47 protein-coding genes and 1 riboswitch are annotated in these 56,900 nt (G+C 74.1%); of the genes, 23 read left to right on the top strand and 24 right to left on the bottom strand.

The features are described from left to right. Positions 1-249: 249 nt before the first annotated feature. Together ACFWP2_RS09000 and ACFWP2_RS08995 are read left to right on the top strand one after the other, a co-directional pair. The gene (locus ACFWP2_RS09000) at positions 250-1,752 is read left to right on the top strand and encodes a glutamate--cysteine ligase (RefSeq protein ID WP_380449608.1); all 1,503 of its coding nucleotides are present in this window, start codon (positions 250-252) and stop codon (positions 1,750-1,752) included. Between the two features lie 138 nt (positions 1,753-1,890). Continuing rightward, positions 1,891-2,679, top strand: a complete 789-nt coding sequence (locus ACFWP2_RS08995; RefSeq protein ID WP_380449585.1) for a CPBP family intramembrane glutamic endopeptidase — start codon at positions 1,891-1,893, stop codon at positions 2,677-2,679. Here the strand turns inward: ACFWP2_RS08995 and ACFWP2_RS08990 are convergent. The 6 genes from ACFWP2_RS08990 to ACFWP2_RS08965 all read right to left on the bottom strand — a co-directional run bounded on the left by ACFWP2_RS08990 (position 2,657) and on the right by ACFWP2_RS08965 (position 8,302). Continuing rightward, positions 2,657-3,184, bottom strand: coding sequence for an HAD domain-containing protein (locus tag ACFWP2_RS08990; protein ID WP_380449584.1), 528 nt, complete (start codon positions 3,182-3,184; stop codon positions 2,657-2,659). The two genes, ACFWP2_RS08995 and ACFWP2_RS08990, sit on opposite strands and share 23 nt — an antisense overlap. 100 nt (positions 3,185-3,284) lie before the next feature. Beyond that, positions 3,285-4,565 (bottom strand): MFS transporter, encoded by a 1,281-nt coding sequence (locus ACFWP2_RS08985; RefSeq protein ID WP_380449583.1) that lies wholly within the window; start codon positions 4,563-4,565, stop codon positions 3,285-3,287. Between the two features lie 72 nt (positions 4,566-4,637). After that, a complete protein-coding gene (locus ACFWP2_RS08980) occupies positions 4,638-5,339 on the bottom strand; it encodes a dienelactone hydrolase family protein (protein ID WP_380449582.1) in 702 nt (233 codons plus the stop codon). A gap of 57 nt (positions 5,340-5,396) precedes the next feature. Further along, positions 5,397-6,809 (bottom strand): sugar porter family MFS transporter, encoded by a 1,413-nt coding sequence (locus tag ACFWP2_RS08975; protein WP_380449581.1) that lies wholly within the window; start codon positions 6,807-6,809, stop codon positions 5,397-5,399. 166 nt (positions 6,810-6,975) lie between these two features. Beyond that, on the bottom strand, positions 6,976-7,617 hold the full coding sequence (locus ACFWP2_RS08970) for an FMN-binding negative transcriptional regulator (protein ID WP_380449580.1): 642 nt from the start codon (positions 7,615-7,617) through the stop codon (positions 6,976-6,978). Between the two features lie 13 nt (positions 7,618-7,630). Then, a complete protein-coding gene (locus ACFWP2_RS08965; protein WP_380449579.1) occupies positions 7,631-8,302 on the bottom strand; it encodes a pyridoxamine 5'-phosphate oxidase family protein in 672 nt (223 codons plus the stop codon). 34 nt (positions 8,303-8,336) lie between these two features. Between ACFWP2_RS08965 and ACFWP2_RS08960 the strand changes: the two genes are divergently transcribed. Then, positions 8,337-9,674 carry an aminotransferase class I/II-fold pyridoxal phosphate-dependent enzyme gene (locus ACFWP2_RS08960; protein WP_380449578.1) on the top strand — a complete coding sequence of 446 codons (1,338 nt, stop codon included), beginning with the start codon at positions 8,337-8,339 and terminating at the stop codon, positions 9,672-9,674. A 334-nt stretch (positions 9,675-10,008) separates the two neighbouring features. Then, complete coding sequence (locus ACFWP2_RS08955) at positions 10,009-11,211, top strand: GDSL-type esterase/lipase family protein (RefSeq protein ID WP_380449577.1); 1,203 nt, start codon at positions 10,009-10,011, stop codon at positions 11,209-11,211. A 99-nt stretch (positions 11,212-11,310) separates the two neighbouring features. On the opposite strand, the gene ACFWP2_RS08950 is transcribed toward ACFWP2_RS08955, so the two are convergent. After that, the gene (locus tag ACFWP2_RS08950) at positions 11,311-12,669 is read right to left on the bottom strand and encodes an NAD(P)/FAD-dependent oxidoreductase (protein WP_380449576.1); all 1,359 of its coding nucleotides are present in this window, start codon (positions 12,667-12,669) and stop codon (positions 11,311-11,313) included. Between the two features lie 304 nt (positions 12,670-12,973). On the opposite strand from ACFWP2_RS08950, the gene ACFWP2_RS08945 reads away from it, so the two are divergent. The 3 genes from ACFWP2_RS08945 (at position 12,974) to ACFWP2_RS08935 (ending at position 14,747) form a co-directional block, all read left to right on the top strand. Continuing rightward, positions 12,974-13,729 (top strand): HipA family kinase, encoded by a 756-nt coding sequence (locus ACFWP2_RS08945; RefSeq protein WP_380449575.1) that lies wholly within the window; start codon positions 12,974-12,976, stop codon positions 13,727-13,729. After that, positions 13,726-14,196 (top strand): DUF3037 domain-containing protein, encoded by a 471-nt coding sequence (locus tag ACFWP2_RS08940; RefSeq protein WP_380449574.1) that lies wholly within the window; start codon positions 13,726-13,728, stop codon positions 14,194-14,196. The genes ACFWP2_RS08945 and ACFWP2_RS08940 overlap by 4 nt, the downstream gene beginning before the upstream one ends. Before the next feature lie 95 nt (positions 14,197-14,291). After that, the gene (locus ACFWP2_RS08935; RefSeq protein WP_360353628.1) at positions 14,292-14,747 is read left to right on the top strand and encodes a MarR family transcriptional regulator; all 456 of its coding nucleotides are present in this window, start codon (positions 14,292-14,294) and stop codon (positions 14,745-14,747) included. A 41-nt stretch (positions 14,748-14,788) separates the two neighbouring features. On the opposite strand, the gene ACFWP2_RS08930 is transcribed toward ACFWP2_RS08935, so the two are convergent. Beyond that, complete coding sequence (locus tag ACFWP2_RS08930) at positions 14,789-16,978, bottom strand: HelD family protein (protein ID WP_380449573.1); 2,190 nt, start codon at positions 16,976-16,978, stop codon at positions 14,789-14,791. Between the two features lie 118 nt (positions 16,979-17,096). Here ACFWP2_RS08930 and purB point away from each other — a divergent pair, with 118 nt between their 5' ends. Then, positions 17,097-18,527, top strand: coding sequence for an adenylosuccinate lyase (gene purB / locus ACFWP2_RS08925; protein WP_380449572.1), 1,431 nt, complete (start codon positions 17,097-17,099; stop codon positions 18,525-18,527). Between the two features lie 24 nt (positions 18,528-18,551). Here the strand turns inward: purB and ACFWP2_RS08920 are convergent, their stop codons facing one another. Next, entirely contained in the window at positions 18,552-20,093 is a 1,542-nt protein-coding gene (locus ACFWP2_RS08920; RefSeq protein ID WP_380449571.1) for an MFS transporter, read from the bottom strand. A gap of 354 nt (positions 20,094-20,447) precedes the next feature. Continuing rightward, a riboswitch (cyclic di-AMP (ydaO/yuaA leader) is annotated at positions 20,448-20,585 on the top strand. Between the two features lie 2 nt (positions 20,586-20,587). On the opposite strand from ACFWP2_RS08920, the gene ACFWP2_RS08915 reads away from it, so the two are divergent. Together ACFWP2_RS08915 and ACFWP2_RS08910 are read left to right on the top strand one after the other, a co-directional pair. After that, a complete protein-coding gene (locus ACFWP2_RS08915) occupies positions 20,588-21,553 on the top strand; it encodes a peptidoglycan DD-metalloendopeptidase family protein (RefSeq protein WP_380449570.1) in 966 nt (321 codons plus the stop codon). Positions 21,554-22,002: 449 nt separating this feature from the next. Continuing rightward, positions 22,003-23,553, top strand: a complete 1,551-nt coding sequence (locus ACFWP2_RS08910) for an APC family permease (protein ID WP_380449569.1) — start codon at positions 22,003-22,005, stop codon at positions 23,551-23,553. Positions 23,554-23,621: 68 nt separating this feature from the next. Here ACFWP2_RS08910 and ACFWP2_RS08905 read toward each other — a convergent pair whose 3' ends face one another. The 4 genes from ACFWP2_RS08905 to ACFWP2_RS08890 form a co-directional block, all read right to left on the bottom strand. Then, positions 23,622-24,341 (bottom strand): DUF2470 domain-containing protein, encoded by a 720-nt coding sequence (locus tag ACFWP2_RS08905; RefSeq protein ID WP_380449568.1) that lies wholly within the window; start codon positions 24,339-24,341, stop codon positions 23,622-23,624. A 128-nt stretch (positions 24,342-24,469) separates the two neighbouring features. Next, on the bottom strand, positions 24,470-24,934 hold the full coding sequence (locus ACFWP2_RS08900) for a RidA family protein (protein ID WP_380449567.1): 465 nt from the start codon (positions 24,932-24,934) through the stop codon (positions 24,470-24,472). A gap of 27 nt (positions 24,935-24,961) precedes the next feature. Further along, on the bottom strand, positions 24,962-25,711 hold the full coding sequence (locus ACFWP2_RS08895; RefSeq protein ID WP_380449566.1) for an IclR family transcriptional regulator: 750 nt from the start codon (positions 25,709-25,711) through the stop codon (positions 24,962-24,964). A 31-nt stretch (positions 25,712-25,742) separates the two neighbouring features. Further along, the gene (locus ACFWP2_RS08890; RefSeq protein WP_380449565.1) at positions 25,743-26,972 is read right to left on the bottom strand and encodes a sugar kinase; all 1,230 of its coding nucleotides are present in this window, start codon (positions 26,970-26,972) and stop codon (positions 25,743-25,745) included. 231 nt (positions 26,973-27,203) lie between these two features. On the opposite strand from ACFWP2_RS08890, the gene ACFWP2_RS08885 reads away from it, so the two are divergent. The 5 genes from ACFWP2_RS08885 to ACFWP2_RS08865 all read left to right on the top strand — a co-directional run bounded on the left by ACFWP2_RS08885 (position 27,204) and on the right by ACFWP2_RS08865 (position 33,923). After that, entirely contained in the window at positions 27,204-28,505 is a 1,302-nt protein-coding gene (locus tag ACFWP2_RS08885; RefSeq protein WP_380449564.1) for an amino acid deaminase, read from the top strand. Further along, the gene (locus ACFWP2_RS08880) at positions 28,505-30,151 is read left to right on the top strand and encodes an amidohydrolase family protein (RefSeq protein ID WP_380449563.1); all 1,647 of its coding nucleotides are present in this window, start codon (positions 28,505-28,507) and stop codon (positions 30,149-30,151) included. The genes ACFWP2_RS08885 and ACFWP2_RS08880 overlap by 1 nt, the downstream gene beginning before the upstream one ends. Then, complete coding sequence (locus ACFWP2_RS08875) at positions 30,148-30,855, top strand: bifunctional 4-hydroxy-2-oxoglutarate aldolase/2-dehydro-3-deoxy-phosphogluconate aldolase (protein ID WP_380449562.1); 708 nt, start codon at positions 30,148-30,150, stop codon at positions 30,853-30,855. The genes ACFWP2_RS08880 and ACFWP2_RS08875 overlap by 4 nt, the downstream gene beginning before the upstream one ends. Before the next feature lie 226 nt (positions 30,856-31,081). Then, positions 31,082-32,689 carry an alpha-amylase family glycosyl hydrolase gene (locus tag ACFWP2_RS08870; RefSeq protein WP_380449561.1) on the top strand — a complete coding sequence of 536 codons (1,608 nt, stop codon included), beginning with the start codon at positions 31,082-31,084 and terminating at the stop codon, positions 32,687-32,689. Positions 32,690-32,870: 181 nt separating this feature from the next. Further along, positions 32,871-33,923: a hypothetical protein gene (locus tag ACFWP2_RS08865; protein WP_380449560.1), complete on the top strand. Its 1,053-nt coding sequence runs from the start codon at positions 32,871-32,873 to the stop codon at positions 33,921-33,923. Positions 33,924-34,179: 256 nt separating this feature from the next. Here the strand turns inward: ACFWP2_RS08865 and ACFWP2_RS08860 are convergent, their stop codons facing one another. Continuing rightward, complete coding sequence (locus ACFWP2_RS08860; protein WP_380449559.1) at positions 34,180-35,385, bottom strand: CaiB/BaiF CoA transferase family protein; 1,206 nt, start codon at positions 35,383-35,385, stop codon at positions 34,180-34,182. Beyond that, entirely contained in the window at positions 35,382-36,890 is a 1,509-nt protein-coding gene (locus ACFWP2_RS08855; RefSeq protein WP_380449558.1) for an APC family permease, read from the bottom strand. The genes ACFWP2_RS08860 and ACFWP2_RS08855 overlap by 4 nt, the downstream gene beginning before the upstream one ends. Positions 36,891-37,184: 294 nt before the next feature. Here ACFWP2_RS08855 and ACFWP2_RS08850 point away from each other — a divergent pair, with 294 nt between their 5' ends. Then, positions 37,185-37,937 carry a FadR/GntR family transcriptional regulator gene (locus ACFWP2_RS08850; protein WP_380449557.1) on the top strand — a complete coding sequence of 251 codons (753 nt, stop codon included), beginning with the start codon at positions 37,185-37,187 and terminating at the stop codon, positions 37,935-37,937. A 144-nt stretch (positions 37,938-38,081) separates the two neighbouring features. Here ACFWP2_RS08850 and ACFWP2_RS08845 read toward each other — a convergent pair whose 3' ends face one another. Both ACFWP2_RS08845 and ACFWP2_RS08840 read right to left on the bottom strand, forming a co-directional pair. After that, a complete protein-coding gene (locus ACFWP2_RS08845; protein ID WP_380449556.1) occupies positions 38,082-38,816 on the bottom strand; it encodes a (2Fe-2S)-binding protein in 735 nt (244 codons plus the stop codon). A 159-nt stretch (positions 38,817-38,975) separates the two neighbouring features. Further along, positions 38,976-39,599: a hypothetical protein gene (locus ACFWP2_RS08840; protein ID WP_380449555.1), complete on the bottom strand. Its 624-nt coding sequence runs from the start codon at positions 39,597-39,599 to the stop codon at positions 38,976-38,978. A gap of 161 nt (positions 39,600-39,760) precedes the next feature. Between ACFWP2_RS08840 and ACFWP2_RS08835 the strand changes: the two genes are divergently transcribed. Beyond that, complete coding sequence (locus ACFWP2_RS08835) at positions 39,761-41,071, top strand: sensor histidine kinase (RefSeq protein WP_380449554.1); 1,311 nt, start codon at positions 39,761-39,763, stop codon at positions 41,069-41,071. 55 nt (positions 41,072-41,126) lie between these two features. Here ACFWP2_RS08835 and ACFWP2_RS08830 read toward each other — a convergent pair whose 3' ends face one another. Continuing rightward, complete coding sequence (locus ACFWP2_RS08830; protein WP_380449553.1) at positions 41,127-42,710, bottom strand: purple acid phosphatase family protein; 1,584 nt, start codon at positions 42,708-42,710, stop codon at positions 41,127-41,129. Between the two features lie 88 nt (positions 42,711-42,798). Here ACFWP2_RS08830 and ACFWP2_RS08825 point away from each other — a divergent pair, with 88 nt between their 5' ends. Next, entirely contained in the window at positions 42,799-43,536 is a 738-nt protein-coding gene (locus tag ACFWP2_RS08825) for a response regulator (protein ID WP_380449552.1), read from the top strand. A gap of 421 nt (positions 43,537-43,957) precedes the next feature. Here the strand turns inward: ACFWP2_RS08825 and ACFWP2_RS08820 are convergent, their stop codons facing one another. Further along, complete coding sequence (locus ACFWP2_RS08820) at positions 43,958-45,622, bottom strand: peptide-N4-asparagine amidase (RefSeq protein ID WP_380449551.1); 1,665 nt, start codon at positions 45,620-45,622, stop codon at positions 43,958-43,960. 263 nt (positions 45,623-45,885) lie between these two features. On the opposite strand from ACFWP2_RS08820, the gene ACFWP2_RS08815 reads away from it, so the two are divergent. Both ACFWP2_RS08815 and ACFWP2_RS08810 read left to right on the top strand, forming a co-directional pair. Then, on the top strand, positions 45,886-46,908 hold the full coding sequence (locus ACFWP2_RS08815) for a pseudouridine-5'-phosphate glycosidase (protein ID WP_380449550.1): 1,023 nt from the start codon (positions 45,886-45,888) through the stop codon (positions 46,906-46,908). Positions 46,909-46,920: 12 nt separating this feature from the next. After that, positions 46,921-47,790, top strand: a complete 870-nt coding sequence (locus ACFWP2_RS08810) for a carbohydrate kinase family protein (protein WP_380449549.1) — start codon at positions 46,921-46,923, stop codon at positions 47,788-47,790. Between the two features lie 86 nt (positions 47,791-47,876). Here the strand turns inward: ACFWP2_RS08810 and polX are convergent, their stop codons facing one another. Beyond that, positions 47,877-49,607, bottom strand: a complete 1,731-nt coding sequence (gene polX, locus ACFWP2_RS08805) for a DNA polymerase/3'-5' exonuclease PolX (protein WP_380449548.1) — start codon at positions 49,605-49,607, stop codon at positions 47,877-47,879. A 137-nt stretch (positions 49,608-49,744) separates the two neighbouring features. After that, positions 49,745-50,488 carry a sensor histidine kinase gene (locus ACFWP2_RS08800; RefSeq protein ID WP_380449547.1) on the bottom strand — a complete coding sequence of 248 codons (744 nt, stop codon included), beginning with the start codon at positions 50,486-50,488 and terminating at the stop codon, positions 49,745-49,747. Positions 50,489-50,824: 336 nt separating this feature from the next. Here ACFWP2_RS08800 and ACFWP2_RS08795 point away from each other — a divergent pair, with 336 nt between their 5' ends. Continuing rightward, complete coding sequence (locus tag ACFWP2_RS08795; protein ID WP_380449546.1) at positions 50,825-51,442, top strand: helix-turn-helix domain-containing protein; 618 nt, start codon at positions 50,825-50,827, stop codon at positions 51,440-51,442. After that, entirely contained in the window at positions 51,439-52,860 is a 1,422-nt protein-coding gene (locus ACFWP2_RS08790) for an MFS transporter (protein ID WP_380449545.1), read from the top strand. The genes ACFWP2_RS08795 and ACFWP2_RS08790 overlap by 4 nt, the downstream gene beginning before the upstream one ends. Positions 52,861-52,878: 18 nt before the next feature. On the opposite strand, the gene ACFWP2_RS08785 is transcribed toward ACFWP2_RS08790, so the two are convergent. Then, on the bottom strand, positions 52,879-53,550 hold the full coding sequence (locus ACFWP2_RS08785) for a DUF6629 family protein (protein ID WP_380449544.1): 672 nt from the start codon (positions 53,548-53,550) through the stop codon (positions 52,879-52,881). 10 nt (positions 53,551-53,560) lie between these two features. After that, entirely contained in the window at positions 53,561-54,580 is a 1,020-nt protein-coding gene (locus ACFWP2_RS08780; RefSeq protein WP_380449543.1) for a DMT family transporter, read from the bottom strand. A 264-nt stretch (positions 54,581-54,844) separates the two neighbouring features. Between ACFWP2_RS08780 and ACFWP2_RS08775 the strand changes: the two genes are divergently transcribed. Next, complete coding sequence (locus tag ACFWP2_RS08775; RefSeq protein ID WP_360353097.1) at positions 54,845-55,108, top strand: dsRBD fold-containing protein; 264 nt, start codon at positions 54,845-54,847, stop codon at positions 55,106-55,108. Positions 55,109-55,560: 452 nt separating this feature from the next. On the opposite strand, the gene ACFWP2_RS08770 is transcribed toward ACFWP2_RS08775, so the two are convergent. Further along, on the bottom strand, positions 55,561-56,334 hold the full coding sequence (locus ACFWP2_RS08770; RefSeq protein WP_380449542.1) for a hypothetical protein: 774 nt from the start codon (positions 56,332-56,334) through the stop codon (positions 55,561-55,563). Positions 56,335-56,900: the final 566 nt, after the last annotated feature.

Genomic DNA, 56,900 nt, shown 5'->3' with positions numbered 1-56,900 from the left:
CGCCGTCGACGAGGGCTTCGGGGCGAGGCCGACCGGCCGGAGCGCTGTATCAATTCGAACAGACGCGCAGGGTGATCTGTTTATCACAGGCTGTGGTGCCGGGCAAGTCTACAGTTCCTCTGATTTTCCGTCAGATGCCTTGCAATGCAAGCCAGTCTGCGCGTTCGGGTATCGATCTTCCCGGTGGGCATGATGCTTGCACGGTCGGTCGACCGGGTGCTCGACGGGGTGGCTCTGGAGGAGGGGACCGTGGGCGAGAAGGTCGTGGCGACTCGGGCGGAACTGGCGGACCGGCAGCTGTACCGGCGCAAGCTCCACGCGTGTCTCGAAACGCTCGGACGGATGCTCCGGGAGGACCGCTTCGACCGGCCGCGGGCGGTGATGGGCCTGGAGATCGAGCTCAACCTGGCCGACGAGCAGGGCCTGCCGGCCATGAACAACGCGCAGGTGCTGAGCGCGATCGGCTCCAGCGACTTCCAGACCGAACTGGGCCGCTTCAACATCGAGGTCAACATCACGCCGCACCGGCTCTGCGGCCACGTGTTCGAGGAACTGCGCGAGGAGATCGACACCGGCCTGCGCTACGCCGACCGGCGGGCGGCCGAGGCGGGCGCCCGGATCGTCATGGTGGGCATCCTGCCGACCCTGGAGCACGCCCACACCGGGCTGGACGCGATGAGCCACAACCAGCGGTACAGCCTGCTCAGCGACCAGATCCTGGCCGCCCGCGGGGAGGACATCGCCCTGGACATCGAGGGGGTCGAGCACCTCCAGCTGGAGTCCATCACCATGGTGGCCGAGGCCGCCGCCACCTCGCTCCAGCTGCACCTCCAGGTGACCCCGGAGCGGTTCTCCTCGGTGTGGAACGCGGCCCAGGCGATCTGCGGGCCGCAGCTCGCGCTCGGCGCCAACTCGCCGTTCCTGTTCGGGCGGGAGCTGTGGCAGGAGACCCGTCCGGTGCTCTTCCAGCAGGCCTGCGACACCCGTACGGCGGAGCTCAAGGCGCAGGGCGTGCGCCCGATCACCTGGTTCGGCGAGCGCTGGGTGGACTCGGCGTACGACCTGTTCGAGGAGAACCTGCGGTACTTCCCCGCGCTGCTGCCGATCTGCGACGACGAGGACCCGCTGAAGGTGCTGGCCTCCGGTGGCGCGCCCAGGCTCGCCGAGATGCGGCTGCACAACGGGACCATCTACCGCTGGAACCGCCCGGTGTACGACATCGCGGGCGGGGTGGCGCACCTGCGGGTGGAGAACCGGGCCCTGCCGGCCGGGCCGACGGTGGCCGACACGCTGGCCAACGCCGCCTTCTACTACGGGCTGGTGCGGGTGCTCGCCGAACAGCCCCGGCCGATCTGGACCAGGCTGCCGTTCGAGCGGGCGGACGGGAACTTCCAGCAGGGCGCCCGGTACGGCATCGACGCGGTGTTCCAGTGGCCGCGCTCCTCGCGGGCCGGGCGCGGCGGGCTGCAGACCGTGTCCGCCACCGACCTGGTGCTGAACGAGCTGCTCCCGATGGCCTACCAGGGCCTCGACGAGTGGGGCGTGGAGCCCGCCGACCGGGACCGCTACCTGGGCATCATCGAGCAGCGCTGCCTGCGCCGCACCAACGGCGCGTCCTGGCAGGTCGCGACCTTCCACCGGCTGCGCGAGCAGTACGGGATGGACCGGCCGGCCGCGCTCGCGGCGATGACCAGGCGCTACGCCGAACACATGCGCGGCGGCGAGCCGGTGCACACCTGGCCGGTGGGCTGACCTCAGGGACTCCGCCTCCCCGCGGGGCTGAACCGCCGGAACCCGCCTCCCCGCCGGGGCGGTCCGGCGCCTGTGTCAGGATGATCGCTCCGGCGGTCGGCCGACGGCCGGAGCGACCGCCCGTCCGCTGGAGCCCCCGTGTCCACCGTCCCGACCGCGCCGGAGACCGCGAAGCCCACCCGTCGGCTGTTCGGCGCGGAGCTGCTGATCGTCCTCGGCCTCTCCCTCGGCGCCAGCGGGATCAGCGCGCTGATCAGCTTCGCCGGCTCGCTCACCGAACCCCTCAAGCTCGGCCAGCAGGTCGCCACGCTGAACGGCTCGCGGGCGCCCGGGCGGCCCTGGCTGGACCTCACCTGGCAGCTGTACTACATCGGGCGCGGGCTGATGCCGGTGGTGCTGGTCGGCTACCTGCTGGTGCGCGAGGGGGTCGCGCTGCGGGTGCTCGGCTTCGACCTCGGGCAGAAGCTGCGCGACCTGGGGCGGGGCGCCGCCGTCGCGGCCGCGATCGGCGGGTCGGGGCTGGCGCTCTACCTGGCTTCGCAGGCGGCCGGGTACAACCTGACGGTGGCGCCGTCCGGACTGCCGGACGTGTGGTGGCGGGTACCGGTGCTGGTGCTGTCGGCCTGGCAGAACGCCATCCTGGAGGAGGTCGTCGTCCTCGGCTACCTGCTGCGCCGGCTGGGGCAGCTGGGGTGGTCGTGGCCCGCGGCGGTGGCGGCGAGTTCGGTGCTGCGCGGCTCGTACCACCTGTACCAGGGGGTCGGCGGGCTGGTCGGCAACATGGTGATGGGCGTGGTGTTCTGCCTGCTGTACCGGCGCTGGGGGCGGGTGATGCCGCTGGTGGTGGCGCACGCGCTGATCGACACCGCGGCCTTCGTCGGGTACGCGCTGCTGGCCGGGCACGTCAGCTGGCTGCCGACCCCTTGAGCGGGAGCGCCTGGGCGCGCGGTGGACGGGCGAGCAGCCGGTCGACGTGCCGGCGTTCCAGGCCCTGGCCGGGGTCGACCGGCAGCAGCAGGCGGTCCCGGCGCCACAGGGAGCGGCGGACCAGCCGCGGCGGGATGACGTCGTCCACCCAGGCGAACGGCCGGCCGTCGGCGTAGCGCAGCAGCGGGGCCCACTTGGCGGCGGAGAACAGCTCCATCAGCGGGACGCGCGGGTCGCCGGGCTGGGGGACGTAGCCGGTGAAGGTGACCACGGGGAGCGGGTCCAGCCCGATCGCCGGGGCGATGTGGGTGTTGGCGTGCGCCTCCCACGTGGTCGCCCACACGAGGTCGTACGTTCCGGCGAGCTCGCGCAGCCAGACGCCGTGCCGGGCGGACAGCAGGACGGTGTAGCCGAACAGGGCGTGGGCGTCGAACCCGGCGTCCGGGTGCGGGCGGACCGGGTTCAGGACGCCGTCGACGTCCAGGAACAGCAATGGCTTCGGCACCGGTGGCCTCTCGGATGCGGTGGTGTTTCCCGACTGTCCGGACGACCCTCGCACACCACCGGTTGCGCACGGGCGGGCGCACGCGGGGCGCACGGGGCGCTCACGGGGTGGGCGCGGGCGCGCTGACGGGCACCGGTGCGTCCGTCGTGCTCCGACGGCTCAGCCGGCGTACCTGCGGCTCCAGCAGGACGACCGCGCTGAGCACCAGACAGGCGACGGCGCACGCCCAGAGCGCGCCGGACAGGCCGAGCGCCACGGCTGCGGGGCCGGCCAGCGCGGTGCCGACCGGGGCCAGGGAGTAGGAGCCGAGTTCGTCGTACGCGGCGACCCGGGAGAACATCTCCTCGGGTATCTCCTGCCGGAGCGCGACCATCCAGTTGACGCCGAAGACGGTGACGCCGGCGCCGGACAGGAACATCGCGACGACCAGCAGCGGCAGCGGCACCTCGGCGGCGAGGGCCACGGCGGGCAGGCCGAACAGGAAGACCCCCCAGTTGCCGACCAGCAGGATCCGGCGGGGCCGCCAGCGGGTCATCAGCACGCCGGTGGCCACCAGGCCGACGCCGTAGGCGGACATCGCCAGGCCCCAGGCGCCGGCGCCGCCGAGCCGCTCCTTGGCGGCCGTCGGCCCGTAGACCGACTCCACCGCGTTGACGCAGGCGATCAGCACGGAGAACTGGAGCACGATCACCCAGAGCCAGCGGCGGGAGGCGAACTCCCGCCAGCCCTCGCGCAGATCGCGCAGCATGCTGCCGCCGGTGGGGGCGGGGCCCTGCTCCGGCTCCAGGAAGAAGCGGAGGGCGGCGGCGGCCAGGAAGCACAGGGCGTCCAGGGCGAGCACCCAGCCGGGTCCGACGGCGGCGGTGAGGGCGCCGCCGAGGGCGGCACCGCCGATCTGGGAGGCGTTGAGGCCCATCCGGAAGACCGCGAAGGCGCGGGCGGCGTGCTCCTGCGGGACGGCCTGCATGATCATGCCGCCGGAGGCGGGCGTGTAGAGGGCGTAGCCGGCCCCGCCCGCCGCGGAGAGCGCCAGCATCTGCCAGAGCCGGACGTCCCCGGTCAGCACCAGGGCGGCCAGGACGGCCTGGGAGAGCCCGCTGAACACGTTGGCGGCGACCATGATCAGGTGGCGAGGCAGCCGGTCGGCGAGGGTGCCGCCGACCACCAGGAGCAGCACGGTGGGCACCAGCCGGGCGGCGGTGACGTAGCCGACCTCGGCGGTGGTGCCGCCGGTGCCGAGTACGGCGAAGGCGGTGGCGATGGGGGCGCCGGCGTTGCCGAGGCCGCTGATCACGGTGGCGGCGGTCTGGACGCGGGAGTTGCGGCTCGCCCAGGCGAAGCGGCGCGGGGGCGGGAGCGGGGGTGGGAGTGGGGTCGGCACCCGGCGACTATGCCGTGGGGTCGTACAGGTGTCCATCGCCTTTCCCCGTCCGGACGCCCGGAGCGTGGGGTTTCAGCCGAGGTGGCCCCAGAGGAAGGTGAGGGTCCGGCGCCAGGCGATCCGGGCCTGGAGCGGGTCGTAGGTGCCGATCAGGTTCTCGTCGTTCATGAAGGCGTGCCCGGCCGGGTAGAAGTGGATCTCCGGGCGGACGTCGGTGGCCTCGCCGATCCTGATCGCCGCCTCGTCCACCGCGGCCATCGGGATCGAGCCGTCCAACTCGCCGAAGTGGCCGAGCACATGGGCGGTCAGACCGCGGTAGTCGAAGTCCGGATCGGGCGGCAGGCCGTAGAACGGGACCACGGCGGCCACCTTGTCGCCGGCCCGGGAGGCCAGCAGCAGGGCGAAGCCGCCGCCCATGCAGAAGCCGACCGCGCCCACCGCGTCGCCGACCACGCCGTCCAGGGCGAGCAGGTGGTCGACGGCCCCGGCCAGGTCCTCCACCGCCCGGTCGACCGGGAGCTCGCGCTTGAACCGGGCGGCCTCGGCGCCGTCGTGGGTGGTGCTGCCGCCGAACAGGTCGGGGGCCAGGACGGTGAACCCCTCGGCGGCGAAGCGGTCCGCGACGGCGGCGATGTGCGAGGTGAGCCCCCACCACTCCTGCACCACCACCAGACCCGGCCCGACCCCCTGCGGCGGACGGGCCAGGTAGCCGTGCGCGGTGCGGCCGTTGCTCGGGAAGGTGACGTTCTGCCGGGAGCCGCCCTGGTCAGGCATGGCTTCCTCTCGGTGGGTCGGGCCGCGTGCGGCGGGGGTTCGGCGGGGCGGGCCGGGTCAGCCCATCTCCTCCAGGGCACGGCCCTTGGTCTCCTTGATGCAGAAGACCACGAACGGGATGGAGAGCAGGGCGAAGGCCGCGTAGATGACGTACGTCGCCGAGAGGTTCCAGTCGGCGAGGTCCGGGAAGCTGACGGTGATCGCCCAGTTGGCGATCCACTGCGCCGAGGCGGCGACGGACAGCGCCAGCGCGCGGATCCGGTTGGGGAACATCTCGCCGAGCAGGACCCAGACCACCACGCCCCAGGAGAAGGCGAAGCAGAGCACGAAGACGTGCGCGGCGATCAGGGCGACGGTGGCGTGGGTGTTGTCCAGGGTGGCGGTGTCGCCGGTGCCCTCCCGGAAGGAGAACGCCCAGGCGGCGGTGCCCAGCGCGGCCGCCATGCCGATCGAGCCGGCCAGGGCGAGCGGCTTGCGGCCGATCCGGTCCACCAGGGCCATCGCGACCACCGTGCCGATCACGTTGATGATCGAGGTGGAGAGGCTGATCAGCAGCGAGTTGGACTCGTTGATGCCGACCGACTGCCACAGGAAGGACGAGTAGTAGAAGATCACGTTGATGCCGACGAACTGCTGGAACACCGAGGCCCCGATGCCGACCCAGACGATCGGCAGCAGGCCGAAGCGCCCGCCGAGCAGGTCCCTGAGCCTGGGCTTGTGGGCGGACTCCAGTACCGCGCGGATCTCCGCCACCCGGGCGTCCAGGTCCACGCCCTCGCCCTCCACCTCGACCAGCACCTTGCGGGCCTGCTCCTCGCGGTGGTCGGCGATCAGGAAGCGCGGCGACTCCGGGATGGCGAGCGCCATCAGGCCGTACACCAGGGCCGGGATGGCCTCGACACCGAGCATCCACTGCCACGCCTGGACGCCGCCGAGGTGATTGGTGGACTCGCCGCCGGCGGCCTGGTTGAGAGCCCAGTTGGCGAGCTGGGAGACGGTGATGCCCAGCACGATCGCCATCTGCTGGAAGGAGGCGAGCCGGCCGCGGTAGGCGGTCGGGGCGACCTCGGCGATGTAGGTGGGGGCGATCACCGAGGCGATGCCGATCGCGATGCCGCCGATCACGCGCCAGGTCGCGAGGACCTCGATGTTCGGCGGGAACATCGAGCCGATGCCGCTGGCCGCGAACAGCACGGCGGCCAGCAGCATCGTGCGGACCCGGCCGAGGTGGTCGGCGAGCCGGCCGGCGAGCACCGCCCCCAGCGCCGAGCCGAGCAGGGCGATGGCCACCACGAAGGCGGTGGTGCCGTGGCCCACCCCGAAGTGCTTCTGGATGCCGGTCACGGCGCCGTTGATCACCGCGCTGTCGTAGCCGAACAGGAAACCGCCCATGGCGGCGGCCGCCGAGATGAACACCACGTGGCCGAGGTGGGCCTCGCCGGCCGCCCGTTGGCTGTTGACCGATGACACGCGCGCTCCCGGGGGGTCGACGGGCCCGCTCTGACGCCGAGTGGGCAGGGCTCGTCTCACATTCGATCAGCGCCGCAGCCGCCCTGCGCGAGTTGGCGGCCGACCGGGTGATCCGGGGTCAGCCGTCGGCGCGCGGCCTGTCGGTGCGCGGGCCGGCGGTGCGTGGTCAGGTGGTGCGCCGCTGGTGACGGCGGAGCAGCTGGGCACGGGCGGCGCCGTACTGGTCGCGGCCGCGCCCCGGGCCGTCGGCGCGTTCGGCGAGCCGGTCGGCGATCGCGTACTGCGCCTCGGCCGGCTTCTTGTCGTCGTACTTGAACTTGGCCCGCACCTCGTCGACGGTCAGCCGGAGCCCGCGCAGCCCGGGCAGCTGCCGGGCCAACTCGCCCTCGCCCGGCACCACCCGGACCTCCGGTGTCTCGGGCTGGAAGTGCGCCAGCTGGCGGTTGAGGATCTCCGCCTTGCCGGCCGCGGACTCCACCACCTCGGCGGTGCAGTGGAAGTGGACCGAGGCGTAGTAGCTGGTGGGCGTGCCCGGTGCGCCGCGCCAGTGGCCCGGGGCGAAGGCGTAGCCGTCGGTGACCGCGAGGGTGACCTTCGGATCGGCCCGGACGGCGGCCAGCAGCGGGTTGGGCGCGGCGAGGTGGAGCAGGATCTCGCCGCGGTCGACGTCCAGCAGGAAGTGGGTCGGGACCAGTACCGGGCCCTCGCCGGGGCCGCCGTTGGCGGCGAGCAGGCCGAAGTCGCGGCCCTCGGCGAGCCAGGTGCGCCACTCGGCCTCGTCACCGCGGTCCCAGGATCTGATCAGCACGGTGCGCCTCCCGTCAGCGGGGGTAGCCGCGCAGGTGCGCGGGGAGCGGGACGGTGGTGCCGGGGTGCGGCTCGGGGGTGCCGTGCACGGTGGTGACCGGGATCAGGCCGGACCAGTGCGGCAGGCCGACGTCCTCCGGGTCGTCGGCGGCATCGTCGTCGCGGGTCTTGGCCGAGACCTCGTCGAGCTCCAGCCGGAGGACGGCGGTGGCGGCCAGCTCCTTGGCGTTGGCCGGACGGACCTCGGCGGAACGCCCCGGTACCGCGTGGTCGACCAGTGCGGCGAGCGCGACGTCCAGCTCCCCGGGGTCGGTGACCTGGTGCGCGGTGCCGTGGGCGACCACCGAGCGGAAGTTCACCGAGTGGTTGAACGCGGACTTGGTCAGCACCAGCGCGTCGACCTGGGTGACGGTGACGCAGACCGGCATGCCCTGCTCGCCGGAGGCGTTGCGCATCGGACGGCTGCCGGTGGAGCCGTGGACGTAGAGCCGGCTGCCGACCCGGGCGAAGATCGTCGGCAGGACCACGGGGGCGCCGTCGACCACGAAGCCGAGGTGGCAGATGTAGGCACTGTCGAGGATGGCGTGGATCGCCTCCTGCTCCCAGGTGGCCCGGTCCCGGTAGCGGGTGGGTGTGGTCCTGGGGGTGCGGGAGTAGCTGGGCGAGCCTTCCTGGCTGGCTGACATGACATCCTCTATGTACTAGTGCATAATTTGCTTTGTGCTAGGAGACTATCCGCTGAAAGGGCGACGCGCCAGCGAAATCGCGGCCCACATCGAGCAGGGCGTGAGCAGCGGGCAGCTCGCCCCCGGAACCGCGCTGCCCCCGCTGCGCGATCTCGCCGCCGAACTGGGCGTCAACCCCAACACCGTCGCCGCGGCCTACCGGCTGCTGCGCGACCGCGGCGTGATCGAGACCGCCGGGCGCAAGGGCAGCCGCATCCTGCCCAGGCCCGCGCTCACCCCGCGCGACCAGGTCCGCATCCCCGTCCCGCCGCACGCCCGCGACCTGTCCACCGGCAACCCCGACCCGGCCCTGCTGCCCGACCTCGCCCCGGCCCTCGCGGCCGCCGCCGAGGCCGCCCGCACCGACCCGGTGCTGTACGGGCACGCCGCCGTCGACCCGCAGCTGCTCGCGCTCGCCCGCGCCTCCTTCGAGGCCGACGGCCTGCCCGGCGGCCCGATCGCCGTCGCCTCCGGCTCGCTGGACACCATCGAGCGGATCCTCGGCGCCCGGCTGCGCCCCGGCGACGCGGTGGCCGTCGAGGACCCGGGCTGGGGCAGCCTGCTCGACCTGCTGCCCGCGCTGGGGCTGAAACAGGTGCCCGTCCGGCTGGACGACGAGGGCCCGCTGCCGGAGGCACTGGCCGCCGCGCTGGCCGAGGGCGTCCGGGCCGTGGTGGTCACCAGCCGGGCGCAGAACCCGACCGGGGCGGCGCTCACCGCGCGGCGGGCCGAGGCGCTGAAGGCCGTCCTGGCGGAGCACCCCGGGGTGCTGCTGATCGAGGACGACCACGGGCACGGCATGGTCGACCAGCCGTACCACCCGCTGGTCGGCGCCGGCACCCGGCACTGGGCGGTGGTCCGCTCGGCGGCCAAGGCGTACGGGCCGGACCTGCGGGTCTCGGTGGCGGTCGGCGACGCGGAGACGATCGGACGGGTGGCCGGCCGGATGCGGCTGGGCGCCGGCTGGGTCAGCCACCTGCTGCAGCGCACCGTCGCGGAGCTGTGGCGCACCGACGCCGCGCCAGCGGACCGGGTGGCCGCCGCGTACCGGGCCCGACGGGACGCGCTGCTGGGCGAGCTGGCGGCCCGTGGGATCGCGGCGCACGGGCGGAGCGGGCTGAACGTCTGGGTGCCGGTGCCGGACGAGACCTCGGTGCTGGCGGCGCTGGTGCAGCGCGGCTGGGTCGCGGCGCCCGGTGCGCGGTACCGGATCCAGTCGCCGCCCGGGCTGCGGTTCACCACGGCGCGACTGGAGGCGGCGCAGGCGCGGGAGCTGGCGGAGGACCTGGCGGTGGTGCTGGGGGCCGGCGGGGGCGGGTCGCGGCTGGTGTGAGGCCCGGGGGGGATTCCGGGGGCCGGGGGATTCCGGGGCCGGTCAGGGAGCCCGGGGCGGGTGAGTCCTGGGGTAGGTGAGGGGTCCTGGGGCAGGCGGGTCCTGGGGCGGGTGGGGCAGGTGTGGCGGGCGTGAACCGCGGGCGGCGTCCGGTCGTCGCCCGCACGCCTGGTCTGAACCCGGCGGTAACAAAAGCGGAAACCTCCCGCAGACGCCTAGCGGTGGCCAGCGCGGGCATGTCATGTTCTTCGCGCCACCGGCCGGCGGCCCACCCTCACCCTGGCGTCTTCCCGTTCCCCATGCCTCGGGAAGACCGAGCCGCAGGAGTTCCGCAGTGCCCGAGAACCGTTCGAGCATCACCCGCAGTACCCCGCGACCCTCCCGACGGCTGCTCGCCGCAGCCCTCGCCCTCCCGCTGGCCGTCGCGGGCCTGGCCGTCGCCTCCCCGGCCTCCGCCGCGACGTCCGCGCCGACGGCCGTGCCGTCCGGACCCACCGCCAGCGTCACGCTCGGTGACAGCTACATCTCCGGCGAGGCCGGCCGCTGGAAGGGCAACTCGGCCGGCACCAGCGGCGGCCGCAACGGCACCGACCGCGCCTGGACCGGCAGTTCGTACGACGCCTCGCGGGTCTACGGCGCCACCGCCGCGAGCGGGTGCGACCGCTCGGACGTCTCCGAGGTGCTCAGCGCCTCGACCGGGGCCCAGAACGAGATCAACCTGGCCTGCTCCGGCGCCGTCAGCGCGAACGTCTTCCGCGCCTCCAACGGCGGCCAGTCGTACAAGGGCGAGGCCCCGCAGGCCGACCAACTCGCCACCGTGGCACGGCAGAACAACGTCAAGCTGATCACCCTGTCGATCGGCGGCAACGACCTGGGCTTCTCGGACGTCATCGCCAGCTGCGTGAAGGACTACCTGGTCTGGTACTCCTACTGCCACTACTCCGCGCAGTCCCAGATCGACGACAGGTTGCCCGCCGCGATGGCCGGGGTCGGCAAGGCGATCGACGAGGTCCGCGCGGTGATGGCCGACGCCGGCTACGCGCAGTCGGACTACCGCCTGGTGCTGCAGTCCTACCCGTCGCCGATCCCGCGCAGCGCCGAGATGCGCTACCCGGAGAGCGGCTGGACCCGCTCCAACACCGGCGGCTGCCCGTTCTGGGACGGGGACGCCGACTGGGCCCGCGACTCGATGGTGCCGCAGATCTCCCAGGCGCTGGCGGGCGTCGCCGCCGCCAAGGGCGCGCAGTTCCTGGACCTGTCGGACATGCTGCAGGGCCGTGAGGTCTGCTCGACGGCCACCAGGCAGCCGACCACGAGCGCCGGCCCGTCCGCGACCACCAGCGAGTGGGCGCGCTTCCTGGACGGCGGGCTCAACTCCACCCAGGGCGCGCTGCAGGAGTCGATGCACCCCAACTACTACGGCCAGCAGGCGGCCGGGCGCTGCCTGACGCTGCTGTGGGCGCGCCCGAGCGGTGACTACGCCTGCCACAACACGGCCGGGCAGGACGCGGGCGGGATGTACCTCACCGCGCGCTGACCGCATGGTGATCCCGGCGTGATCGCGTGACGACCGCACGGTGACCGCGCGATCCGGCGCCCCCGCGGCCTTGGCCGAGGGGGCGCCGTACGGCTGCGCTCAGCCCTTGGCGAGCAGCGACTGGGCGTGCGCGCGGACCTGATCCTTCGTCAAGTACGCGTCGGTGTACTCGAAGTCCTGAAGTCGGGCGGGCTGGCGGGCGAGGAAACCGGTGCGGACGAAGTCGTCGCCGGCGGTCGCGTTGAGCAGCCAGTTGGCGCCCACTCGGAACTTGGCCGCGTTGGTGCGCATCGCCATCAGGTGGTAGCCGCGCGCCACCAGCTGGGCGGGCACCCCGCGCAGCTCCACGCCGAGCGGCTTGGAGACCGCGTCCTTCCCGCCGAGGTCGACCACCAGGCCCAAGTCCTTGTGGTAGTACGGCTCCAGGGGGCGGCCGTGGAGCGCGGCGATCACGTTGTTCGCGACCACGCGGCCCTGGCGGGCGGAGTGCTGGGCGGTCGGCGGGCAGACCGCGCCGTCGCCCTTGGCGAGATCGGGGACTGCGGCGGCGTCGCCGAGCGCGAACACGTCCTCGAACTGCGGCACCCGCATCTCCGCCGTCACGGCGAGCCGGCCGCGCACCGTCTCGGCGTCCAGAGTGCCGATCAGCGGGCTCGCGGCCACGCCGGCGGTCCAGATCAGCGTGCGGCAGGGCAGCACCCGGCCGTCGGTGAACTTGACGGTCTCGGCGCCGACTTCGGCCACCGAGACGCCCAGCGACACCTCGATGCCGCGGCCGCGCAGCACCTCCAGGGCGGCCTCGCCGAGCGGGTCGCCGAGCTCCGGCATCAGCTTCGGGGCGATGTCGATCAGGTGCCACTTGATCTGCCGCGCGTCCAGGCGCGGGTAGCGGTAGGCGGCGGCGGTGGTGAGGCGCTGGAGGCAGGCGGCGGTCTCGGTGCCCGCGTAGCCGCCGCCGACCACCACGAACTGGAGCCGGGACTCGCGCTCCTTCTGGTCCAGGGTGGCGGAGGCGAGGTCGAGTTGGGCGATCACGTGGTCGCGGACGTAGGCCGCCTCGGCGAGCGTCTTCATGCCGCGGGCGTAGTCGGTGAGGCCGGGGATGTCGAAGGTGCGGGTGACGCTTCCGGGGGAGAGCACCAGGTAGTCGTACTTCTGCGCGACCACCTCGTCGGTGATCTTGCGGACGACGCACACCTTGGAGGCCGGGTCCACGCCGATGGCGCCGCCGGGGACGATGTGGGTGCGGCGCAGCGTGCGGCGCAGGGAGACGGCCACGGACTGCGGGGTCAGGACGCCGGCCGCGACATGGGGGAGGAGGGGGAGGTAGAGCTGGTAGCTGAACGGCGTGACCAGCGAGATCTCGGCCTCCGACGGTGACAGCTTGTGTTCGAGGCGGCGGGCGCACTCCAGGCCGGCGAAGCCACCGCCCACGATCAGGATCCGAGGTCGTTCCATCGCTCATCCCTTTGCCGTGAAGGTCCCCACTACTGTCCGCCACACTCGCACGGAGCAGCGGGGGCTGCCACCGGGGCGGGGCCGTGGGGGTGGGGAGGAGGAGGGGAGGCTGGTGGGGTCGGAGGGGCGGGGGCTGCCACTGGGGCAGGGCTGTGGGGTGGGGCCGTCGGGGGACGGTGAGGAGGGAGACGGTGAGGAGGGAGACGGTGCGGAGGGAGACGGGGGCGGGGCTGTCGGGGCGGGGAAGGGCACGGCGGAGGTGGGGCCGAGCGGTCGGGGCGGTGACACCGATAAGCTGTCGGCCGTGCTACCCGAGGTGACGGCGATCCGCTACGTGACGCCACTGCGAGAAGGCGGCTCGATGCCGGGCCTGGTCGAGGCCGACGATCGGCGGCTGTACGCGCTGAAATGGGTCGGCGCGGCGCAGGGCCGCAAGGCGCTGGTCGCGGAGGTGCTGGCCGGGGAGCTCGGCCGGCGGCTCGGGCTGCCGGTGCCGGAGCTGGTGACGGTCGACCTGGACCCGGTGCTCGCGCGCAGCGAGCCGGACCACCAGATCCAGGACCAGATGCGGGCCAGTGGCGGGACCAACCTCGGGATGGCCTTCGTCAGCGGCGCGCTCAACTTCGACCCGCTCTGCTTCGAGGTGGACCCGGAGCTGGCCGGGCAGGTGCTCTGGTTCGACGCGCTGATCGGCAACGTCGACCGCTCCTGGCGCAACCCCAACCTGCTGGTGGCGACCGGCGGGCTGCGGCTGATCGACCACGGCGCGAGCCTGATCTTCCACCACAACTGGCCGGGCGCCGCCTCCTGGGTCCGCCGTCCGTACGACGCCTCCGACCACGCGCTGCTGGGGGCCCGGCCGGACCTGGCGGCGGCCGACAAGGCGCTCGCGCCGCTCGCCGAGGCGGCGATCGAGGGCGCGGTGGCGCAGATCCCCGAGGTCTGGCTGGCGGACGAGTTCGGCTTCGACTCGCCCGACGAGGTGCGTGCCGCGTACCGCGCCCAGCTGACCGAGCGACTGGCCGGTCCGCGGGACTGGCTGCCGGAGGTGCCCGCATGACCGACCACACGCCGTCCACGCCGTCCACGCCGTCCACGCCGTCCACGCCGTCCACGCCGTCGACACCGTCCGCGCTGCCGGCCACCGTCGAACTGCACGACTACGAGTACGCCGTGATCCGCGCGGTGCCGAGGGTCGAGCGCGGCGAGTGCGTCAACGTCGGAGTGCTGCTGTACTGCCGGCAGAGCTCCCACCTGGCCGCCCGTACCCACCTGGACCAGGCCCGGCTGCTGGCGCTGGACCCGGTGGCGGACGTCCAGGGCGTGCGGCGGGCGCTGCACGGGATCGAGGCGGTCTGCCAGGGCGGCCCGCAGGCCGGCCCGGCGGCGGGGGACAACGCCGGGCAGCGGTTCCGCTGGCTGACCGCGCCGCGCAGCGCGATCGTCCAGCCGGGGCCGGTGCACACCGGGCTGACCGCGGACCCGGAGACGGAGCTGCGGCGGCTGTTCGACCAGCTGGTGCTCTGACACCGGGGCGGCACCGGGTGGCTCCGGGGCGGCTCGTCGACGGTTGCCGTGGTCAAAGCTTGAGTTACTGAAGCACCTGGCCGTACGCTGGCCCCATGGGTTCGACAGCGACGACGACCGTACCGACCAACGCCGAGTTGATGGAGGCGTTGGCCGCCGTCGGTGCCGCGTACTTCCAGGACTTCGCGGCGGCCGCGGCCCGGCACGGGCTCTCCTCCTCGCAGGCCAAGGCGCTGGGCGCGGTGCAGGAGCCGGTGCCGATGCGGGCGCTGGCCGGCCGGCTGGGCTGCGACGCGTCGAACGTCACCGGGATCGTGGACCGGCTGGAGTCGCTGGGCCTGGCCAACCGGGAGGCGGCGGCCGGTGACCGCCGGGTGAAGATCGTGGTGATCACGGCCGAGGGCCGGGAGATCCTGAACCGCATCCGCGGCGAGATGGCCCGGACCCACCAGGCCTTCGAGGCGATGGACGACGAGCAGCGGATCGCGCTGCACTCCATCTGCGTCCAGGTGCTGCCGGTGCTGGCCGGCCGTACGGGCGGCGCGCAGTAGAACGCGCGCAGTAGAACGCGCCGCCCGTACGGCCGTCCCGGTCAGAGCAGCCCGGCGAACTCCGGCGGCAGCGGCCGGTGGTGGAGCAGGGTGAGGGAGCGGGTGGCCCGGGTCAGTGCGACGTAGAGGTCGCGCGGCGCGAGTGCGGCGGGCTCGACCACGACCACCGCGTCGAACTCCAGCCCCTTGGCGTCCGCGACGGTGAGCGCGCCCAGCTCCGCGGCCAGGCCGTCCGGGGCGACCACGCCCAGGGTGCCCGGGCCGCCGGGCAGCCGGGTGAGCGCCGCGGCGAAGTCGCCGTCCGGGACGGGGACGGCGCGCGGCCGCTCGGTGCCCGGGCGGATGGACTCGGGCGCTCGGTGGCCGGGGACGGCGGTGCGCAGGACGGCGGTGGCGAGGGCCATGACGGGCTCCGGCGTGCGGTAGTTGACGGTCAGCCGTTCCTCGCGCCAGCGGCCGGGCAGGTGCGGGTCGAGCATCTCGGCCCAACTGCGGGCGCCGGCGGGCGATCCGGTCTGGGCGAGGTCTCCCACGATGGTGAGCGAGTTGGTCGGCACGCGCCGCAGGACGGCGCGCCAGGCCATCGCGGACAGCTCCTGCGCCTCGTCCACGACGACGTGGCCGTACGCCCAGGTGCGGTCGGCCGCGGCGCGTTCGGCGGTGGAGCGGTACGGGCCGTCGTCGCGGAAGCGCTCGGCCAGGGCGGCGGAGTCCAGCAGGGCGTCGTCGGTCTGTCCGGTGATGGTCAGCACGCCCTGGGCGAAGGCGAGTTCGTCCGGGTCCTCGTCCGGGTCTTCGTCCGGGTCCTCGTCCGGGTCCTCGTCCGTGTCCTCGTTCGGGTCTTCGTCCTTCGGTGTGGACTCCCTTGCCGTGCCGAGGAGTTCGGCGGCCTCGTCGAGCAGCGGGACGTCCTCGACCGTCCAGTCGGAGCCGGGCGGGCGGAGCAGGGCGGCTGTCTGTTCGGGGGCCGTCTCGGTGAGCAACTCCCGGTCGGTGAGCAGTCGTTCGAGCAGCTGTTGGGGGGTGAGCCGGGGCCAGAGCGGGTCGAGCGCGGCGCGGACGTCCGGTCGTTCCCACAGCTCGCGCGGGGCGTAGTGCGCCTCCTCGTCGTCGTAGGGGCGGCCGAGGGCGAGCGCCTGGGCGATGGCGAGGGCGTCGAGCAGGGTGCCCAGGTAGAAGCCGCGGGCCCGGTTGTGCGGCAGTCGCAGGCCGCGGGCGGCGTCCCGGGCCTCGGCGCAGGCCCGGGCGGAGACCCGCAGCCCCTCGCCGAGGTCCAGGCCGTCGGCGGGGGCGGTCTGGTGGGCGGCCAGGGCTCGGCGGAGGACGTCGGACATCCAGGGGCCGCCCTTGGCGAAGGCGGTGGCCGGCGCGTCGGTGCCGGCGGCGGCGACGCCGGGGACGAGTTCGCCGACGGTGCGCAGCACCACCTCGGTCTCGCCGAGGGCGGGCAGCACCTGGTCGATGTACCGCAGGAACCCGGGGTTGGGTCCGATCACCAGCACGCCCCGGCGTTCGAGTGCGGCGCGGTGGGTGAACAGCAGGTAGGCGGCACGGTGCAGGGCGGCCAGCGTCTTGCCGGTGCCGGGGCCGCCCTGGACCACCAGGGCGCCGGGCAGCGGGGAGCGGATCACCCGGTCCTGTTCGGCCTGGATGGTGGCGACGGCGGTGCCCATCCGCCCGGTGCGCTCGCGGCCGAGGGCGGCGAGCAGTGCGGCCTCGCCGACCAGGCCGCGCCGGCCGGACTCGTCGAGTCCGGCGAGGTCCAGCGCCTCGTCGTCCAGCCCGGTGAGGGTGCGGCCCCGGGTGTGCAGGTGGCGGCGGCGCACGACGGGGCCCGGGCGGGTGGCGGTCGCGGTGTAGAAGGGGCGGGCGGCCGGGGTGCGCCAGTCGAGCAGCAGCGGCTCGTACGACTCGTCGGTCAGGCCGGTGCGGCCGATGTAGTGGACGGTGCCGTCGCGCTCGTCGAGCCGGCCGAAGCACAGGCCGCGCTCGACCGCGTCCAGCCGGGCCGCGCGGCGGGCGGCCTCGCGGGCGCGCACCTCGCGCTCCAGCCGGGCCTGGTGGGTGCCGCCGGGGGAGGCTCCGTCGTGGGCGCCCTCGGCGGTGCGGCGGGCCCGCTCGCGCACGGTGTCCAGCCGGGCGTAGAGCCGGGTGAGGTGGGCCTGCTCGGTGCGCAGGGCCGCGGCGAGGGCGCCGCCGGGGTCCTGTGCGACCGCTGGAAGTTCGCTCATCGATGTGGTATCCTTGCGGTGAGAAGGCTGTGGGGCCCCATATGAAGGGCGCTCAATTGACCCAGCCTACCCCAGCCGCCGACGTTCGGCGTGACCTCGGCTGTTACTCTTGCGAAGCGTGAGCGCGAAGCCCCAGATCCCCAATGTCCTGGCCTCCCGGTACGCCTCGGCGACCCTGGCCCAGCTGTGGTCCCCCGAGCACAAGGTGGTCCTCGAGCGCCACCTGTGGCTCGCCGTCCTGAAGGCCCAGCAGGACCTCGGCGTCGAGGTGCCGGCCGGCGCCGTCGCCGACTACGAGCGGGTGATCGACCAGGTCGACCTCGGCTCGATCGCCGCCCGTGAGCGGGTCACCCGCCATGACGTGAAGGCCCGGATCGAGGAGTTCAGCGAGCTCGCCGGGCACGAGCAGATCCACAAGGGCATGACCTCCCGGGACCTGACCGAGAACGTCGAGCAGCTCCAGATCCGCCAGTCCCTGGAGCACGTGCGCGACCGCACGGTGGCCGTGCTGGTGCGCCTGGCCAAGCTGTCCGCCCAGCACTCTGAGCTGGTCATGGCCGGCCGCTCGCACAACGTGGCCGCGCAGGCCACCACCCTGGGCAAGCGGTTCGCCTCGATCACCGACGAGCTGCTGGTCGCCTTCCGTCGCCTGGAGGAGCTGATCGCCCGCTACCCGCTGCGCGGGATCAAGGGCCCGGTCGGCACCGCCCAGGACATGCTGGACCTGCTCGGCGGCGACACCGAGAAGCTGGCCGAGCTGGAGCGCCGGGTCGCCGGGCACCTCGGCTTCGACCACGTGCTGACCAGCGTCGGCCAGGTCTACCCGCGCTCGCTGGACTTCGAGGTGCTCACCGCCCTCGTCCAGCTGGCCGCGGCGCCGTCCAGCCTGGCCAAGACCATCCGCCTGATGGCCGGCCACGAGCTGGTCACGGAGGGCTTCAAGGAGGGCCAGGTCGGCTCCTCCGCGATGCCCCACAAGATGAACACCCGCTCCTGCGAGCGCGTCAACGGCCTCGCCGTCATCCTGCGCGGCTACGCCTCGATGACCGGCGAGCTGGCCGGTGACCAGTGGAACGAGGGCGACGTCTCCTGCTCGGTGGTGCGCCGGGTCGCGCTGCCGGACGCGTTCTTCGCCTTCGACGGCCTGCTGGAGACCTTCCTCACCGTCCTCGACGAGTTCGGCGCCTTCCCCGCCGTGATCGAGACCGAGCTGGACCGCTACCTGCCGTTCCTCGCCACCACCAAGGTGCTGATGGGCGCGGTGCGCGCGGGCGTCGGCCGGGAGACCGGGCACGAGGTCATCAAGGAGCACGCCGTCGCCTCCGCGCTGGCGATGCGCGCGGGCGCCCGGGAGAACGAGCTGCTGGACCGGCTGGCCGCCGACGAGCGGATCCCGCTGGACCGGGCCGCGCTGGACGCGCTGCTGGCCGACAAGCTGTCCTTCACCGGCGCGGCCGGTGCCCAGGTCGCCGAGGTCGTCCGCCAGGTGGAGGCCGTCGCGGCCGCCTACCCGGAGGCCGCCAAGTACGCGCCGGCCGACATTCTCTGACGGACCGCACCCTCTGACGTACGGTCAGTTCTGAGCCTGGGGCCCTGCCGCCGAACCGGTGGCGGGGCCCTCGCGCGTCGTGGGGACGTGGCCCGGGTCGAGCGGCGGGGTGGTGGGGCCGCACGGCCAGTCGCAGTTCGGCTCGGCCACCGGCTGCTCCTCGGGGGCGAGCACATTGCCCCGTACGGTCGCGGAGGCGATCAGCCCGCCGGCCACCAGGAGGCCCGCGCAGATCAGCATCGCGGTGTGGAAGGCGGAGTCGACCGAGGAGGGCACCCGGTAGGCGTCGCCGCTCAGCCCGGCCAGCGCCGGCAGGGCGGCCACCGCGAGCAGGCCGGCCGCGCGGGCGGCGGCGTTGTTGACCCCGCTGGCGATGCCGGCGTGCCGGACCTCGACGGCGGCCAGCACGGTCGCCGTCAGCGGTGCGACCAGCAGCGTCATCCCGCAGCCCATCACCGTGACGGCGGGCAGCACGTCCACCCAGTAGGAGGAGTCGGGGCCGATGCGCAGCATCAGCAGCACCCCGGCGGCGCACAGCAGGGGGCCGACGGTCAGCGGGATGCGCGGGCCGATCCGCTTGCCGAGGCGCCCGGCGCGCGCGGACAGCAGCAGCATCAGCACGGTGATCGGCACCAGCGCGAAGCCCGAGACCAGCGGCGAGAACCCGGACACGATCTGGAGCTGCACCACCAGCAGGAAGAAGACGCCGCTGAACGCCGCGTACACGCACAGGGTGACCAGGTTCACCGCGGTGAACAGCCGGGAGGAGAACAGTCCGAGCGGCAGCATCGGTTCGGGCGCGCGGCGTTCGACGGTCACGAAGGCGAGGCCGAGCACCACCCCGATCACCCCGCTGACCCAGACCGCGGGGGACAGGCCCTCGCCGGCCGCGGTCAGCGCGTAGGTGATCGCGCCGAGGGCGAGGGCGGCGAGCACGGCGCCCAGCACGTCGAAGCGGCCGGTGGCGGTCTCGTCCCGGCTCTCCGGCACCGACCGGCCGGCGACCGCGATCACCGCGGCGGCGAGCGGCAGGTTCAGCAGGAAGATCCAGCGCCAGCCGGGGCCGTCCACCAGCCAGCCGCCGAGGAAGGGGCCGACCGCCGCCGACACCCCGCCGAGGCCGGACCAGAGGCCGACCGCCGCCGAGCGGTCGTCGGGGTGGAAGACCGCCTGGAGCATGGCGAGCGAACCGGGGGTGAGCAGCGCCCCGCCGATGCCCTGCACGGCGCGGGCGGCGATCAGCACGTGGATGTTCGGTGCGGCGGCGCAGGCCGCGGAGGCGACGGCGAACCAGACCACGCCGATCAGGAAGACCTTGCGCCGTCCGTACCGGTCGCCGAGCGCGCCGCCGAGCAGGATCAGGCCCGCCAGGGTGAGCAGATAGGAGTTCAGGGTCCATTGCAGGGACGCCAGGGAGGCGCCGAGGTCGGCGCCGATCCGGGGCAGGGCGACGTTCACCACGGTGCCGTCGAGCATCGCCATGCTGGAGCCGAGCACCGTCGCCAGTAGTACCCAGCGACCCTGCGCGGTGCCCAGGCGCAGGGTGCCGGCCTCGGAGGTGGCCACGGGCGAATCCTGCGCTGCCGAGGCGCACGTGACAAGGGTCACCGGTGGGTGTGTTGACGATCGGCCCTGAGTGAACGGCCGGCTGCGCAGTGTCGCCGATCTCGGCGCAGGGTCGTGGATCAGTGGCGGGGCGTGAATGGATTGTGTACGCACTGTGCCCTTCGGCCTGCGGAGGGTCACGGGGGCAGGGGGGATGGTTGCCGATTCAAGAGATCGACATTGCTTCACCCGAACGGATGGGTTTTAGTTCAGCGACCGCCCGGCCAGTCCGGACGGATCCACCGGGTGGAACGCCGAGTCCTGCCGCTGCCCGGTGGTTCGAAACGAACTCTGTACGGCAGGAGCGGGGGACCCACAGGTAAGTCGCCGGACCGGAGTTCGCGCCTCAGGGCGCGGGCGTCCAGGGCCGGCTAGGGGTGAAGCCGCGCATGCGGCCGGGCAACTCCAGCCCGAACCCGACAGCTCACCTCGCAGGCGTCGGAGAGGAAACTTCCATGCCTGCTCAGGCTCGTCGTATCGCCCTGCCCCGCGCCGCCCGCATCGGCATCGCCACCGCCGTCACCGGTGTCTCCTTCGCCCTCCCGCTCATCACCGCGGTGAGCGCCCAGGCCCACACCGCCCCGGCCGCCCCGGTCGCGCAGGCCGCTGCCCCGGCCGCCCAGGCCGCGCAGGAGAGCTACCGCGTCGTCAGCGGCGACACCCTGTCCAAGATCGCCGACGCCAAGAACGTCGAGGGCGGCTGGCACGCGCTGTTCGAGCAGAACCGCTCGGTCGTCGGTGCCAACCCCGACCTGATCTTCCCGGGCCAGCAGCTCGCGCTGCCGGGCCACGCCGCCGCGCCGTCCGCCGACGCCGCTCCGGCCAAGCCCGCGGCTCCGGCCAAGCCGACCGCTCCGGCCAAGCCGGCCGCCCCGGCGACCCAGGCCGCCGCGCCGCAGGCCCAGGTCCAGGTGAAGACCGAGGCCGCCAAGCCGTCCGCCCAGCTCCAGACCCAGGTGCAGGTCGCCGCTCCGGCCCCGGTCGTGACCGCCACTCCGGTCGCCGCCGCCACCTCCGGCTTCGTCGCCCCGCTGGCCAACCCGAAGCTCGGCACCGCCTACGGCGTGGCCGGCTCCATGTGGGCCTCCGGCCACCACACCGGCCAGGACTTCGTCGCCTCCACCGGCACCCCGCTGCGCGCCGTCGCCAACGGTGTCGTGGTCAAGGCCGGCAACGGCGGTGCCTACGGCAACGAGGTCGAGATCAAGCTCGCCGACGGCCACTACGCCGAGTACGCGCACCTCTCCTCGATCGGTGTGAAGATCGGTCAGACCGTCACCGTCGGCCAGCAGATCGGCCTCTCCGGCGCCACCGGCAACGTGACCGGCCCGCACCTGCACTTCGAGATCCGCAACGGCTCGGAGTACGGCTCGGACATCAACCCGGTCACCTACCTGCGCGCCCACGGCGTCGCGCTCTGACCCAGGGCCACTGAGCCCCGAGGGTTTCCGGAACCACCGCTGCTGCGGGGCGAATCGATCCTCCGGGATGGTCATGTCGGGTGACCGCTCGACCGGGTGATCGCCGCACGGCGGACATGGGCGCGGGACACGCCCAGGCCGGCCCGGCCGCACGAGGACCTCCTCGCGCGGCCGGGCCGGCCGCTCCCGTTTCCGGCCGCTGTCCGGCTGTGGGCCCGGCCGTGGCCGCGCCGGTTCGGCCGGGCCGGTTCGGCCGGGCCGGTTCGGCCGGTCCGCGAGCTCGTTCGGCCGGCTCCGGAGCGTCGTTCGAACGGTCGAACGCGGCGTCAACCCGGCTGCTCCGGCGGGTTTTCGCGGGCCGCGCGGGGGTCGTCGGCGCGCCATGCTGGCGGACGGTCAGCGCCCGGCCGGTCCGGCGGTCGCGCGCGTCCGCGAGGCGAGGAGGCCGGATGGCGGTCCGGAGCGGGGACGTGGCGGGGGAGACGGCAGGGCGGGAGCGGCCCGGGACGGGCGGCGTCGACCGGCTGAAGGCGGACTCGGTCGGCCTGGTCGGCGTGGTGTTCATGGCGCTCGCCACCGCCGCCCCGATCACCGCGATGACCGGCAACCTGCCGATCATCGTCGGGCAGGGCAACGGTGCCGGCGCGCCCGCCGCGTACATCGTGGCGACGGTGGTGCTGACGGTGTTCTCGGTCGGGTACGTGGCGATGGCCCGTCACATCACCGCGGCCGGCGCGTTCTACGGCTACGTCTCGCACGGGCTGGGCCGGGTGGTCGGGATGGCCTCGGGGCTGCTCGCGGTGCTCGCGTACGTCGTCACCGAGGCCGCGGCGCTCGGCTTCTTCGCGTACTCGCTGCGCGGGCTGGTCCGTTCGCAGCTGGGGGTGGACCTGGGCTGGGGCTGGTACGCGCTGTTCGGGGCGGCGGTGATCGGTGTGATGGGCTGGTTCGACCTGCACCTGACGGCCAGGGTGCTCGGGGTCGCGCTGGTGCTGGAGATCGGGGTGCTGAGTGCGGTCTCGCTGGCGGTGCTGTGCTCCGGCGGCGGGCCGGACGGGCTCCTGGTCCGGTCCCTGAACCCGCTGAACGCGCTGAAGGGGGTGGGGAGTTCGGGCGCTTCGGCGGCCGGGCTCGGACTGTTCTTCGCGTTCTGGTCCTGGGTGGGGTTCGAGTCCACCGCGATGTACGGCGAGGAGTCCCGCGATCCCAAGCGGGTGGTGCCGCGGGCGACGATGGTGTCGGTGGTCGGCGTCGGGCTGCTCTACGTCTTCGTGTCCTGGATGATCGTGTCCGGCAACGGGGTCGAGCAGGCGGTCGCGGTGGCGAGCGGGGCGGTGCCGGGCAAGGAGGGCAACAGCCTGTTCTTCGACCCGCTCGGCGTGCACCTGGGCGCCTGGGCGGTGACGGTGTTCCAATGGCTGGTCGTCACCGGGTCGTTCGCCTGCGCGATGGCCTTCCACCAGTGCGCGGCCCGGTACCTGTACGCGATCGGCCGAGAGGGGCTGCTGCACCCGGCGCTCGGCCGCACCCATGCGCGGCACGGCTCGCCGCACGTCGCCTCGGTGGTGCAGTCGGTGATCGCGGTGGGGCTGGTGGCGGGGTTCCTGGCGGCCGGGATGGACCCGTACGCGCACCTGTACACGCTGCTGGCGCTGCTCGGGACGATGGCGATCCTGGTCGTGCAGACGCTCTGCTCCTTCGCCGTGGTCGGGTACTTCCACGTGCGGGGGCGGCATCCGGAGACGGCGCACTGGTTCCGGACGCTGGTCGCGCCGTTGGTGGGCGGGGTGGCGATGGCCGGGGTGGTGGTGCTGCTGGTGCTCAACAAGGACACCGCGGCCGGGGCGGCGGCGCACACGCTGCTGTTCCGGCTGATCCCGTTCCTGGTGATCGGGGTGTTCGCGGGCGGGATCGGGCTGGCGCTCGCGGTGCGCCGGTGGCGGCCGGAGCTGTACGCGCGGATCGGGCGGGTGGTGCTGGAGGACGCGGTCGAGCGGTGACCGGGCGGTGTGGCGTTCAGCGGTGTGGCGGTGTGGCGGTGCGGGTGGTGGTGCGGCGCGCCAGGGGTTCAGCGACGGTGGACCGGCAGTCCGTACTGGGCGGCGGCCAGCAGATCGTGCATCCGGTGGCCGAAGTCGTCGGTGTCCCGGGCCGGTTCGGGGAAGACCAGGCGGACGTCGCGGTGGCCGTGCGGGTGGTCCAGGCGCAGGACCAGGCCGTAGCGGTCCAGGGCGAGCGGGCGGACGTCGGGGGCGTGGACGAGCACGACCGGGTCGAGCAGCCGGGTGAGGACGTCGAGTGCCTCGGCGTGGTCGTCGGCGAAGTGGGTGAGCAGCGCGGCCTCGTGCCGGGCCAGCGGGTCGGGCTCGGCGAGCGCGAGGTCGGCACCGGTGATCGCGCCGGTGCCGTACGGGGTGGCGAGGACGGCATGGGCGACGTCCACCCGCAGGTGCACGCTGAGGCCGTCGTCGGCGAGGTGGGCCAGCCGCAGCCGGCCGGCCATGGTGAGGCGGGCGCGGACCCGGTCGCGGACGGCGACGGGGGCGACGTCGGTGACGTCCAGGACGACGGCGAGGCCGTCGGCGGCGCCGGCGACGGCCGTGGTGAGCGGGTCGTCCAGGGCGGTGCGCAGCCGCAGCCGGGAGCCGTGCACGGAGACCGGGGTGTCCAGGTGGTGGTGCTCGCCGAGGGCGCGGACGGTGAGCGAGGAGGTCGCGCTGAGCAGGCTGTGGATCCGTTCGGCGGTGGTGGGCTCGGGGACCTCGGTGTCGCCGGTGGGCAGGCTCATGGGCGGACCTCCAGTAAGTTAGGTGAGCCTAACCTAATGTGCGAGTGGGGGTGTGGCAAGCGGGCCGCCGGACCGGCGAGGGGCCCGGACGCCGCAGGCGCGTCCGGGTCCCTCGCTGTGGTGGTGCGTCAGCCGACGACGGCCTGGGCGTCGATCTCGACCAGCATCGGCTCCTGCGGCAGCTCGACGAAGACGGTGGTGCGGCACGGCTTCACGCCGCCGGGCTTGATGTTCTCGCCGATGAACTCGGCGTAGACCTCGTTCATCAGCGGGAAGTCGGCGCGCTTGGTCAGGTAGACGCGGAACATCACCACGTCCTCGATGGTGGCGCCGCCGGCCTCGACGATGGCCTTGACGTTCTCCAGGGTGCGGCGGGTCTGCGCCTTCACGTCGCCGTGGTGCAGGTACTCGCCGGTGGCCGGGTCCTGCGGGCCCTGGCCGGAGACCTGGAGGATCGGGCCCTTGCGGACGCCCTGGGAGAACATCCAGGCGGGGGCGGGGGCGCCGTCGGTGCGGATCTCGGCCTTCTCGGAGGTCTGGGCCTCCTCGGGGGTCCGGGTCTTCCCGGAGGTCTGGGGGTGCTCGGAGGTCATCGGGTTCCTTGTCGAATTGACGGTGCGTCAGTTGTGGTCGGGGCGGCCGCAGTCGGCCGAGACGGCGCGGGTGGTGGCGAGCAGCTGCGGGAGCAGGTCCAGCACCTGCTCGTACGGCAGGACCACGTCCGGGACGGAGATCGAGGCGGCGGCGACCACCCGGCCGCTGGCGTCCCGGACGGGCGCGGCCACGCAGTTGATGAAGGCCTCGTGCTCGGCGTGGTCCTGCGCCCAGCCCTGGGCGGCGACCTTCTCCAGCTCGGCGAGCAGGGCCTCGGGGGTGGTCAGGGTGCGTTCGGTGTGCGGGGTGAAGTCGATCCCGGCCACCACCCGGCGCCGCTCGGGCAGCGGCAGGTCGGCCAGCAGCACCTTGGAGACGGCGGCGCTGTGCAGGGCGGCGCGCAGGCCGATCCGGGAGTACATCCGCACCGGGTGGCGGGAGTCGAACTTGTCGATGTAGACCACCTCGCCGCCCTCGTAGGCGGCCAGGTGCACGGTCTGGCCGGTGGCGGCGTTCAGTTCGGCCAGGTGCGGGGCGGCGATCCGGCGCACGCCGCGCTGCTCCAGGGCCAGGCCGGAGAGTGCGAAGAGGCCGGCGCCCAGGTGGTAGCGATAGTTCGCGTCGCGATAGACGAATCGTTCCTCTTCGAGGCTCTGGAGCAGTCGCAGCACGGTCGTCTTGTGGACGCCGAGCACCTCGGCGAGCTGGTCGAGGGAACGCTCGCCCTCGCCGAGCTCGGCGAGGATGCGCAGGGCGCGGGTGACGGTCTGGCTCATCGTGCTCCGCTTCGAGGGCTGGGGGTCCTGCTCATTGTGCCCGGGCCCGGTCCGCCGACGGTGCCGGGCCTGCGGACGGTGTCCGGTGCGCGGACGCCGTCGGTGCGGCGGACGCCGTCGGTGCGGCGGGCGGTGTCGGCGCGGCGGAAGGCGCCGGCGCGGCGGGCGGTGTCCGGCCGGCCGGGTGCGCGCCGCCGGTGGGCAGGGCCGGGCCGGTGATGCCCGCCGCGGTGACCCGGGTGGCGGCCCACTGGGCGGGGGAGGCGTCGAGCAGCGCGGCCACCACGGCGGCGTCCGGCAGCTCGGCCTGGTCGCCGTGGGTGGTCAGCGCGCAGGCGGCGCTCAGGTGGCCGAGCCGCAGCCGGCGCCGCTGGTCCAGGCCCCGGAGGGTGCCGGCCAGGTAGCCGGCCGCGAAGGCGTCACCCGCGCCGGTCGCCTCCACCACCTCGACCGTGAGGGCCGGCTCGGTGACCGCCGTACCGTCCCGGTCCAGGGCGGTCACCTGCCGGGCGGCGTCCTTGACCACGAGGGTGGCCGGGGCGGGGAAGCGGCGGCGCAGGGCGGCCGGGTCACCGGTGCCGAAGGCGGCCTCGGCCTCGTCGGAGCCGAGCAGCAGCAGGTCGGCGGCGTCCAGCAGCGGCGGCAGCACGGCAGGATCGCGCTCGCGCCAGAGCGAGGGGCGCCAGTTGAGGTCGAAGCTGACCAGGCGGTGCGGGCGGCGGTCGGCGAGCAGGGTGCGCAGCAGGGCCAGGCAGTCGTCGGAGAGCGCGGCGGTGATGCCGGACAGGTGCAGCAGCCGGGCGCCGGCCAGCAGCGCGGCGGCGGCCGGGTCGGCGAGCAGTTCGGGGGAGAGCGCGGCGGCCGCCGAGCCGCGCCGGTGGTAGTGCAGCCGGCTGCGGCCGGGCCCGAGGTCGTGGCGGTCGCCGGTGCTTCCGCCGACCTCCTTGAGGTAGAGGCCGGTCGGGCGGTGCGGGTCGACCGCGACCGCCGAGACGTCCACGCCGCGGGCGGCGACCTCGGTGAGCAGCCGGCGGCCGAAGCCGTCGTCGCCGACCCGGCTGATCCAGGCGGTCGGCACGCCGTGCGCCGCCAGGGCGCCCGCCACGTTGGACTCGGCGCCGCCGACCGAGAGCCGGAAGCCCTCCACCGACTCCAGCGGGCCCGGGCGGTCCGGCAGCAGGACGGCCATCGACTCGCCCACGCACACGGCCGTCGGGGGAGGACCGGGGCGGGTCGGGCCCTGGGTGTCCTGTCGCGGCATGTGCGGGGCTCCTCGTCTGCGGCGGTTCCGTCGAGAGCGGGCCCACCGGGTCGGCTCCGCTGCCTGTGAGCGTGTGCGTGCCGCGCCGTCCGAGGGCGCCGCACGTGAGCCGACCCCGTTGACCGGGAGTCAGGTCCGTTGACCGTGATCCGGCGCCGATGCTAGAACCGTCCTGCCAGCATGTGCAACCCTCGTTGCACATGTTGCAACCTGTGCGGATGGAGGAAGACGGTGGAGCAGACCTTCGCAAGCAGCGGAACCGGACCGGGCATCGCCCGTGGCGCGGTGGCCGCCCTGGCCGACGAACCGCTCGACTGGAGGTTCAAAGCCGCTCCACCGCAGTCGTGGGGCCGCAGTACGAGGGAGTGGCTCGCCACCGGCCCCACCCTCTCCTCGCTCGGCACCCCGCTGCTCACCCTCGACGGCGCCGCCCTCGACCACAACGTGCGCACCATGGCCGACTGGTGCGCCAAGGCGGGCGTCGCGCTCGCCCCGCACGGCAAGACCACCATGGCGCCCGCCCTCTGGCAGGCGCAGCTCGACGCCGGCAGCCACGGCATCACCCTCGCCAACCTGCCCCAGGTGCGGATCGCCCGGGCCTTCGGCGTGCAGCGGATCCTGCTCGCCAACACCCTGATCGAACCGGCCGGACTGGCCTGGCTCGCCGACGAACTCGCCGCCGACCCGGACTTCGCCTTCCTGTCCTGGGTCGACTCCGTCGAGAGCGTCCGGCTGATGGACGAGGCACTGCGGGCCGCCGGGGCCGAGCGGCCGGTCGAGGTGCTGGTCGAGCTCGGCGGCCCCGGCGGGCGGACCGGAGCCCGCGGCGTGGACGCGGCCGTCGAGGTCGCCGCCGCCGTGCTGCGCGCCCCCACCCTGCGCCTGGCGGGCGTCGGCGGGTACGAGGGCGCGCTCGCGCACGACGCCTCGGCCGAGGGGCTGGCCACCGTCCGCGGCTACCTGCGGGAGCTCGGCGACCTGCACGGCCGGTTGGCGAGCGCCTACCCGGCCGACCGCCGGCCGGTGGTCTCGGCCGGCGGCAGCGCCTACTTCGACCTGGTGGTCGAGGAGCTGGCGGACCTTCCGGAGGCGTTCGTGGTGCTGCGCTCGGGCGCGTACATCGCCCACGACGACGGCTTCTACCGGGGCATCTCCCCGCTCGCCCGGGACGGCGGGCGGACGCCGTTCCGCGGCGCGCTGCACGGCTGGGCCCGGGTGGTCTCCCGGCCCGAGCCGCAGCTCGCGCTGCTGGACGCCGGCAAGCGCGACCTGCCCTTCGACGAGGGCCTGCCCGAGCCGCAGCGGGTGCGCGGTGGAGCCGAGTTGACCGGCACGGCGGCCCGGATCACCGCGCTCAACGACCAGCACGCCTTCCTGCGAGACGCGGGAGACCTCGCGCCGATCGGCGCGGTGCTGCGGCTGGGCGTCTCGCACCCGTGCACGGCCTTCGACAAGTGGACGGCCATCCCGGTGCTGGACTCCGCGGACGCGGCCGAGCCGAAGGTCACCGGCCTGGTCAGGACGTTCTTCTGATGCCCGGGGAGAGAGCGGCCGCCGAGGGGCGGAGCCGCGGCACGGGCGCCACGGTCTTCCGGGGCGCCACCGTGGTGGACGGCACCGGCGCGGAGCGCTACCGCGCCGACGTCCGGATCGCCGGCGGCCTGATCACCGAGATCGGCGAGGGCCTCGACGCCCCCGAGGCGGTGGACGCCGACGGGCTGGTCCTGGCCCCCGGCTTCATCGACATGCACGCCCACTCCGACCTCGCCCTGCTGTGCGAACCCGAGCACCCGGCCAAGGTCACCCAGGGCGTCACCTGCGAGGTCCTCGGCCAGGACGGCCTGTCCTACGCCCCGGTGGACGACCTCACGCTGCCCGCACTGCGTCGCCAACTCGTGGGCTGGAACCGCGATCCGGACGACTTCGACTGGGACTGGCGGGACGTCGCCGGCTACCTGGACCGGATCGACCGCGCCGGTGTCGCCGTCAACGCCTGCTACCTCGTCCCGCACGGAACGCTGCGGATGCTCGCCATGGGCTGGGCCAACCGTCCGCCCACGCCCGGCGAACTCGACCGGATGCGGCAGGTGTTGGCGAAGAGCCTGCTGGACGGCGCGGTCGGCATGTCCAGCGGCCTCAGCTACACCCCCGGGATGTACGCGGACACCGCCGAGCTGATCGAGCTGTGCACCGTCGTCGCGGCCTACGGCGGCTTCCACGCCCCGCACCAACGCTCGTACGGAGCTGGGGCGTTGGAGGGATACGCGGAGATGGTGGAGATCGCCCGGCGGAGCGGCTGCGCACTGCACCTGACCCACGCGACGATGAACTTCGGGCTCAACCGGGGACGGGCCGGCGAGCTGCTGGAGCTCCTCGACCGGGCGCTCGCCGACGGCGTCGACCTCACCCTGGACAGCTATCCCTACCTGCCCGGATCCACCACCCTGGCCGCCCTGCTGCCGAGTTGGGCCACCGAGGGCGGCCCGGCCGCGACGCTGGCGCGACTCGCCGACCCCGCGCAGTGCGCGAAGATCCGCTACGAGGTGGAGGAGAAGGGCAGTGACGGCTGCCACGGTGTGGTCACCGACTGGGCGACGATCCAGATCTCCGGCGTCCGTTCGGCCTCGCTCGCCGGCGCGGTCGGCCGGACCGTCGCCGAACTGGCCGCCGAGGAGGAGCGGACCGGCACCGAGGTGTTCCTGGACCTGCTGCGCCGGGACGAGCTGGCCACCACGATCCTCCAGCACGTCGGGCACGAGGAGAACGTCCGGGCGATCATGCGCCACCGCGTCCACACCGTCGGCAGCGACGGGCTGCTGGTCGGTGCCCGGCCGCACCCGCGGGCCTGGGGCACCTTCCCCCGCTACCTCGGCCACTACAGCCGGGAGTTGGGCGTGCTGACGCTGGAGGAGGCGATCGCCCGGATGACCGGCCGCCCGGCCGCCCGGCTGGGACTGGACCGGCGTGGCCGGATCGCCCCCGGCCACCACGCCGACCTGGTGCTCCTCGACCCCGGGAAGGTCAGGGACGCCGCCACCTTCGAGGACCCCCGGCTGCCCGCCGAGGGCATCGAGTACGTGTACGTCAACGGCACCGCCGTCGTCCGGCAGGGCGGCACCACGGGCGCCCGGCCCGGGCGCGCCCTGCGCCGCACCGATCGAGGAACCCTGGCCATATGACCGAGCTCTCCGCCCCGTCCGATCCTTCCGGCCCGACCGTCCACTCCGCCTCCTCCGCCCTGACCGAGCTCCCCGTGCTGCGCGAACTCTCCGTGCTGGGCGACGAATCGGTGATCGCGGTGGTCCGCGCACCCCGGATCCCGGACGCCGCCGCGCTCTGCGCCGCCCTCGCCGAGGGCGGCATCAACCTCACCGAATTCACCTACACCACACCGGATGTGACGGATCATCTGCTGAAGGCTTCGAAGGCCGGCTGGCGGGTCGGCGTCGGTACGGTGCTGACCGCCGAGCAGGCCCGGCGCGGGGTCGAGGCGGGGGCGGCCTTCCTGGTCACCCCCGGCTGTCGGCCCGAGGTCGCCGACGCGGCGGCCGCCGCCGGGGTGCCGGTGGTGCTCGGGGCGCTCACCCCGACCGAGGTCGCGCACGCGGTGGACCTCGGTGCCGCCGCCGTCAAGATCTTCCCGGCCCGGGCGTTCGGTCCCGGCTATTTCAAGGACCTGCGCGGCCCCTACCCCGACGTGCCGCTGGTGGCCTCCGGCGGGGTGAACGCGGGCAACGCCGCCGAGTTCCTGGCGCACGGCGCGCTCGCGGTCTGCGCGGGGACGGACGTGGTGCCGCCGGATGTGGTCGCGGCGGGCGACTGGGCGGAGATCACCCGGCGGGCCCGGGCGTTCACGGCGGCCTGTGCGGGGGCGGTCTCGTAGGAAGGTCTCGTACGGGCGGGGGCGGCTTCGCGGGGCCGTCGTCGCGGTGGTGCCGGCGTGGGTGCGGGCCTCGTGAAGAAGGCGGCGGCGGGGCGAGGCGGGCTGTCGGGACGGCCGGGATTGGACGAGAATCGGGGGCACCCGGCTCGGCCCCGGCCGAGCCCGTCCCGGCTCAGCCCCGCCCGGCCAGGCCCCGGGCTCCGGATCCCGGCAGGAGGAACCGCCCATGACCTCGACCCGCCCCGGCCCCGACTGGCTCGCCGACGCCGTCCTGTACCAGATCTACCCGCAGAGCTTCGCCGACTCCGACGGCGACGGCATCGGCGACTTCGCCGGCATCGCCGGGCACCTGGACCACCTCGCCTGGCTCGGCGTCGACACCGTCTGGCTCAACCCCTGCTTCGCCTCACCGTTCCGCGACGCCGGGTACGACGTCACCGACTACCTCACCCCCGCCCCGCGCTACGGCAGCACCGATGACCTGGCGGCCCTGGTCGAGGCCGCCCGCCGCAAGGGCATCCGGGTCCTGCTGGACCTGGTGGCCGGGCACACCTCCGACCGCCACCCCTGGTTCCTGGCCTCCGCCGAGGACCCGTCCGACCACCGCTACATCTGGTCCGACCGCCCGGTGGACGGCTTCGTCGCCTCGCCCGGCAGCCGCCCCGGCTGGTACCGGCCGAACTTCTTCGACTGCCAGCCGGCGCTCAACTTCGGTTACGCCCAGAGCAGTTCGGAGGAGCCCTGGCGGCAGGCGGTGGACGCGGACGGCCCACGCGCCAACCGGGCGGCGCTGCGCGAGATCATGGCGCACTGGCTCGGCCTCGGGGTGTCCGGCTTCCGGGTGGACATGGCGTACTCGCTGGTCAAGGACGACCCGGGCAAGGTGGAGACCGCCAAGCTCTGGACCGAGCTGCGCGACTGGCTGGACCGCGACCACCCCGAGGCCGTCCTGCTCGCCGAGTGGGGCGACCCGGCCACCGCCGTCGGGGCCGGCTTCCACGCGGACTTCTTCCTGCACTTCGGCGGGGAGGACCACGGCCTGCCCCTGCGATCGCTCTGGAACAACAACGGCGGGACGGTCGAGGAGTTCTGGCACCAGGAGGCCTGCTACTTCGAGGCCGACGGCCGCGGGACCCCGCAGCCCTTCCTGGACGCCTGGCGCTCCGCGGCCGAACTCACCGAGGGCAACGGGCACATCGTGCTGCCCACCGCCAACCACGACTTCTCCCGCCTGGCCGCCGGCCCGCGCACCGCGGAGCAACTCGCCCCCGCCTTCGCCTTCCTGCTCACCTGGCCCACCCTCCCGGCCGTCTACTACGGCGACGAGATCGGCATGCGTTACCTGCCGGGCCTGCCCGACACCGAGGGCAGCGTGCTCGGCCCGCGGTACAACCGGGCCGGCTCGCGCACCCCGATGCAGTGGACGCCCGGCCCGACCGCCGGCTTCTCCGGCGCCCCGCCGGAGCGGCTGTACCTGCCGGTGGATCCGGACCCGCACCGCCCGGACGTGCTCTCCCAGCGCGCCGACCCGACCTCGCTGCTGCACACCGTGCGGCGGCTGATCGCCCTGCGCCGGGCGCACCCGGGGCTGGGCGCGGCCGGCGGGCTGGAGGTCCGCCACGCCGGCTACCCGCTGGTGTACACCCGGGCCGGGCGGTACCTGGTGGCGGTCAACCCGGGCCGGGAGCCCGCGTCCGTACGGTTGGCGGGCCTGCCGGAGGGCGGCGCCCGGTGGGCGCCGGGCGTTCGGCCGCTGGAGGTGCAGGGCGTGCGGCTGGTGGACGGGGAGCTGCGGGCGGACGGGTTCTCGTACGGGGTGTTCGAGCTGGGCTGACGGCCCGGGCCGACGGCCGCCGCGGTCGGAGCCGGGACCCCGGCCGGTCGGGTCCCGGCTTCCGATCGATGTCGGATAGTTGTAAGCTACATCCATAGATGGTTGCATTTACCACCCGTATTGGTTGCATTTGTCACCTTCTTGCCACTGAGAGACACCACCGGAGGACGGTACGAACGCCATGAGCACACCCCGGAACCCCGCTGCGGCGCCCGCCCTGGGGCACTCGATCAAGCACCTGGTCACCCACCTGATCACCCCGCTGCTGATGTGCCTGGGCATGGCGCTCGCCTACCAGGGCGCCTTCCACCAGCCCGAGCCGCACCACCTCAAGGTGGCCGTGGTCGGCACCACGCCGCAGGCACAGGGACTGGCACAGGCGATCCAGGGCAAGGCTGGGGACGCGCTCGACGTCCGCACCGTGGACGACCGGGCCGCCGCCGAGCAGCAGCTGCGCGACCGGGACCTGGTGGGCGCCTTCGTCCCTGACGCCAAGAGCCCCGAGCTGATCGTCGCCAAGGGCAACTCGGACACCTCGGTGGTGGCCGCCACGGCGGTGTTCACCACCGTCACCGACCAGCAGGGCGTTCCGCTGCACGTGACCGACCTGACCACCCCGGCCAAGGGCGACCCGACCGGACAGGGCCTGTTCTTCCTGTTGGTCGCGCTGAGCATCGGCTCCTACGCCAGCGTCGCGGCGATCGGTGCGGCCGGCGCGGGGCTGAGCATGAGGATCCGGGCACTGGTCGGTGTGGCGGTCTCGCTGGTGGTCAGTGTGATCGGGATCGTGACCGCCGGGCCGGTCTTCCACGTGGTCGACCACGACTACGCGGCGATCTGGGCGCTCGGCTGGCTCTACTCGGCGGGCATCCTGCTGATCGGCATCGGCCTGCACAGCTTCCTGAAGCGGTGGACCACGCTGGCCATGATGGTGCTGTTCGTGATGCTGAACTTCACCTCCTCCGGGGGCATCTACCGGCCCGAACTGCAGAACGGCTTCTTCGGCGGCCTGCACGGATTCTGGACGGGCGCGGGCTTCCTGGAGGGCGCGCGCAGCATCCTGTACTTCGACGGCGGCGCGGGTGTCGGCGGGCACGTCGTGACCCTGCTGGTCTGGCTGCTGCTCGGCGGCGTCGTGCTGGTGGCCGCGGCGATGTACGAGGGCCGTGGACGCCGTCTGCCGGAGCCCCGGCAGGACGCGGAGGAGGAGATGGAGGAGACGGTCGCGGTCTGACCGCGCCGTTCGAGCGTGCCCCGTTCGAATGTGCCCCTCTGCGCACACTCCTCGGAAGGACTTCACCCGGTGCCACGGGCATCGGCAACGGGTGGGGAACAACGGCCCGCGCCCGGCCCTGGACAGGCCGGACGCGAGCCCCGGCATGTGCGGGGGTCGAGGAGGGTGGTGAAGTCGATCAGGTCGAGCGGGTCGGACACGGAGGTGCCGGTGCCGGTGCCGGTGCCGGTGCCGTCTCTGGTGTCGTGCGGGGTGCTCATGGGCGGTCTTCGAAGTCCTCGTCGTGCGGGGGCTCTTCGTGTGGTGCTTCGTCGTACGGGGTGGCCAGCCAGGCGGTCAGTTCGGCGGTGTGCTCGCCGAGCCGGGGCGGGGGCAGCTGGTAGCGGGGCGGGGTGCGGGAGAGGCCGATCGGGTTGGCGACCAGGTCCAGCGGGCGGCCGTCCGGGCCGGGCAGCGGCGCCCGGGGTCGCAGGCCGAGCGAGTCGGCGAGGTCGAAGGCCTCGGCCAGGTCGTTGACCGGTCCGCAGGGCACGCCGAGCGGGGTGAGCACCGCGAACCACTCGGCGGCGGTGCGGAGTTCGAGCCGGGCGGAGAGCTCGCGGGCCAGCTCGGCCACATGCGCGACCCGGTCGGAGTTGGTGGCGAAACGCGGGTCGCCGGCCAGCTCGGGGGCGTCCACACCCCGGCAGAGCGCGGCGAACTGCCGCTCGTTGCCGACCGCGACGACCAGCGGGCGGTCGGCGGCGGCGAACACCTCGTACGGGGCGATGGACGGGTGACGGTTGCCGAGGATGCCCGGCACCGCGCCGGCCAGGGTGTAGCCGGCGGACTGGTTGACCAGGCCGGAGAGCAGCGTGGAGAGCAGGTTCAGCTCCACCAGCTGGCCCCGGCCGGTGGTCTCGCGTTCGCGCAGCGCGGCCAGCACGCCGACCGCCGCGTGCAGTCCGGTCAGCACGTCCACGAGGGCGACGCCGGTCTTCACCGGTTCGCCGGGGGCCGGGCCGGTCACCGACATCAGACCGCCGACGGCCTGCACCAGCAGGTCGTAGCCGGGCAGTTCGGCACCCTTGCCGGGGCCGAAGCCGGTGATGGAGCAGTAGACGAGCCGCGGGTTGAGGGCCTGGGCGCGGTCCGGGCCGAGGCCGTGGCGGGCCATCGTGCCGGGACGGAAGTTCTCCACCAGCACGTCGGCGCGGCGGACGAGTTCGACCGCGCGGGCGTGGTCGACGGGGTCGCGCAGGTCGAGGGTGAGGGAGCGCTTGTTGCGGTTGACGGAGAGGAAGTAGGTGGCCTCGCCCTGGGCGTGCGGCGGTCCCCAGGCGCGGGTGTCGTCGCCGCTGCCGGGCTGCTCGACCTTGATCACGTCGGCGCCGAGGTCGGCCAGCAGCATGGTCAGGTACGGCGCGGCGAGGACCCGGCCGAAGTCGGCGACCAGGACGCCGTCCAGCGGGAGTCCGGTCATGCCCGCACTCCGGCCGGTTCGGTCGCGGCCGCGGCGTCGCCGGAGGGGGCGTCGCCGCGCAGGTGCGGGCGGGCCAGCAGGAGGTAGAGCCCGCCGACCGCGAGCACGACCACGGCCGAGAGCAGCACCAGGTAGTTGTCGTACCAGGCGGCGTCCGGGGTACGGCCCCAGCAGATGTTGACGATCGCCGCGACGCCGTAGACCAGCGCGCCGATGTTCACCACCAGGCCCCAGCGGCCGAGCCGGAAGTCCCCGCTCGGGCGCCAGCCGCGCAGCCGGGCCCGCAGGGCGGCCAGTACCACCATCTGGAAGGCCAGGTAGATGCCGATGCTGGAGAAGGAGATGATCTTCGTGAGGGCGCCCTCGGAGAGCGCCGAGGCGGCCACGATGATCACACCGGGCAGCGCCGCGGCGAGCAGCAGCGCGTACGGCGGCACCCGCAGCCGGTCCGAGACGGTGGCCAGCAGCCGGCTGCCCACGATCATCCGGTCCCGGGCGAAGGAGTAGGCGAGCCGGCTCGCCGCCGCCTGGAGGCTCAGCACGCAGGACAGGAAGGAGATCAGCACCACGCCGATCACCACCCGGGCGCCGGCCGCGCCGAAGGCGTCGTGCAGCACCTTGGCCACCGGGTCCTTGTCGTCGCCGGAGACCACCGCGCCGATGTCCTGGATCGACATCACCAGCGCCAGGCTGACCCCGATCGCCGCCGCGCCGCCGACGTAGATGGTGCGCCGCATCGACTTGGGGATCTGTCGACCCGGGTCGGGCACCTCCTCGGCGACGTCGCCGCAGGCCTCGAAGCCGAAGAACAGGAAGACCGCGATCAGCCCGGCGGCCAGGAAGGCGTCCGTGTAGTCGCCGTCGCCGCCCGCGCCGAAGCGGTCGAAGACCACGCCGAGGCCGTGGTAGCGGTGCGTCAGCAGCAGCCAGGCGCCCACCGCCAGGGCGCCGAGCAGCTCGGCGGCGAAGCCGAACACGGCCGCCGCCGACAGCACCCGGGTTCCGCCGAGGTTGATCACGGTGGCGAGCGCCAGCAGGCCGAGCGCGCACCAGACGGTCGTCGCGGTGCTCGGCTCGACGCCCAGCAGGGCGGCCACGTACGGGCCGGCGCCGTAGGAGACCGCCGCGATGGTGGACATCAGCGCCAGCAGGTAGACCCAGCCGGTCAGCCAGCCCCAGGTGCGGCCCCAGAGCCGGCGCGCCCACGGGTAGACCCCGCCGGCCACCGGGAACTGGGCGACCACCTCGCTGAACACCAGGGCCACCAGCAGCTGGCCGAGGCCCGCGATGAGGAAGCTCCAGACCATCGGCGGCCCGGCGGTCTGGAGCGAGGAGGCGAAGAGTGTGTACACGCCGACGACGGGGGAGAGATAGGTGAAGCCGAGCGAGAAGTTCGCCCAGAGGCTCATGTCGCGCTTGAACTCGGAGGTGTAGCCGAGGGCGGCCAGCCGTTCGGCGTCCGGGTCCGGGGAGTGGACGGTGGCACGTGCACTGGCATCGGTCATGACCTGCTCCTGGGAACGTGTCGTGATGCGTGGGGAGCGCTGCGAGGGTGCTGCTGGGCGCTGCGGGGCGCTGTTCGGGCCGAGGCTGCGGGAAAACATACGAGATCGGGTTTCTAGCGGCAAGAGTGCGCGCCAGAGCGGAGGTACCCTGCGGGAAACATCCGGCCGGACGGTGATCCGGTCGTGATCCGGACGGTGATCCGGCGACGATCCGGTGCGATCCGGTACGACCCGGCGACGGCCCGGCGACGGCCCGGCGACGACCCGGCGACGGCGACCGAGAAGGGGAGCGGCATGACGGCCATCGGCAGTGCGGCCCCGCTGCTCAGCGCCGTCCTCGCGCCGCTGGCCGACCTCGGGCGCGCCGACGCGGTGGCCCGCCGGATCACCGAGGCGATCGCCCTCGGACTGGTCGTCGACGGGGACCAACTGCCCAGCGAGAACGACTTGGCCGACCAACTCGGCGTCGCCAACGGCACCGTGCGCGAGGCCCTCGCCCTGCTCCGCGAGGCCGGACTGATCGAGACCCGGCGCGGCCGCAACGGCGGCAGCTTCGTCCGCACCCCCGCCGAGGGCTGCGAACACCTCCAGCTCGCCCGGCTGCGCGACCTCGCCACCGTCGACCTGCGCGACCTCGGCGACGAGGAACTGGCCGTCTTCGGCACCGCCGCCCGGCTCGCCGCCGAGCGCGCCCCGGCCGACCTCGGCCCCCGGCTCATCCGGCTGGTGCACGACCTGCGCGATGCCGCCGGGCCCGCCGAACAGCGCCGCGCCGACGCCCGCTTCCACATCGAACTCGCCGTCGCCGCCCAGTCGGCGCGGCTCACCCAGCTCGCCGTCCGGCTCCAGGCCGAACTCGGCCCGCTGCTCTGGCTGCCCGCCCCGTACGGGCCGGACCAGGAGCGCTTCGCCGAGCAGCACCGGGAGATCCTGGTCGCCGTGCTGGCCGGCGACGCGGCCTGCGCCCGGGCCGCCGCCGAAGCGCACGCGGTGGCCTGCGTGCACCATCTGGTCCGGCGGCACCTGGAGTTGGCGGACGACGGCTGAACCGGTGGCCGTGCCGCCGTTCCCGGATCCCTCCCTCGCCGCCGGAGCCGTTGGTGATGGCGGTGGCGGTGGCGGTGGCGGACCGGGCCGGGGTGCGCGGCTGAGGGCGGCGGGAGAGTGGCATGACCTTCAGGTGTGAAGGTATTAAGCGTTCCGCTTCCCGCGGCCGGGCGGCGTGCTGAAGCAGCAGTCCCCGCAGAGCCCGGCGCCCGGACCGACCCGGTAGTAGAGGCAGCAGCTGTTCCGCCGGAACGCCGTTCCGCGCGGACCGGTGCGCAGGGTGCCCGATCCGGCCAGCGGCGGACGGTCCAGCAGCTCCGCGGCCAAGGCCTGTGCGGCGTCCGGCACATGGGCGTCCAGCACCCGCAGCGTCCCGGCCAGCGCGGAGGCGGCATTGCCGAGCAGCAGGCGACGGGACAGCGGGGCGACGGCCCGGACGGCCTCCGCCAGTGGCGCCAACTGGCCCAGCAGGACAGCCTCGTGGAGCTGGTCAGCCAGCGTTCCGGCGGCCGGCCGGGCGGGCTCGGGCGGTGTCCAGAGGTCGAGCGGGCCCTGGTCCGGGATCCGTACCCAGGCGTGCTCCAGGGTCGGGACCGTCCCCAGCAGGACGGCCGAGCCCAGCCCCACCGACCAGAAACGGGCGGCCAGCCCCAGGTGCAGGATCGAGGCGGCGACCCGGGGCTCGCCGGTGCCGAGCCGCTGCGCCACCACCCGCATCCGCGCCGCCAGCGGCGCGTCCGGTCCGGTGCCGTACAGCTCGGCCAGCGGCCGGAAGCCCTCGGGTGGCCGCCCGGCCGACGAGGTGTCCAGCGCGAAGTACGGCCCGACGGCGGCGAGCCGGGAGGAATCGGGCGGCTGCCGGTCGGGCGCGGGGGTCAACGGCCCTCCCCTGTGCGGTCGTTGAACCCCGCGCCCGCCGGTGGCGGGGTGGTCGGACGGTCGAGGGACAACGGGGCCTCCAGGTCTGCGGGCGCTCGGACAGCGGTGCGCAGCTCCGGTCGGATCCGAACGGCCCTGGTGGGTCCGGTCGGCCGGGTGTCAGCTGCGCACGGAGAAGTCACCACTGGTCGTGCGGATGAACGGTACCGTGCCCTGGCAGTCCGACACCGGCTGGCCGAACGCGCCCCAGACCCAGCCCATCCGGTCCCCGTGCCGCCCGTTGTCCTCCATCGAGAGGGCGACCTTCTGGCCGACCAGTTCCAGGCCCGGGAACCACGGCGCGTCGCTCCTGGTGACCACCCCGGTGGCGATCGCCTCCCGGCCGCCGACGGCCAGGCAGGTGATGTCGCCCTCGAAGTCGGCGACCAGCCGGCCGTCGGTGTGCACGTGACGGACGTGGAAGTGGCCCGTGGTGGTGCGCGGATCGGTGTTGGTGGCGGCGCGGGCGTCCACCGAGATCCGCACCGGGTCGCCCTCGAAGCCATGGAAGGAGGAGGTGAGGATGGTGTCGCCGGTGCCGCGCACGGCGACCGGCCCGAAGTCGCCCGCTGCGGCGGCCTGTTCCGGGGTGGTGACCGATGCCGTGGCGACCGACCCGGTGCTGACGGGCGCGGTGGCCGACTCGGCTGGGGCCGGTTCCGCGACGGCGGCCGGCGCGGCCGTGGCGGCGGTCGCGGTGAGCAGGAGGAGTGAGACTGCGGCGGTGGCGAGGCGGCGGTTCATGGCGGTTCGGGTCTCCTTCGACGCGGGTGTTCCGACACCACCGATCATGCTCCCGCCCGGTCGCGCGGACCTCCCGCTGTGGAGGGGAGTTGACGGGTAGACCCGTCCCACCTGAGGAGGACTCCGCCTCCCCCGGGGGAGCTGCCCGTAGGCTCGGCCGGGTGCGCACCGACTCTGCTCTCGCTCACCCCGGTCCCGCGCGGCCGCGGCCGGCCCGGATCCGTCGGCCGCTCGCCGCCGTCTCCGCGCTCGCCCTGCTGGCGCCCGTCCTGCTGGCGCAGCCGGATGCCCGGGGAGCGGCCGTGCTGCTCGCCCTGACGGCGGTGCTCGTCGCGGTGGTGGCGCTGCTGCCCTGGCCCGCCGCCGGGCGGATCACGCTCGGTGCGGCCACCGGGGCGGTGGCCGGGGTCTCGCTGCTGGTCGACGTGGTCTACCCGGGGCCGTACCGGCTGCCCGCGTTCTGGCTGCCGTTCGAGTGGCTCGCCCTGCTCGGGTTGCTGTTCCGGGCCGTCCGCCGGCTGCCCGACCGCTGGGCCGGTCCGGTCGGCGGGCTGGTCGGGCTGGCGGCGGTGCTGCTGCCGCTGCGGTTCACCCTGCGGACGCCGCAGGGCGGCGCGGCCGGGCCGGTGGTCGGGGTGCTGCTCTCGCTGCTGCCGCTGCTCGGTGTCGCGGGGGCGGCCCTGTACCTGCGGGTCCTGGACGCCCGCCGGGAGCGGGCGGTGGCCCGGGCCCGGCGCGAACAGCGGTTGGAGGTGGCCCGGGGCCTGCACGACTTCGTCGCCCACGAGGTCACCGGCATCGTGCTGGAGGCCCAGGCCGGTCAACTCCCGGGCCAGGAGCCGGAGGAGACGGCCGCACTGCTGCGCCGCCTGGAGGAGGCCGGGCTGCGGGCACTGGACTCGATGGACGAGATGGTCGGTGCCCTGCGCGAGCCGAGCGGCCAGGGAGGCAGCGGCGACCGCTCCTCCCGGTCCGGCAGCTCCGGCAGCTCTGACGGATCCGGTGGCTCCGGCGGCTCCGGCCCGTCGGACCGGGAGGGGCAGGCGGGCGGAGCGACCACGCGTCGGCTGGGTCTGGCGGACCTCCCCGAGCTGGTCGCCCGCTTCGGCTCCACCGGCGCCCTGCGCGCCACCGCCGAGCTGGCGCCCGGCACCGCGGGCCGGCTCTCCGCCGAGGCCGAGGCGACCGCGTACGCCGTGGTCCTGGAGGCGCTCACCAACATTCGCCGGCACGCCCCGCAGGCCACCGAGGTCACCGTCCGGGTGGCCCCCGGCGAGGGCGGCGCCGTCGAGCTGACCGTCACCGACGACGGCGGCCCCGCCCGCAAGCCGCTGCTGCGCCGCCGGCCCGGGGCCGGCGGCACCGGCCTGGCCGGGCTCACCGCCCGCGCCGCCGCCCACGGGGGCTCGCTGGCGGCAGGCCCGGGCACCCCCACGGGCTGGCGGGTCGGCTGCTCCCTGCCGGGGCGCTGAGACGAGCGCGCCCGGGGGCGGCCGCTCGGTTCCGCCCCCGGGTGCGCGCGGAGGCTCAGTGGCCCCGTCCGCCGCCGCGGCTGCCGCGCGGGCGGGTGAGGGTGAAGCGGTCGACCGGGACGAGGTCCCCGTACGGGCCGCTGACGGAGTAGTAGGTGACGCCGATGGTGGTCTGCCCGTCGCGGCCGCCCGGGTCGACGTCGAAGGAGGCGAAGCCGTACGGGTTGTCGGCGTCCCGGAAGGCGGACCAGGGGGCGTCCTCGATCACGTACACCGGCGGGCGCTTGCCGGTGGCCGGGTCGACGGCGCCGACGCCGGTGATCACCCGGGCCTTGGCGGGGTCGAAGAACAGCTGGTTGGACGGGACGGAGGTGCCGCCGCCGCCGATGACCATGTGGACGGTGCCCTTGGTGGTGTCGATGGTCCCGGTGCCGGTGGAGACCGGGATCGGCGTGCGGGTGTCGGTCGGCTGCTGGCCGCGGATCGGGTGCGATCGCTCGTAGTGGTGCTCGTGGCCGCAGACCACCAGGTCCACGCCGTACCTGTCGAACAACGGCACCCAGGCCTCGCGGACGCCGAGGTCGGCGCCGTTGAACCTGTCGGCGGTGGAGATCACCACCTGGTGCATGCAGACCACGATCCAGTCGATCCCCGGGTCCGCGTTGGCCGCGATCAACTCCCGCTCCAGCCAGCGCTGCTGGGCGCCGCCGGAGTAGCCGTGGACGTAGCTGTTGCCGCCGTCCTGGTAGGCCACGTCGTCGTTGTTGAGGCTGATCACGCGCACCGAGCCGGCCGTGAACGAGTACCACAGGCCGTGCGTCTCCGCGTCGGAGCGGGCGTCCGGCAGTTCGAAGTACGCCTGGTAGGCGCCGTAGCCGATCGGGCCGTTGCCCTTCTCGTTCTCGTGGTTGCCGGCCGCGGGCATCCAGGGGCGGTGGCGGGCCGAGCGGCTGTTGTTCTCGAACCAGTCGGACCAGGTGCGGACCCGGTCGGTGGCGATGTTGGCGTAGCAGAGGTCGCCGTTGAGCAGGTGGAACAGCGGGGCGATCCGTTCGACTCCGGCGGTGGTGTCGCCGGCGGCGGGGCTGCCGAGGTTGTCGTTCACGTAGCCCCCGGCGGTCTTCCGGCCGAGGGTGGGGGTGCCCTGGTCGCCGAAGCTGGTGAAGGTGAAGGCGGAGCGGCCGCGTGGGGCGGTGCGGACGGTGCCGAGTTCGGGGGTGGTGCCGTCGTGGACGGCGGCGTAGACGTAGTCCGTGTCGGCGTGCAGGCCGGTCAGCCGGGCGTGGTGCACCTGGACCTCGGTGCCGGAGGCGGCGTCCCGGTAGGTGCGGGTCGCGGCCTGGACCGTCCGGCCGAAGCCGTTGTTCGAAGTCCCGTACACCACACGCGGGTTGCCGACGGACCTGGTGGTGTGCCAGGAGACCACCACCTCGCGCGAGGCGTCCGAGCCGAACTGGAGGTGCAGGCCCGCCACGCGGGGCGCGCCGGAGCGGTCCGGCCGCTGCCAGAGCACCGGGGAGGCGGCGACGGGGGTGGCCGGGACGCCGGAGAGGGAGACGGCACCGCCGAGGCCGACGCCGGTCGCACCGGCCAGGAGCCCGCGCCTGCTGACGGAGGGACGTCCACTGGAATCAGTCATGGCGGCCAGCCCACCGGACGAAGGTGAACCGGGCCGGTTCCGCCGCGTGAACTTTCCCGTCCGTCACCCGTGCGCCACACTGCTGGGCGTGACGAGTACGAACGGCGAGAGCCCGCGGGTGATCCGCACCCTGATCGCTGACGACCAGGAGGCCGTCCGGCGCGGTGTGCGGCGGATCCTGACGGCCCAGCCGGACATCGAGGTGGTGGGTGAGGCGGCGGACGGGCTGGCCGCGCTGGAGCTGGCGGCCGAACTGCGGCCGGACGTCGCGCTGGTGGACGTCCGGATGCCGCGGATGGACGGACTGGAGCTGACCCGCCGGCTGGCCGGGCCGGGCGTGGCGGAGCCGGTGCGGGTGGTGGTGCTGACCACCTTCGACCTGGACGAGTACGTGTACCCGGCCCTGCGGTACGGGGCGTCCGGCTTCCTGCTGAAGCGTTCCGGCCCGTCCCTGCTGGCCGAGGCGGTACGGGCGGCGGCGGACGGGGAGAGCCTGATCAGCCCGTCGGTCACGGTCCGGCTGCTGCGGCACGTGACGGCGCCGCGCCGCACGGAGCACGGTCGGCCGGAGCGCGGACGCCCGGAGCACGGCCGGCCGGAGCACGGCCGGCCGGCGCCGGTGGTGCCGCTGACCGAACGGGAGGTGGAGATCGCCGGGCACGTCGCGGCGGGCCGCACCAACGCGGACATCGCCGCGGAGCTGTTCATCTCGCCGGGAACGGTGAAGACCCACGTCGCCAGCATCCAGCGCAAGCTCGGGGTGGCGAACCGGGTCGGGATCGCGGTGCACGCCTGGGAGATGGGCTGGGCGGCGGGGGCCCGGTAACCGAGGCCGGCCGGGGCTCGGTAACCGAGGCCGGAGCGGGCGCGTCCACGGGAGCACGACGCAGCGCGTCCACGGGGCCGAGGGGATGCTCCGTGGACGCGCGGAACCTACGAGGTGGGGGTGGCCTCCGGACGTCACGTCCTCCGGCCGGTAGTTCGATCGTCGACCGAGGTAGTTATCCAGCGGCAGACCCTGATCCGTCTCGATCCGTCGCCACTGCCTCCTGCGGTCGAACTTCCTTCAGCTACCTCGCAGGTCCATCTCCCATCATGCGCCTCCTACGGGCTGTGCACCAGGGGTCGACGGCGCGAATCCGACAATTTTCGCAACTCGGGCGACAAGGGATCGGCGCGGGACGCGGTGCGGGACGTGGTGCGGGACGCGGTGCGGGACGAACGACGGATGTGGCGGGGGTCGGTCGTCAGGAGCGCGGCCAGCCGTCCACGAAGCTCAGCGTCCGACGGTACGGCCCCTCGGGCCCGGTGCTGCCGTACTCCTCGGTGCTGCTGCCGGTCCGGACGGTGCGGTCGCCGTCGTGCCGCCGGGCGGTGGGGCGCAGGGTGTGGTCGACGGTGGAGCGCTCGGTGACGTGGCCGCCGGTCGCCGCGGTGGTCTCGCGGTGGTAGCCGAGGTCCATGGCGGTGGTCTGGTCGGTGTTGCCGGCCGCGTCGCGGCTCACCCGGTAGTCGACGTCCAGCGGTTCGCCCTCGTGCACGGTGGTGGTGCGGTGTGGGCCGCCGCCCCAGGTGGCGGTGGTGCGGGTGAGGTCGGTGCCGTTGTGCAGCGAGATGTCGTTGCCCGAGTCGCGCAGTCGCTGGGTGGAGCGGAAGACGAGTTCGTCGTGGACCTCGGTGGTGATCCGGCCGTGCGAGGTCTGTACCCAGCCCCGGGCGAGGTCGTTCCGGGAGGCGGTGACCGTCCAGTCGCCGCTGCCGGCGCCGTGGTCGGCGAGGTCGGTCGCGACGGTGGCCTCCGGGGCGACCCGGTGGTCGGTGAGCTGTCCGGTGGTGCGGGCGGCGCCGTGGTCGGTCTCGGCGAAGAGGTTGACCTGGCCGGTCCAGAGGTCGTTGCCCTGCGCCTCGGCGGTGTTCAGGGTGACGCCCACGGTGTGCGGCCGGCCGTCCAGCAGCAGCCCGACGTACGGGGTGAGGTCGAGCCGGTAGGCGGGCAGGTCGAAGGCGAAGACGCCGGGCACCGGCCGCCAGAGCAGCGGGTCCCAGCCGCCGGTGTAGATCACCGGGTACGGCCAGACCGCGCCGACCACCCGGCCGTCCACGGTCAGCCGCAGCTCGCGGAACGGGCCCTTGCCGCAGATGCCGGTGCCCGGGTTGGCGGAGGCGAAGGCGTCCGGCGCGGAGGCGTACGCGAACTCCTCGCAGGCGCCGCCGCCGCGGGCGTAGACCTCGGCGGTGAGGCGTTCGAGGTTCTGCGGGAAGGTGAGGTCGCGTCCGGCGGTGGGTGCGGCCTGGGTGAGCCCGAACGGTCCGGTGGTGAGCAGTCGGTCGGCGGTTCGGGCGGCGGGCCGGCGGTCGTCGGCGGTGTAGAAGGTCAGGTTCGCGCTGATCGTGAAGACGCCCGTGTAGGTGGCGTCGGTGACGTTGGCGAGGTCGAAGGAGAACTCCTGCGGGCCGTCCGTGAAGAGCGGGGCGTAGCGGGTGACGTCGTGCTCGACGTTCCACGCGATGCCGTCCTTGGACGGCTCGGGAGTGGAGGAGAGCAGCACCTGGACGCCGCCGACCCGGACGCTGAAGATCCGGTCGAACTGCCGCCCGGCGACCTGTCCGTGGAGGTCCAGGACCACCGCCGACCAGGGGCCGGCGCAGTCGGCGGGCGGGGTGACGGTGGTGCGGTACGGGGTGTCCGGCGGGTTGCCGTACCCGTTGCGGAACTCGCGTTCGTGCATCGCCTCGACGGTGCACGAGCGGGTGTCGGGGCGGGTGAGCGGCTTGGTGGCGGTGACCGGGTCGTGGTAGTCGGTGCCGAAGTCGGCGTGGGCCGGGCCGGCGGCGGTGAGGGTGCCGGCCAGGGTGAGGACGGCGGCGCCGATCAGACCGGCGGCGCGGCGGAGCAACGGGCGCAGGGCCAAGGCGGGTTCCCGGGGTCGGGCGGCCCGCGGGCGGGTGCCGCGGGCCGGTCGGATGGTCCGGGAATCCTTCCGGTGATGGCATGTCGGCGTCAAGGACTGTCACCGTCGGTACCCTCGGTGCCGCTGATGCCGCCAGTGCCGCCCCGTCCCCGTGATCGCGGAAGGCCTCCTGGCTGGACGCACTCTGGATTCCCGTGCGCACCGTCCATAGGCTGAGCGGCACGTCGCCCACCGCAGTGGAATCCTCACAGAGAGTTCGCCTCATGACCGGACTTCCGCCCACCGCTCCCGCCATCCAGGTCTCCGAGGAGGTCGCCCGCGCCCTCGCTGAAGGCCGGCCGGTGGTCGCCCTGGAGTCGACCATCTTCACCCACGGCCTGCCCCGGCCGCGCAACCTGGCCGTCGCGCTGGAGGCGGAGCGGCAGCTGCGCGCGGCGGGCGTCGTCCCGGCCACGACCGGGGTCCACCGCGGGGTGCCCACGGTCGGGCTGAGCACCGAGCAGATCACCGAACTGTCCGCCGTCGACGGCCTGGACAAGGTGAGCCTGCGCGACCTCCCGGTGGTCTCCGCGCTCGGCCGGCACGGCGGCACCACCGTCGCCGCCACGTCGTTCCTCGCCCACCGCGCGGGCATCCGGGTGTTCTCCACCGGCGGCCTCGGCGGTGTGCACTTCGGCGCCTCGGAGAGCTTCGACGAGTCGGCCGACCTCACCGCCCTGGCAGCCACCCCGATCACCGTGATCAGCGCCGGAGTGAAGTCCGTCCTCGACATCCGGGCCACCCTGGAGCGCTTCGAGACCTACAACATCCCCGTCATCGGCTACCGCACCCGCAAGTACCCCGGCTTCTACGTCACCGACTCCGGCCACGAGATCAACTTCAGCGTGGAGTCGCCCGAGCAGGCCGCCAGGATCATCGAGTCCCGCGACCGCCTCGGACTGCCGCAGGCCGTCCTGATCGCCAACCCGGTCGACCCGGCCAAGCAGCTGCCGCCCGAGGAGCTGGACGGCATCCTCGCCCGGGCCTGGGCGGAGGCCGAGCGCCAGGGCGTCGCCGGCAACGCCTCCACGCCGTTCCTGCTCGACTTCATCCGGCGGGACACCGGCGGGCGCAGCCTGGAGGTCAACGTCGAGGTGTACCGGGGCAACGTGAGGCTCGGCGGGGAGATCGCGACCGCGCTGGCCGCGGGGGCCGTGGCAGGTGGTGCCGCTGTGGCCGGTGGTGCGGCCGGTCGGGCATCGGCCGGTGGCGGCGCTTCGGCCGTCGTCGCCGAGACCGGGGCCTGAGCGGTGCTGGGGGTGCTGGGCGACCTCGTCGAGGACATCGTGGTCTGGGCCGACGGCCCGCTGCGGTACGGCACCGACTCCGGCGCCCGGGTCTTCCGCCGGCGCGGCGGCAGCGCGGCCAACGTCGCCCGCTTCGCCGCCGGGTACCACCCGGCCCGCTTCCTCGGCTGCGTCGGCGAGGACGCGATCGGGGACGGCGTGGTCGCCGAACTGGCCGGTCACGGCGTCGACGTAAGGGTCTCCCGGCACGGCCGGACCGGCAGCGTCGTGGTGCTGATCGACCAGGACGGCGAGCGGACGATGCTGCCCGACCGGGGCGCCGCCACGCTGTTGGAGCGGGTCCCCGACGAGTGGCTGGCCGGACTGACCCACCTGCACGTGCCGGCGTACTCCTTCGACGGCGAGCCGGTCGGCGGCACGGCGGTGGACGCTCTCGCCCGGGTCCGGCGGGCGGGCGGCACCACCTCGGTGGACGCCTCCTCGACCGGCGTGCTGGAGGGGTTCGGACGGGAGCGCTTCCTCGATCTGCTGGTCGGGTTGGCGCCGACCTTCGTGTTCGCCGACCGCTCCGAGTCGGAGTACCTCGGGCTGCTGGTCGGCGGGCTGCCCGGGCCGGGGCGCGCCCGGCTGGCGGCCACCACGGTGGTCACCAAGGCGGGTGCCGAGGCGACCGCCGTCGACGTGCCCGGTGAGCCGCCGGTCATGGTGCCGGTGCCGTCGGTGGCCGAGGTGCGCGACCTCACCGGGGCCGGGGACGCCTTCGCGGCGGGGTTCCTGGCCGGATTCCTGGACACCGGGGACCTCGCGCACGCGGTCGGGCTCGGGCACCGCAGCGCGGCCCGGGTGCTGGCCTCGCCCGGGGCCTCCTGCGGCGGGGGGTGACGGTCCGGGCGGGCGTCCGTCGACGACGGCACCGGCCGGGGTTGCCTCCGGCCGGGCCACCTTCGGAGGGCTGCCTCCGGCCGGGGCTACCTGGGCACCGCGTCCTTGCGGAGGAAGTGCTTCAGCTTCTGCCAGGTCCAGGTGTTGACCACGTCCTCGGCCGTGAGCCAGCCGCGCTGCGCCGTGCCGATGCCGTAGCGCGGGTAGGCGAGGTGGCCGGTGGCGTGGGCGTCGCTGTCGATCGCGAAGCGCACGCCGTGCCGCTTGGCCCGCAGGATGTCCTCGTCGCGCAGGTCGAGCCGCTGCGGGGAACTGTTGATCTCGATCGCGGTGCCGGTGCGTGCGGCGGCCTCGAACACCGCGTCCAGGTCGACGTCGATCGGCCCGCGCCGGCCGATCCGACGGGTGGTGAGGTGCCCGATGACGTGCACGTACGGGTTCTCGCAGGCACGGATCAGCCGGCGGGTCTGGGCGGCCCGGTCCAGGGCGAAGTGCGAGTGCACGGAGGCCACGCACACGTCGAAGCCGGCCAGGAACTCGGGCGGCCAGTCCACCCCGCCGTCCGGGCCGAGGTTCAGCTCGGTGCCGTGCAGCAGGCGCAACTTCTTGTGCCGGTCGGCGAGTCGGCGCAGCTGTTCGCGCTGGGTGAGCATCTTCTCGTCCGTCATCCGCTGCATCACCAGGTCCGGGGCGTGGTCGGTGACGGCGAAGTAGGAGTAGCCGCGGGCGGCGGCGGTGTCGATCATCTCCTCCAGGGTGGCCAGACCGTCGGTCAGGTCGGTGTGGGTGTGCAGGTCGCCGCGCAGGTCGGACTCCTGGACCAGGTCGGGGAGTCCGCCGTCCAGCGCGGCCTCGATCTCGCCCCGGTCCTCGCGCAGCGGCGGCGGGATCCACGGCAGTCCGAGTGCCGCGTACACCTCGTCCTCGGTCTCCGAAACCACCTTGGCGCCGCCGTCCACCTCGAACAGCCCGTACTCGGAGAGCTTCAGCCCGGCCCGGACGGCCATCGTGCGCAGCTTGATGTTGTGCGCCTTCGACCCGGTGAAGTAGACCAGTGCGGCTCCCCAGTCCTCCTCCGGAACGACCCGCAGATCCACCTGTACGCCCTGGGTGGTACGGACCGAGGTCTTGGTACTCCCGCTGCCGATCACCTCGGCGACGTAGGGGAGTTCGGTGAGCGCGGCCATCAGCGGGGCGGAGTCCTCGGCGGTCGCGAGCACGTCGATGTCGCCCACCGTCTCGCGCATCCGGCGCAGCGAGCCCGCGTACGCGCAGCGGGTGCAGCCGGGGACGGCGGAGAGCGCGTCGACCAGCTGCTCGGCCAGCTCGGTGGCGGTGTCCAGCAGGGTGCGGCCGCCGGACCGTCGCATCAGCTCGATGCCGTGCAGGATCTTCTCGCCGCTGCGCTCGCCGAAGCCGGGCAGGTCGGTGAGCTTCTCCGCGCGGGCGGCCGCGGCGAGTTCGTCCACCGAGGAGATCTCGAGGTCGCGGTGGAGGGCCAGGGCGCGCTTGGGTCCGACGCTGGGGACGGCCATCATCTCCCGTACGCCGGACGGGATCTCGGCGCGCAGCGCCTCCAGGGCGGGGAAGGTCCCGGTGGCGAGGTACTCGGCGATCTTCTCGGCGGTGGACTTCCCGACGCCGGGGATCTGCTGCAGGCCCTTGACGTCCAGGCCGGCCAGGTCCTCGGGGTGGCCGCCGACCGCACGGGCGGCCTTCTCGTAGGCGCGGGCCCGGAAGGCGTCCCCGCCGGTGATGTTGATCAGGTCGGCGTACTCCTGGAGCAGCTCCCTGACCTGGTCGTTGAGCCGGGGCATGGAGCAAGTCTAGGTGGGGCGGGGCGGGCCTGCCGGGTGTGCGCCCGGTCGGTGTGCGGCTCGGCGGTGTTCGGCCCGTCGGTGTGCGGCCCGTCGGTGTGTGGCTCGGAGGGCGGAGTCGATCGGGCGGTACTCCGTCAGTCGTACGCGACGGTCAGCAGCAGGATGACGGTCAGCCCGCCGCCGGGGGTGGGCTCCACGGCGAGCCGGCCGCCCGCGGCCTCCACCAGGCTGTACAGGGCGGGCCCCACCGGCCCGTCGGCCGGTGTGCCGGCGATCCGCCGTTCGTGTGCTTCGGGCGGCTCGTAGGAGCCCTGGTCGGAGACCCGGATCTCCACCCGGCCGCGGGCCGCCGCAGCCCGGTCGGGCGCCCGCCGCGTGGAGGTGCCGCCCGCCACGTCGGCCCGGAGCAGCACCGGGCCGCCCGGCGGGCTGCGCCGGATCGCCTGGTCGACCAGTCCCGCGACGGCGGCCTCCAACCGGCGGGCGTCCCCGGCCACCACGGGGAGCCCCGGCGTCACCCGGACGGTGACGGCCGCCGCCCGGCCGCCGCCGCGCACCACCCGGCGGACCACGTCGGCCACCTGGACGTGCCGGGCCGTCGGCTCGCAGCCGGCCTGCCGACCGGTCCAGCGCAGCCGCTCCAGCTCCGTGCGGGAGAGCGACCTGGGCGCGGCCATCGCGGCCATCGCGCCCGGCGAGAACGGGCCGCGGGCCTCTTCGGCGGCGGCCGCCGGCGCGCCCGAGCGCCCCGACCTGCCGCCCCGGCGGCCGGCGCCGCTTGCGCCGCCCGCGCCTCCGAACGCGCCGACGGTGCCGCCCAACGCGCCGAGCGCCCGGGCTCCCGACGCGACGTAGCCCCAGAGCCTCCCGCGTGCCATCGCCCTGCCCCTCGTGCTCCCCGGCGGCCGTCATCGAATCCGCGTCCGACCGGAGTGGGCCGACTTCCGGGCCCTTCCTGCCAGCGTGCGCCTCGGCCGCCCGGGTGACAATCCCGCTCCGGGCCGCGCTCCGCCCCGGGGCCCCCGCCGAGCGGCCGGCCGGGCACCCGCCGACCGGCGGGGCCGGGAGCCGGGGCCCTGCTGCGGAGCGAGCAGCCGCGAGTACCTCCGCCGCAGAGACCTCGGCCGCAGAGACCCAACCGCAAGGCGCCATCGCAAAGAGTTCTTCGCAAAAAACCCTTTGCAAAGAACTCTTTGCGGTTCTAGCCTCTTGCCATGACCGAAGAACGCGGCTGGAAGCACAGCGACGACCCGCACATCGCCATCACCGCCAAGAACATGCGGGCGATGGCGCACCCCGTGCGCATGCAGCTGGTCGGGCTGCTGCGCAAGCACGGCCCGTCCACGGCCACGAGGCTCGCCGCACAGCTGGGGCTCAACTCCGGAGCCACCAGCTACCACCTGCGCCAGCTCGCCGCCGCGGGCTTCGTCGAGGAGGACGAGGAGCGTGGCAACGCCCGTGAGCGGTGGTGGCGGTCGGCCCACCGGCTGACGGTCTGGACGGGGGACGACATGGCGGACGAGGAGCTCGACACGGCCGTCGGCTTCCTGCGGTCCGTCCTGGCCGCGCACACCTTGACCGCCCAGCGCGCGCTGGACGCCTTCGAGACCATGCCGCGCGAGTGGCGCCGGGTGACGGACCTCAGCGACCGCGTCCTGCAGCTCACGCCCGCCGAGGCCGAGCGGCTGAGCGGCGAGCTGTACGAGGTGATCCGGCGCTACCGGCAGATCGATCACGACGGACCCGCGCCGGAGGGCACCGAGCAGGTCTCCGTGGTCGTCCACGTCCTGCCGGACTCGACCACCACCGCAACCGAGGGGGACACCGCATGACCACCACCACTGCCGCCACCGCCGACGCGCCCGGGCGCAGCTTTCGCCCGCTGGCCGGGGTGCTCACCGCCACGGCCGTCTCCGTGACGGGCACGCGGGTCTCGGCCATCGCCCTGCCCTGGTTCGTCCTGGCCACCACCGGCAGCGCCACCATGACGGGCCTGGTCGCCTTCGCCGAGATGGCGCCCTACGTGGCGGTCAAGGCGCTGACCGGGCCGTTAGTGGACCGGCTCGGGCCGCGCGTGGTGTCCTGGACGACGGACGCGGTCAGCGCCGTCGCGGCCGGGCTGGTCCCGCTGTTGCACGCACGGGGGCTGCTCCCGTTCTGGGTGCTGCTGGTGATGGTCGCGGTCATCGGGGCGATGCGCGGCCCGGGGGACTTGGCGAAGTCCGTCATGGTCCCGGAGGCGGCCGACCACGCCCGGGTGCCGATGGAGCGCGCCACCGGGCTGTCGGGGGTCACCGAGCGGCTGGCCTCCACCATCGGCCCGGCGGTCGGCGGCGGGCTGGTCGCCCTGATCGGGCCGCTGGCCGGGCTGGCGGTCAACGCGGTCACCTTCGCACTCGGGTCGCTGATCATCGCGGTCGCGCTGCCGCGCGGCATGGGGCGCTCGGCGGTGCCGGCCACGGCCGCCGACGAACCGTCCGTGGGCTCGGGCGTGGCCTCGGGCATGGGCTCGGGCGTGGCCTCGGACGGGGGCGGGCAGCCCGCCGGCTACTGGCGGATGTTCCGCGAGGGCTTCACCTTCCTACGCTCCGAGCCGCTGCTGCTCACCGTGATCGTGATGATCGGCATCACCAACCTGATCGACGCCGGGTTCACCACCGTCCTCGTCCCGGTCTGGGCACGGGAGTCCGGCAACGGTCCGGCCGCCATCGGCCTGGCCTCCGCCGTCATGGGCGCCACCGCGGTCGTCGGCAGCCTGATAGCGGCGGCCGTCGCCTCCCGGCTGCCCCGCCGGACGGTCTTTTTCACCGGCTTCCTGCTCTGCGGCGCGCCGCGCTTCCTGGTGCTCGCCCTCGATGCGCCGATGTGGCTGGTGCTCACGGTCTTCGCGATCGGCGGCTTCGGTGCCGGCTTCCTCAACCCGATCCTCGGTGCGGTGCTCTTCGAGCGGGTGCCCCGCCACCTGCTCGGCCGCGTCCACGCCCTCGGCGACTCCCTCTCCTGGGCCGGCATTCCGCTCGGCGGGCTGGTCGCCGGTGCGGCGGTCGCGATGGTCGGACTGATACCCAGCCTGATCGTCGGCGGAGCCCTGTACTTCGCGACCACGACGCTGGCCGGGCTTCGCCCCGAGTGGCGCGAGATGGACCGCCGCCGGGGGCTCGTGGGCCCCGCGGGCCGAACGGGCGGTACGGGCCATGCGGGCGGCCCGGCGGGCGCGGCCGTTGAGCCGGCGCCGGTGCGCTCCTCGTAACCCGTACCTCGGACGCGGCTAACGGGCCCGACCGGCCTCCGGGGCAGGCCCGACCGCCTGTCTCTGGCCCGCCCAGTGGAGCAGCAGCAGGCTGGTCAGCGCGGCGAGGGCACACCACGTGGAGACGAAGGCGAGGCGCCAGAGCAGGGCGGAGGCGACGGCGCCCGCGCCGGTGAGGAGACCGAGACGGCGGAGCAGCCGGTCGCCGCTCGCCAGGAGGGAGCCGACGGTGACGAGGAGATAGCCGGCCAGCAGCAGAGCCGGGTGCGGAGCGCCAACCGCATAGCCGAGGGTGTGGCCGTGCACGGTTGCCGCCACCGGGTGGGAGCCGACGGCCACGGCGAGCGGGACGGCGACCGCCGCACCGAGCAGGGTGAGCGCGGCGAGTACCCGCCGACGCGGGCCGCTGGTCGCGCACCACACGGCGGCCGGGACCAGGACGGGCAGCAGCGGCAGGGCGACCACGGCCCAGGCGGTGCGAGCAGCTTCGGCGAGGTCGTCCGGCAGCCCGCCGTCCGTGCCGAGCCAGACCAGTGCCTCGATCAGCTGGTGCACGCCCAGAACCAGGGGGAGCGCGGCGAGCGGCAGGCGCTCGGGCCGGCCGGCCCGATGGGCGCGGACCAGGCACACCACCCCCGCGACCGCGACCAGCCCACCGGCCACGGCGTCCGCCTGCGCACTCCAGCACATCGGGGCCTAGCTAGCCGGTGCTCCCCGGGCGGTCGTGCTTCGCGGACCCGCCCGTCGCCTTGTCGTCCGGGGTGTCGTCCGGGGTGTCGTCCGACCCGTCCTCGGACCTCTCCTCCGTCCCGTCCTCCGACGGCCCCGCTCCGTCCTCCGGCGATGCCCCGATGCCCTCCAGGGTGTCGCGGACGGTCCCGGGCATCGCCGGATGGCGGCCGATCACGATCACCCCGATCACGATCGCCACCAGCCCGGCCGTCTGCCAGGCGAGCGCCGCCGGGGTCACCCGCAACCGGTCGCCGAGGAACCCGACCGCGCAGGCGATCCCGGCCACGGGCTGGGCGGCGGTCAGCGCGGGCAGGGACATCCGCAGCGGCGCCGCCTCGAAGGCGCTCTGCACCAGCAGCAGCCCGACCACACCCGCCACCACCACCGCGTACGGTTGCCAACTGCGCAGCACCGCGGACAGGCCCTCGTGGTCGAGGCGCTGGGTGGTGGTCCGGGTCAGCGCGTCCTGGAGGCCGTAGAGCAGCCCGGCGGCCAGCGCCAGCAGGGTCGCCTCCTCGAACAGCGGCAGCCGTCGGGCCAGCGAGACCAGCAGCAGGACCAGCCCGACGACGGTGCCGACCACCAGCCAGTGCCGCAGCTCCCCGGCGGGTGGTCCGCCACCGGTCGGTCGCCCGGCCACGATGAAGGCCGTCACCCCGAGGGCCAGCAGCAGCACCCCGGCCCAGCCTGAACGGCCCAGGGTCTGACGGGTCAACACCCGGGCCAGTGCCATGGCGAAGATCAGATTGGTGGCCAGCAGCGGTTCGACGAGCGACACCTCGCCCTGGTTGAGGGCGAGCGCCGAGAGGATCAGCCCGCTGACCATGAACCCGGTGCCGAGCAGCCACTGCGGCATCCGCATCAGGTCCAGCAGCAGCCGCCAGCGCAGCAGATCGGAGCGCGGGGCTTGCTGAGCCGCGTGCTGCTGGAGCACGAAGCCGAGCCCCAGACAGCAGGCCGCACTGAGAGCGAGGAGGAAGACCGCCACGGAGGGACCACCAGGTTGTCGCTGCCCGCGCCGCGCCGACGGCTCCGAGAGGGGGGTCGGACGTCGCGGCCGCTCCCGTCAGCCTACCGCCGGGCCGGTGCCCGGGCCGGTCGCACGACACGCGCGGCGCGGCGGCACCGGGCCCTCCGGCAGCGCTTGCCGCCACCCGCGAGGCAGGCGCACGCTGGTGTGAGCGGCCGCCACGGGTCACCGTCCGTGCCGGTCCGGACAGGCGCGACGGGGGCCGGCGCCAGGAGGTGTGGCATGCACAACCAGTGGGACGTGGAGCTCAGCTTCGAGGAAGACGGCGTGCACACGGCGTGTGAGGCCAGGCTGACCGGCGCCAGGGCGCCCGGCCTGAGCGCGCACGGCGAATCCGTGAAGAGCGCGGACGACCGTCCGCTCGCCAGGATCGGCGAGGAGGTCGCGGCCTCCCGGGCCCTGGAGGAACTGTCCCGCAAGCTGCGGGCCCAGGCCACCGGGGAGATCGACGACGAGGGGCACCGCCCTGGCTACCTGATCTACTGAGCGAGTCCGCCGATAGCCCGCGCGCGGCTACCAGACCGGGAACGCCGTGCCGCGGCGCCGTCGAGCGGCCCAGCGGAGCCACTCCTCCCGGGCCGCGAAGGTTCCGGCCGGTCGGCGGCGATGCGCTCGACGTGGTACTCGGGGCCGACGGCGTCCACGAAGGCGCGTTCCGCCTCGGTCCGGCCCGAGTGGAGGCGCCGCCAGACAACCTCCGCCGTCTCCCGCGGCGTCGCGGCCCCGGCCGTCAGCCGCTCCGCCAGGTGGTGGAGTACGCAGTGCTCCGCGGTCCCCTCGTCGCTGCTGGGCGAGCCCGAACTCGCCCAGCAGCGACGAGAACAGCTCGGCGGTGCCGTCCCGCCGGGAGAGCCCCGCGCGTTCGCGCGGTTGTTCCATCTCCGGCATTCTGCGGCATTCGGGACGGCCGCCGCGCGGGCGTATCCCGATCGGCGGCCCTACCGGCGCCACCAGGGGGCGCGCAGGACGTCGTCCGGGTCGGCGGCACAGTTGGTGCCGCTGACCACCTCGCGGGCGGGGACGTCCCAGCCGACGACGCCCGCGGCCTGACGGTCCAGCTCGACCAGCCGGGCGCGCTGCGGGCCGGAGCCGGTGTCGACGTCGCACATCAACACGCTCGTCCAGGAGCGGCCGTCGAGGGCGGCGACGACCGAGAACGCCGGAAGCACCACCAGGGAGAGCAGCAGCGCCCCCACCCGCACGGCCTCCACGGCCCGGGGCCCGAGGGCCGTGGCCGGCCGCCCGGTGCGGCGGCCGGTGACGGCCGAACGCGCGCCGGTCCGGTACTCGGCCACCACGCCGAGGCGCAGCAGATAGCCCAGGGTGCCCGCCGCCACCCCCCACCACAGCCCGTTGAACGCCCCGACCACCACCCCGAGCGCCCCCGGCACGATCGCCGCCCGTGCCACCGTCTCCACCAACGCCCGCCCCTGGTGCCGGGCGGCACCACCGTGAGCGGCCCGATAGGCGTAGCCGATGGAGGAGAGCACCGTCGCGAGCACGACCGCCAGCACCGGCTCGGCGAAGAACATCCCGATGACGACGTCCACCCAGTTCGCCGGCCCCATCGCCAGCAGCGCATCCCGAGCCGCGTCCCCACCCCCGAGCGTCCACGCGAGCTTCAACACCGGAACGGCGAACACCACCGCGGGCGCCATCACATGAGCCGCACTCACCTTCGCCGCGCCGCCGCCCCGCGGGATCTCGCTCATCCGCCAACGCTAAGCAACCCGCCCGCGCTCCTCACCCTCCGACACCCACCGCTGCACCTCGTGGCCCAACCCTCTCGCCCCCGGCGACGCCCCGTGCTCCCGCTCGTTCGAGACTCGCCGGTACCTTCCGGCCTGACCCTTCCGCCCCTGGCGACCGCCGATGCCCCCTTGGGAGCCGCCCCACCCTCATGCGCCGGACCTGCGCTGTAGCGGCCTACGCCTCCCAAGAATCCCGCCCGCCACCACTGCCGTGCCCGGCCCCGCTGGTGATCCACCCTGGCCGCCCCCGAGCCGTGCCCAGCCCCTGGCAGCGCGGCCGTGCCCCTCGGTTCGGGGACAGGATTCCGGCTCTGGCTCACTTCCGGTGGTCACAGCCGGTAATGCTCGCCAGTCGCAGTGACGCACGGGTCAGGCCGCGATACGGCACCTGGACTCCTGGTCCGCCACAGGCGGGGACGGAGATCCGGGCAGACATACGTGCGGCTCGACCAAGCGTTCCTGTCATGACTTTCCGCCACCACCGGAAGTGAGCCAGAGCCGAATTCATGACACTCCCGGAAGTCGAC

This window comes from Kitasatospora sp. NPDC058444, from assembly GCF_042721415.1.
Classification (GTDB): Bacteria; Actinomycetota; Actinomycetes; order Streptomycetales; family Streptomycetaceae; genus Kitasatospora.
This window is presented reverse-complemented; position numbering and strand designations above follow the sequence as displayed.

Coding starts and splice junctions, on each gene's coding strand:
- ACFWP2_RS08775 (WP_360353097.1), top strand. CDS start 54,845: ATGCACAACCAGTGGGACGTGGAGCTCAGCTTCGAGGAAGACGGCGTG.
- ACFWP2_RS08790 (WP_380449545.1), top strand. CDS start 51,439: ATGACCACCACCACTGCCGCCACCGCCGACGCGCCCGGGCGCAGCTTT.
- ACFWP2_RS08830 (WP_380449553.1), bottom strand. CDS start 42,710: ATGACTGATTCCAGTGGACGTCCCTCCGTCAGCAGGCGCGGGCTCCTG.
- ACFWP2_RS08880 (WP_380449563.1), top strand. CDS start 28,505: ATGCCCGGGGAGAGAGCGGCCGCCGAGGGGCGGAGCCGCGGCACGGGC.
- ACFWP2_RS08800 (WP_380449547.1), bottom strand. CDS start 50,488: ATGGCACGCGGGAGGCTCTGGGGCTACGTCGCGTCGGGAGCCCGGGCG.
- ACFWP2_RS08915 (WP_380449570.1), top strand. CDS start 20,588: ATGCCTGCTCAGGCTCGTCGTATCGCCCTGCCCCGCGCCGCCCGCATC.
- ACFWP2_RS08870 (WP_380449561.1), top strand. CDS start 31,082: ATGACCTCGACCCGCCCCGGCCCCGACTGGCTCGCCGACGCCGTCCTG.
- ACFWP2_RS08930 (WP_380449573.1), bottom strand. CDS start 16,978: ATGAGCGAACTTCCAGCGGTCGCACAGGACCCCGGCGGCGCCCTCGCC.
- ACFWP2_RS08875 (WP_380449562.1), top strand. CDS start 30,148: ATGACCGAGCTCTCCGCCCCGTCCGATCCTTCCGGCCCGACCGTCCAC.
- ACFWP2_RS08965 (WP_380449579.1), bottom strand. CDS start 8,302: ATGTCAGCCAGCCAGGAAGGCTCGCCCAGCTACTCCCGCACCCCCAGG.
- ACFWP2_RS08935 (WP_360353628.1), top strand. CDS start 14,292: ATGGGTTCGACAGCGACGACGACCGTACCGACCAACGCCGAGTTGATG.
- ACFWP2_RS08855 (WP_380449558.1), bottom strand. CDS start 36,890: ATGACCGATGCCAGTGCACGTGCCACCGTCCACTCCCCGGACCCGGAC.
- ACFWP2_RS08785 (WP_380449544.1), bottom strand. CDS start 53,550: ATGTGCTGGAGTGCGCAGGCGGACGCCGTGGCCGGTGGGCTGGTCGCG.
- ACFWP2_RS08770 (WP_380449542.1), bottom strand. CDS start 56,334: ATGAGCGAGATCCCGCGGGGCGGCGGCGCGGCGAAGGTGAGTGCGGCT.
- ACFWP2_RS08795 (WP_380449546.1), top strand. CDS start 50,825: ATGACCGAAGAACGCGGCTGGAAGCACAGCGACGACCCGCACATCGCC.
- ACFWP2_RS08940 (WP_380449574.1), top strand. CDS start 13,726: ATGACCGACCACACGCCGTCCACGCCGTCCACGCCGTCCACGCCGTCC.
- ACFWP2_RS08900 (WP_380449567.1), bottom strand. CDS start 24,934: ATGACCTCCGAGCACCCCCAGACCTCCGGGAAGACCCGGACCCCCGAG.
- ACFWP2_RS08860 (WP_380449559.1), bottom strand. CDS start 35,385: ATGACCGGACTCCCGCTGGACGGCGTCCTGGTCGCCGACTTCGGCCGG.
- ACFWP2_RS08840 (WP_380449555.1), bottom strand. CDS start 39,599: ATGAACCGCCGCCTCGCCACCGCCGCAGTCTCACTCCTCCTGCTCACC.
- ACFWP2_RS08890 (WP_380449565.1), bottom strand. CDS start 26,972: ATGCCGCGACAGGACACCCAGGGCCCGACCCGCCCCGGTCCTCCCCCG.
- polX (WP_380449548.1), bottom strand. CDS start 49,607: ATGCCCCGGCTCAACGACCAGGTCAGGGAGCTGCTCCAGGAGTACGCC.
- ACFWP2_RS08910 (WP_380449569.1), top strand. CDS start 22,003: ATGGCGGTCCGGAGCGGGGACGTGGCGGGGGAGACGGCAGGGCGGGAG.
- ACFWP2_RS08865 (WP_380449560.1), top strand. CDS start 32,871: ATGAGCACACCCCGGAACCCCGCTGCGGCGCCCGCCCTGGGGCACTCG.
- ACFWP2_RS08895 (WP_380449566.1), bottom strand. CDS start 25,711: ATGAGCCAGACCGTCACCCGCGCCCTGCGCATCCTCGCCGAGCTCGGC.
- ACFWP2_RS08950 (WP_380449576.1), bottom strand. CDS start 12,669: ATGGAACGACCTCGGATCCTGATCGTGGGCGGTGGCTTCGCCGGCCTG.
- ACFWP2_RS08905 (WP_380449568.1), bottom strand. CDS start 24,341: ATGAGCCTGCCCACCGGCGACACCGAGGTCCCCGAGCCCACCACCGCC.
- ACFWP2_RS08815 (WP_380449550.1), top strand. CDS start 45,886: ATGACCGGACTTCCGCCCACCGCTCCCGCCATCCAGGTCTCCGAGGAG.
- ACFWP2_RS08850 (WP_380449557.1), top strand. CDS start 37,185: ATGACGGCCATCGGCAGTGCGGCCCCGCTGCTCAGCGCCGTCCTCGCG.
- ACFWP2_RS08980 (WP_380449582.1), bottom strand. CDS start 5,339: ATGCCTGACCAGGGCGGCTCCCGGCAGAACGTCACCTTCCCGAGCAAC.